Origin of the sequence: Streptomyces sp. NPDC020898 (genome assembly GCF_044333925.1) — a bacterium.
Lineage (GTDB): Bacteria > Actinomycetota > Actinomycetes > Streptomycetales > Streptomycetaceae > Streptomyces.
In genome coordinates this window covers 1-56,789 of sequence record NZ_JBIRRV010000006.1, presented here as the reverse complement: position 1 = coordinate 56,789, position 56,789 = coordinate 1, and the positions used below count along the sequence as shown (strand labels likewise).

The window sequence follows — 56,789 nt, the reverse complement described above, 5'->3', positions numbered from 1 at the left end:
AACGCGTCAGGTGCGGTGGGCAGTTGACAAACTCCCCCGGACCGCGTGCCACTCTGGTATGAGGCCTCGCACGGCAGACCGATAAACCCCTCGTACGCCCGTTCCCCTGCCCCACTGGATCGATCAGACCTGGTCGGAACCGGTCACGAACAGACGGCGAGGGCCGGGGAGCCACCTGCTCCCCGGCCCTCGCCGTCCGTACGGCTGTCCGTCTGTCGTCCGTTTTCGCCCGTCGCCGTCAGCCCGCGGAAACCGCCCTGGGCTCTCCGCTCCCGTCGGCCGTGCCCTCCGAAATGTCACCGGCTGTGTCGGTCCGGACCTTGTCCACATCAGCCGTACGAGGGACACCGACCGCTCCGCCGGCCTCGACCGCCGGCCATCCGCCCGCCGGGACCGGGGCCACGCCACGCCACCAGGGCTCCGAGGGGACGGTCTCCGCGGTGGGTTCGAAGGGCTCGCCCGGGTGCGGGAGCCCGATCCGCGCGCCCGCCTTGCGGGCCGCGGCGATCGTGCCCTCACCGGGGTCCGCCCACGCGTGCGCCGCCAGATTGAAGGTGCCCCAGTGGATCGGCAGCATCAGACCGCGGGGCACCCCGCCCTGGAGGTCGAGGTGGGCACGCATGCCCTCCTCCGGGGTCATGTGGATGTCGGGCCAGAACTCGCTGTAGGCCCCGATCTGGATCATCGTGGCGTCGAACGGCCCGTGGTCGGCGCCGATGTCCCGGAAGCCCTCGAAGTACCCGGTGTCGCCACTGTGGTAGACGCGGTGCTCCTCACCGGCGACGACCCAGGAGGCCCACAGGGTGTGCTGGGTGTTGCGCAGGCCCCGGCCGCAGAAGTGGCGGGCCGGGGTGGCGGTCAGGGTGAGGCCGCCGACCTTCGTCGCCTCGTGCCAGTCCAGCTCGCGCAGCCGGTCGTCGGAGACACCCCAGCGCTCCAGATGGGCGCCGACGCCGAGCGGCACCGCGAACAGCGTGTCCGTGCCGGCCAGCGCCTTGATCGTGGGCATGTCCAGATGGTCGTAGTGGTCGTGCGAGATGACCACGACGTCGACCGGACCGAGCGCGGCCAGCGGCACGGGCACCGGGTGCAGCCGCTTGGGCCCGGCGAAGGCGAACGGCGAACAGCGCTCGCCCCAGACCGGGTCGAAGAGCACGCGCTGTCCGTCGATCTCGGTGAGCACACTGGAGTGCCCCATCCAGGTCAGCCGGAGACCGCTGACCGGGGGTTTGGCGAGATCGGCGAGCGTCGTGGCGTGCACGGGCACGGTGCCGGTCGGAGCGCGGCGAACGCGGTCCTCTTTGCGCAAGGAGGACTTCGCGAACTCGAGCATGGCGCCGTCGGGCCGGGGGGTGCCGGGCGGATTCGTGAAGACCCCGTCAGCGAAGTGCGGCGATCTGCGGATCCGCGCCAGGCGCTCCCCACTCGGGTCCGCGCCGAAGGCAGCGGGCCGCAGCGCACGCAGCCCGGCGCTGGGGGAACGGAATCCGGTCACGGTACCTCCAGGTGGAGTCGGTCAGGCATTCCATTATGGTCGCCCTCTCTGACACTCCGGTGTCGTGCACGTGTCGGCGGCGTCATTCCAAGGAAAGACCAAAGTTCGGACACCGAAGGGTGACTGAAGTCTACGGAAGCCGACGAAACGCGACCCAAGGGCCGCACGAGGGACGCGGAGCGCGCGGCGCCGGGGCTGCACGACAGCCACAACTGAACGACGAGTCAGTATATTGCGCGTATGGCAACCCCTCACAACGCTCCCCTCCTCTCCCTCACCTGGACCGATCACGTCACCGGCCGCCAGGGTTTCCTCGTCGTCGACAGGCTGGTGCGGGGCGTGTCCAGCGGCGGACTGCGGATGCGCGAGGGCTGCACCCTGGACGAGGTCGCCGGGCTCGCCCGCGGCATGACCATGAAGGAAGCCCTGCACTACAACCCGCAGGGCCGCTACATCCCCCTGGGCGGTGCCAAGGGCGGGGTCGACTGCGATCCCCGGGACCCGGCGGCGTACGGCCTGCTGGTGCGCTATCTGCGCGCGGTGCGGCCGTACGTCGAGAGCGTCTGGACCACGGGCGAGGACCTCGGCCTCACCCAGGACCTCGTCGACCGGGCGGCGACGGAGGCCGGGCTCGTGTCGTCGATCCAGGCCGTCTATCCACTGCTGGACGACGAGACCGCGGCCCGCGCGCGGCTCGCGGACGCGTTCACGGTCGAGGTGGACGGCATCGGGCTCGACGAACTGGTCGGCGGCTGCGGGGTCGCCGAGTCCGTACTTGCGGCGCTCGACCGGGCCCGGCTGCCGTACGCCGGGACACGGGTCGCCGTGCAGGGGCTCGGCACGATGGGCGGGGCCACGGCACGCTTCCTCGCGCGCGCGGGACTCGTGATCGTGGCGGTCGCCGACATCAAGGGCACGATCGCCAACCCAGCCGGCCTCGACGTCGAGGCGCTGCTCGCGGCGCGGGACACGTTCGGCACCGTGGACCGCGCGGTGTTGCGCCCCTACGACCGTGAACTGCCGGGCGACGCCTGGCTGTCCGCCGGTGCGGAGGTGCTGGTGCCGGCGGCGGTCTCGTACGCCGTCGACACCGGGAACCAGGAGCGGATCACCGCGCGTTGGATCGTCGAGGCCGCCAACATGCCCGTACTGCCAAAGGCCGAGGAACTGCTCGCCGCGCGCGGCATCGTCGTCCTGCCGGACGTGGTCGTCAACTCCGGGACGAACGCCTGGTGGTGGTGGACGCTGTTCGGTGACATCGGCGCGGACGCGGAGGAGGCCTTCGCGTACACCCGGCGTTCGATGCGTGCCCTGATCGACCAGGTGCTCGCGCGCGCTGAGGCCGACGGGGCGACTCCGCGGGCGGCGGCGCACGCGATCGTCGAGGACAGGCTGCCGGTGATCGCGGAACGGTTCGGCTGGTACCGCTGACAGGGCTCTGCGGCATCGCCTCCTGACGACGGATTACTGTGGCCGCGTGGCAAGGGTGCGGTTGAGTGTGGCCGAGCGGCGCGAGGATTTGTTGCGGGCCGCCATCGGGCAGATTGAGGAGCGGGGCGTGGCGGCGGTCAGGATCGCCGACGTGGCCGCTGTCCTCGGGGTGAGCAACGCGCTGGTGCTGTACCACTTCTCGACCAAGGAGAAGCTGGTCGCCGCCGCGTTCCGGTACGCGGCCGAGGCCGATCTCACCCACCTGGGCAAGCTCCTCGGGCGCCGTTCACCGGCGCTGCGCCGCCTGCGGTCCGCCGTGCGCTGGTACGCGCCGACCGGTCAGGCCAAGGGCTGGCGGCTGTGGATCGAGGGGTGGGCGGTGTCCCTGCGGGACCCCGCGCTGCGGGAGGTCGCCGGCGATCTGGACCGGCGCTGGAAGGCCGCGATCACCGAGGTCATCGCGGAGGGCGTGGCCGCGGGCGAGTTCCAGTGCCCCGACCCCACGGGCACGGCGCTGCGGCTCACGGCGCTGCTGGACGGGCTGGCCGTCCAGATGACGGCGTACGACGGGGTGTCGCGGGCGCGGGCGGAGCAGTGGGTGGACGCGGCGCTGGCTGGTGAACTGGGGCTTCAGCGCGCGGCGTTGACCTCCGGCGGGTGAGTCGGTGTGGGCCGGCGAGTCGGTGTGGGCGCCGGTCCTGGGGGCTGCCGCCCCCAGACCCCCGCTTCGGCCTGAACGGCCTCGTCCTCAAACGCCGGACAGGCTGAGGTTGCCCGCCCGGCGCTGAAAACCAAAAGAGCTCACGCGACCCAGTCGATGCGGCTCTTGATGTCGTCCGGCGAGAGATGCCCCTTCGCCGTCACCTCATCCCCCGACGACTCCCCCCGCAGCCTCCGTCCGATCCACGGAACCAGGTACTGGCGGGCCCAGTGGACGTCGTCGCGACGGATCTCCAAGGTGCCTCGGGGAGGCAGCGGCGGCCAGGGCTGGTCCGGGTCGGCCGGGATTTCGAGGCCGAGGACCTGGCCCGCGCGCAGGGCGACACGGGTGTGGCCCTCAGCGGAGAGGTGCAGTCGGTCGCCGTCCCAGGCCCGCCGGTCCTGGATGGTCTTCAGGGACCACAGGTCGAGCACGGGACAGCCGTACCGGTCGGCGATGGCCCGCAGATGTCCGTTGTACGTGGCGATCTTGCCGCGCATGTGCTTCAGCACCGGGACGTTGCGGGTGTCGAAGCCGGTCGTCACCATGACCGTGCCGACCGTCGAGGTGAGGTCGATCACCGCCCGCTCGAAGCGCTCGGCGACCTCGTCGGGGTCGCTGCCGGGCCGGATGATGTCGTTGCCGCCCGCGCAGAAGGAGATCAGGTCCGGCGCCTGCTCCTTCGCGCGCGGAAGCTGCTCGGCCACGATCTGGTCGAGCAGCCTCCCGCGTACAGCGAGGTTGGTGTAGTCGAAGTCGCCTTCGGAGCGCCGGTCCGCGAGCAGTACCGCGAACCGGTCGGCCCAGCCGACGAACGCCCCGTCGGGGCCGGGGTCGCCGACGCCTTCGGTGAAACTGTCCCCCACCGCCACGTACGACCCGATCACTGCTCTGCCGTCATTCTTCGAATCGTCTGCCACATCGGCCCATCATTCCCCTTCCGATGTGAGCTACGCGACCGTAGGAAAGGGTTGACTCGCGGTGAGATAAGCCACTCGTCAAGTATTGGTCAACCCGGAATACCGGGCGCGCACAGCTCATGGACCCTGAAGTCGCTGATCCGGAAGTGGCTCCACGTCGTACGGAAGGCGAAGTGCCCACTCGTGTACGGGTCCGGGTCGGTGTAGTCGAACACGAGCCGCCCGTTGTTCCACCAGCGGACCGTCGAACCGGCCGAGACGATCCGCACCCGATGCGGCGCGTTCGGGACGAGCAGCGGCTCCGTGTAGTCGTAGATCAAGGGGCGTACGCCGGCCTCACCGACGTAACGGCGCAGCCTGGTCGTCGTGTTGGTGTTGGCTCCGTAGCCGACGTAGTACGTCTTGAGGTAGTCGTACTCCGCGAGGGCACCGCCCCGCGGGGTGGCGAAGAGGTCGTCAGGGGAGCGGACGTCGACCGCGTTCCAGAAGTTGTTCAGGTCGGAGACCCGGTCGTTCACCCCGCCCGCCGAGATCGGCGTGGCCGTGTACTCGATGACGTACGGGCCTTGGAAACCGCGCTTGAACCAGACGGTCGCGCCGCTGGGTACGTCGATCTCCAGGGCGCCCCGGGCCGCCGTGACGCTGCCGCCGTCCTGGAGTTCCACGGCCCACTGGCCGAGACCGTGCCGGAAGTCGTCGCGGGCTATCAGGCGTCCGCGCGTGGCGGCACTGGCACTCGCGGCCGGGACGAGTGCGGTGAGCGCCGCGCCCGCGGCCAGGACTCCGAAAGCTCTGCGGGTGGTCGTCACGAGGCGGCTCCTTGAGGGGAAAGCGCTTACACGGTGCGGGAGTTCACTATCGCACCCGCACCCACACAGGCACCGACCGCACCGAAGGCCGGACCCGGGGATCGGGTCCGGCCTTCGGCGGGAGTTCTCGCGGAGGGTGGGCGTCAGCCGACGGCCACGCCCTGCGAGCGGAGGTACGCGACCGGGTCCACGTCGGAGCCGTAGTCCGGGGTGGTGCGGATCTCGAAGTGCAGGTGCGGTCCGGTCACGTTGCCGGTGGCACCGGAGAGGCCGACCTGCTGGCCCTCGGTCACGGTCTGGCCGGCCGAGACGGAGAGCTGGGAGAGGTGCGCGTACTGGGCGTAGTAGCCGTCGGCGAGCTTGATGACGACCTGGTTGCCGTACGCCCCGCCCCAGCCGGCGGAGACGACCGTGCCGGCGCCGACAGCCTTGAGGGAGGTGCCGGTCGGGACGACGAAGTCGACGCCCGTGTGGTAGCCGCTGGACCACATGCTGCCCGCCACGCGGTAGGCGGTACCGACGGCGGCATCGGCCACGGGGAGGGTGTAGCCGCTGGAGCTGCCGGTGTCGGCGGCCTCGGTCTGCGCCGAGGTCTCGGCGGCCGGCTTCGACTCCTCCGTCTGCGTGGACTTCGAGGAGGACCCCGAAGAAGACGACGAAGACGAGGAAGAGGGAGACGAAGACGGCGAGGTCGACGCGGCCTTCTTGCCGATGGTCAGCTTCAGACCGGGGTGGATCAGAGCCGGGTCGGCGCCGATCGCCGTGCGGTTGTCCGAGTAGAGCTTCTGCCAGCCACCGCTGACGCTCTGCTCCTGGGCGATCTTCGAGAGGTAGTCGCCGGCCTGGACCGCGTACGTCTTCACGCTCGCCTTCTTGGCGGCGGCCTTTTCCGACTTCGCGGAAACGGACTCGACCGTTACGGACGTGACCGCTCCCGAAAGGGACTGAACGGACTGGGTGCCGGCCTCCGCCGTGGCCGCGTGGGCGCCGGTGGCTCCCAGCAGCGGCAGGGCGAGAGCCGCTCCGCCGGTTCCGGCGACGGCTATCGAGCGAGTGAATCGCTGGGACTTCGGGCGGCGGTGCTTACCCTTCGCGGGCATGACGAATTCCTCTCCGTCGCCTGCGAGGTGAGCTGTCGGGTGCGGACTGGAGATGTCCGGCCACGCCTGAACGTGACTTAACCCCAAGCCTGTTCCAGAGACCGGAACAGGCGTTCTACCTGTGGGTCCCCCGCTCCTGCCGTGGTCGGGTGCTCGATGCGGGATCCGGGCGGCGGCAGGATTGGGCGTCCGTCCGGATTGGTGGCGAACGTAAGCGACCAAGACGCACGGAAACAAGCCTGAGGTTCCCTGTGTAAGGGTTTCCTGTGATCCTCCCCAGAATTACCGGTCACTGTCCGTCAATCCCGGATCTTTCCGCCCCTCGAACTCCCTTAAAACACGCCGAAATTACGTGAACATGACGGCGACAGACGGTCACGGATATGACGCTGCTCACTCGACCTATTCACAGCAACCTTTATTCCCAAGCGAGTTGGAATGAAGGCCCCATTAGCGGACAGAAGCATCAAAGGCGACGCAGTCGGAAAACTGCCGCATCAAGGTCGCCCTTCAGTCCGGTCCGCAGCCCACGGTGCAACAACACGGCACCCCGGTGGACTTCACCTGTTTCGCGGCATTCGTACGTACCTGTCGGGTCGAGTCCGCGCAGCCGCACCGCCGGAACCGGCTCCCCGTGGTGCTGCGCCTGGAGCCAGGCGAGGACGACCGTCTCGTCCCCGAGCACGTACTGCACCGCGCTCAGGCCACCGGCCGGCCGGCGCAGCCGGTAGAGGTCCCCGCGCTGCACCACGGGCCGGATCTCCTTGTACAGGCCCACCCACTCCCCGGCCTCGGCGAGCTCCTCCTCCGTCCACTTCGCGAGGTCGCCGCCGACGCCGAGCACCCCGGCCATCGCACTCACGAACCGGAAACGCAGCGAGCTGACCCGGCCGTTGAGCTGGGTGTTCGGGCTGTCCGTGACCCAGGCGGCCATCACCCGCGCCGGGTGGATCTGACTGAACCCCTCCTGGATGGCGAGCCGGTCCAGCGGGTCGGTGTTGTCGGAGGTCCACACCTGGTCCGTACGGGCGAGGACACCGAGGTCGATCCGGCCGCCGCCGCCCGAGCAGGACTCGAAGGCGACGTTCGGATGCGCCGCCCGCAACCGGTCCAGCAGGGCGTACAGCCCGTGTACGTGGTCGACCCACAGGCGCTGCGGGTAGTCCTCGCCGGGCCAGCCCGCGTCGGTGAAGCAGCGGTTGAAGTCCCACTTCACGTAGTCGACCGGGGCGCTGGAGAGAAGCGCGTCGAGCTGCTCCCAGAGGTACTGCCGGACATCCTCACGCGCGAGGTTCAGTACGAGTTGATTGCGGAACTCCGTCCGCTTTCGTCCCGGTTGGAACTGTACCCAGTCGGGGTGCGCGCGGTAGAGGTCGCTGTCCGGGTTGACCATCTCGGGCTCGACCCAGATGCCGAACCGCATCCCCAGGGCGTGCACATACTCGGCGAGCGTCCCCAGGCCCGCCGGGAAGCGGTCCGGGTTGGGCGTCCAGTCGCCGAGGCCGGCCCGGTCGCTGGTGCGGGCCCCGAACCAGCCGTCGTCCACGACGAACAGCTCGACGCCCATCGCGGCGGCCCGCCGGGCCAGCGTGCCCTGCTGCTCCTCGGAGATGTCGAACTCCGTGGCCTCCCAGGAGTTGTAGAGCACGGGCCGGTCCCGGTCCGCGTCCGGAATGACGAACGCGCGCTGGTACGCGTGCCACGCGCGGCTCGCCCCGCCGTGACCGGAGTCGGTCCACAGCCCCGCGAAGACGGGCGTGCTGAAGGACTCGCCCGCCGCCAGCCGCAGCAGACCCGAGTCGTCGTATCCGGCACCGCCGGTGATCTGCACGCGGGCGTCGGGCAGCTGGGCGACGGCGATCCGCCACGACCCCGACCAGCCAAGCGCGCACGCGTACACCTCGCCGTGCTCCTCGGTCGCGTCGGTGTCGAGCGCCACCCAGGGCAGATGCTGGTGCCCGGTGTGACCGCGCCGGCTGCCGATGACCTTCTCACCGTAGGTGAGGTCAGAGCGCACCAGCCGGGACTCGGCCGCCCAGCGCCCGTGCAACTGGGAGAGGCGCCAGCCCTCGCGCTCGGGGAGCGTCCAGGTGGCGGAGTCCGCGCGGAGCAGCTCCAGCGGGCCGCCGGTCCCGTCGGGCACGTCGTGGGTGAGGGTCGCCCAGCGCTCCACCACGTCATGGCGCATCCGGTAGTGGAGCGTGATCGCCAGCCCCGCGTCACGGAACCGCAGCCGCAGTTCGCCGCCCTCCGCCTCCTCGTACGCCTCGAACCGCCATTCGGTGCCCCGGCGCTCGTCGGTCCGCACGGACAGCGCGGGCCGTACGAAGCGGGGGCCGCCCTCGACCGGGTACTCCTCGTGGCCGTCGAGCGGGGACTCGAAGGGCCAGTAGTCCGGCAGCGGACGGACCGCGAGCGCCTCCGCGTCGGCGAGGGCGATCCGCGGGCCCCAGTGCAGGTGCAGCAGCTCGTCGTCCTCGGTCAGATGGACGGCGTAACTGCTCGTGGGTCCCGAGAGAAGCCACGTACGACCGGTTCCGGCGATTTCCAGCATCATGTCCCCACAGATCCGAACAGGCACGCTCACGTCTCAACATCATCAAGGGCCACAGGCCCGACGGCAACGCCTGTGGAAAACTCCTTGGCCTATCCAGGCATGTCGTATCGTCGAAGCGCGCCCGTCGACGAGCAGCGTCCGCGGGGCGGTGTGGGAGGGAGCCCTCGTGACGCAGCAGGTCCCGTCGACCGAGCCCGAGCTGGGCGGCGTACGAAACTTCCGTGATGTGGGCGGCCTGCCGACCGTTGACGGGCGGCGCGTGGCGCCCGGACGGCTGTTCCGCAGCGGTCATCTCGCCCACGCGACCGACGAGGACGCGGCGTTTCTCGGCTCACTCGGACTGCACACGATCTTCGACTTCCGCAACGCGGCGGACATCAAGCTGGAGGGGCCGGACGTCGAGCTGCCGGGGGTGCGCAACCTGAACATCCCGCTGTCCGACCCGGCGCACGGCGCGGAGTTCTGGAAGATGGTCCGCGACGGCGATCTCGACGAACTGCGCAGCCTCCTGTCCGACGGCAAGGGCGAGCAGCGGATGATCAACTCCTACCGCGAGATCGTCCGGGACCGCACGGCCGAGCACTCACTGATGATCCAAGCGCTCGCCGAGGACAGCGTCCCGGCTCTGATGCACTGCGCGGCCGGCAAGGACCGCGCGGGCCTGTCCATCGCGGTGACACTTCTCGCGGTAGGGGTGGAGCGCGACGCCATCGTCGCCGACTACATGGAGTCGAACGCGCAGCACCGCCGCTACAAGGTGCGCCGCAACGGCTCAGCGGCCCGGGCCTACAGTCCTGAGGTCCTGGAACTGCTCAACCCGCTCTTCGGTACCCGCCCCGAGTATCTGACGGCGGCCATGGAAACGGTCGAGGAGACCTGGGGCAGCGTCGACGGCTATCTGGCACAAGGGCTGGGTGTCACCCCGGAGGTACGGGAGCGGCTGCGCGAGCGGTTCCTCGACTGAGCCGGCCGGCTCGCCACCACTTCCGCCACTACTTCTTCGCCCCCACCTCGAACAGCAGGTAGATGAAGGCGGCGAAGACGTGCCCGACCGCGATGTAGATGATCAGCCGGACCCACAGGGCCCGGGGGAACTTCTCTTCCATGTCCCTCATGGCGTCACTCCAGTGGTGGGGCCCGTGGTCGGGCCGAGGCAGAGGGCAGCGGTGGGGCTCTGCAGCAGGGTGTGGACGAAGAGCAGGTCGGTCCCGCTACGGACGTCGGCGGCGAGCCGGTGCGGGGTCAGCGAGTCGAAGTGCGCGCTGTCCCCCGGTGCGAGGACGTGGGCGGTGTCCCCGAGGCGCAGCCGCAGCCGTCCTTCGAGGACGTACAGCCACTCCTCGCCGGGGTGGACGCGCACGATGTCGCCCTGCGCCCCGTACGGCACATGGACGCGAAGGGCCTGCATTCCGCGCCCCGACGCCCCGGCCTGCCAGTACGACCAGCCGCCGGCAGGCGTCGGCTCCATGTCGGCGGCGCGCACGACCGCGTCCCGGTCGGCGACGGTCTCACCGAGCAGTTCGGAAACTGTCGTACCGTAAATTCGAGCGAGTCCGAGCAGCATCGGCAGTGAAGGCTGGCGCTGCCCGGTCTCCAGGCGCGAGAGATGAGCGGGCGACAGCCCGGCGGCCCGCGCGGCGGCCTCCAGGGTCAGGGAGGCGCGGCGGCGCAGCGCGCGGAGCTGCGGTGCGACGGCGGGCAGGTCCTCGACCGGCCCGGACGCCGGCCCAGGTTCGGGAAGGCTCATGCCCTCCATTCAGCCGCAGCCTTGCCTCCGGGGCAAATTCCTTGCCTCAGAGGCAAAAGCCGCGGGTCTCACCGGCCCCGCCCCTACCTGTTGGCGACCGCCTGCTTGACCAGCGTCTTCCCGAAGTCCCACATCAGCCCGTTCCCACCGTGCGCGTCGTCCATCACCGCGGTGAAGGCGTCGACGAACCGGTCCACCTCCCGCTCCCCCACGACCAGCGGCGGAATCAGCTTGATCACTTCCAGGTGGTCGCCGGAGACCTGAGTCAGGATCCGGTGGCGCTGCAACAGCGGTACGACCACCATCTGGGCGAACAGCCCCTTGCGCGCCGCCTGGAGCATCGCCCAACGGCTGCGCAGCTTCAGCGACTTGGGCTTCCCGAACTCGATGCCGATCATCAGACCCCGGCCGCGTACGTCGGCCAGCAGCTCGTACTTGTCGACCAGCGCCGCCAGTCGCGACCTCAACTGGTCCCCGGTGGCCCGGGCGTTGGCGACGATCTGCTCGTTCTCCATGACCGACAGGACGGCCAGCCCCGCCGCCATGGCCTGGGCGTTGCCCCCGAAGCTGGCCGAGTGCACGAGCACGCGGTCGATCGACGAGTAGACCTTCTTGAAGATCCACTCCTTGCCGAGCGTGGCGCCCACGGGGACGTATCCGCCGGACAGTGCCTTCGCCACGCATACCAGGTCGGGCTCGACCCCCTCCTCGTGCTGGTAGGCGTAGAAGTCACCTGTCCTTCCCAACCCCGTCTGCACCTCGTCCGCGATGAGCAGCGCCTTGTGCTGGTGCAGCAACTCCTGGGCGGCACGCAGATATCCGGGGGGCGCCTCGTGCACCCCCTTGCCCTGGATCGGTTCGACGATCAGGGCGGCCACGTCGCCCTTCCTCAACTCCCTTGCCAGGGCGTCGAGATCACCGAGCGGTACGGCGGTGTCGGGCAGCAGCGGGGCGAAGCCGTCCCGGAAGCCGTCCTCGCCGTTGACGGAGAGGGACCCGGTGGTGAGGCCGTGGAAGGCGTGCGTGCAGTACAGGACACGCGGCTTCCCGGTGGCGTACCGGGCGAACTTGAGCGCGGTCTCCACCGCCTCCGTACCGCTGTTGCCGAAGAACACGCGGTCCAGGTGCGGGCTGTGGGCGAGGAGCCGCTCGGCCAGCAGTCCGGGCAGCGGCTGGCAGTCGAAGCGCGTGAGGTCGGCGAGCTGGGCGTCGAGGACGTCGTGCAGCGCCTTGCGGACCACGGGGTGGTGGCGGCCGAGGCCCATCACGCCGAACCCGGCGAGCATGTCGAGGTAGTCGTCGCCGTCCGCGTCCCAGAAGTACGCGCCCTCGGCCCGCTCGTAGACCTTGTCGAAGCCGATGGTGTGCAGCATGCGCGGGAGCTGGTGGTTGAGATGCCTGCTGTGCAGCTCGTAGCGCTCGGCGCCGCGCTCGGCCAGCAGCGCGGCAAGGTCGAACTCCCCTGCCGGGGACCCGGGTTCAGCGGTTGTCATTCCTGTTTCTCCTTGGCCTTCCCCTGGGACAGCTCTTCCTTGGACAGCTCTTCCTTGATGGCCAGTCCGGCGCTGATCCGTCCGGCGATCTCGACGGGCGTGAGGCCGATGTCGGCGAGGACCTCACCGCGCTTGGCGTGCGCGAGGAACTGCTCGGGGATGCCGAACCGCCGTACGGCTACGTCGACTTCGGCGTCGCCGAGGGCCAGGGCCACCGCGGCGCCGACCCCGGACGCACGGCTGTTGTCCTCGACGACGGCCACCATGCGGTGTCCGGCGGCGAGGCCGGGCAGCGCGGGATCGACGGGCTTGACCCAACGCGGGTCCACGACCGTGCAGTTGATACCGCGCGCCTCCAGCAGCTCGGCCGTCTGGAGGCACACCGGAGCCATCACCCCGACGGCCACCAGCAGCACCTCGGCCGCCTCCTCGGACCGATGGAGCACATCCATGCCGCCCACTCGGCCGACCGCGTCGATCGTCGGCCCGACCGACTCCTTGGGGAACCGGATCAGCGTGGGCGCGTCGTCGACGGCCACCGCTTCCCGCAGCTGGGCGCGGAGCTGGTCGGCGTCGCGTGGTGCGGCGATGCGCAGGCCGGGCACGACCTGGAGGATGGACAGGTCCCACATGCCGTTGTGTGACGCTCCGTCAACTCCGGTGACACCGGCCCGGTCCAGTACGAACGTCACCCCGCACCGGTGCAGCGCGATGTCCATCAGCAGCTGGTCGAAGGCCCGGTTGAGGAAGGTGGCGTACACCGCCACGACGGGATGCAGACCCCCGGTCGCGAGCCCCGCCGCCGACACGGCCGCGTGCTGCTCGGCGATACCGACGTCCCAGATCCGGTCGGGGAACCGTGCGGCGAACTTGCCGAGGCCCACGGGATGCAGCATGGCCGCCGTGATCGCGACGACATCGTCCCGCTCTTCCCCGATCCTGACGATCTCGTCGCCGAACACCGAGGTCCAGGAGGGCCCGTTGGAGGGTGCGAGCGGCTCACAGGTGAGCGGGTCCATCACGCCGACGGTGTGGAAGTGGTCCTCCTCGTGCGATCGCGCGGGCTCGTAACCGCGTCCCTTCTCCGTCAGGCAGTGGATGAGTACGGGCCCGTGGAAGCGTTTCGCGCGCCGCAGGGCGGACTCCACGGCCCCGATGTCGTGCCCGTCGATCGGGCCGACGTACTTCAGCCCCAGGTCCTCGAACATGCCCTGCGGCGCGAAGGCATCCTTGAACCCCTTCTTCGCGCCGTGCAGGGACTCGTAGATGGTGTTGCCGATGACGGGCGTACGCAGCAGCACGTCCTTGCCCCAGGCCAGCACCTGCTCGTAGCTGTCCGTCGTCCGCAGGGTCGCGAGGTGGTTGGCGAGGCCGCCTATGGTCGGCGAGTAGGAGCGTTCGTTGTCGTTGACGACGATGATCAGCGGCCGGTCCTTGGCCGCCGCGATGTTGTTGAGCGCCTCCCAGGCCATTCCGCCGGTGAGCGCGCCGTCGCCGATGACCGCGACGACGTGCCCCTTCTCGCCCTGTACCTGGCGGGCTTTGGCGAGCCCGTCGGCCCAGCCGAGCGCGGTGGAGGCGTGGCTGTTCTCGATGATGTCGTGCTCGGACTCCTCACGCGAGGGATAGCCGGAGAGGCCGCCCTTGCCGCGCAGCTTGGAGAAATCCTGACGCCCCGTCAGAAGCTTGTGTACGTAGCTCTGGTGGCCGGTGTCCCACAGGATGCGGTCGACCGGTGACTCGAAGACCCGGTGGAGCGCGATGGAGAGTTCCACCACCCCCAGATTGGGCCCGAGATGGCCGCCGGTCCTGGCCACCGCGTGCACCAGGAACTCCCGTATCTCGTCGGACAGTTCACCGAGTTCCGCCTCGGACAGCGCCTTCAGGTCGCGTGGTCCCCGGATGGTCTCCAGAATTGTCACGCTCGGGCCCCCTCTTCTTCCGTACTCATCAGCCCGTACTGATCAGCTCACGGTGACCGCCGGTTCCCCCGACGCGACGCCGTCCTGCTCCATCTGTTCGGCGATCTTCATCGCCTCCTCGATCAGGGTCTCCACGATCTTCGACTCGGGCACGGTCTTGATGACCTCGCCCTTCACGAAGATCTGCCCTTTTCCATTGCCCGACGCGACCCCGAGGTCGGCCTCGCGCGCCTCGCCGGGGCCGTTCACCACACACCCCATGACCGCGACGCGCAACGGCACTTCCATGCCCTCCAGACCGGCCGTGACCTGGTCGGCGAGCTTGTAGACGTCGACCTGGGCACGACCGCACGACGGACACGACACGATCTCCAGCCGCCGTTGCCGCAGGTTCAGCGACTCCAGGATCTGGTTGCCGACCTTCACCTCCTCGACCGGCGGCGCGGACAGCGAGACGCGGATCGTGTCGCCGATGCCCTCACTGAGCAACGCCCCGAAGGCCACGGCCGACTTGATGGTCCCCTGGAAGGCGGGACCGGCCTCCGTGACGCCCAGGTGCAGCGGGTAGTCGCACTGTTCGGCGAGCTGCCGATAGGCGTTGACCATGATCACCGGGTCGTTGTGCTTCACCGAGATCTTGATGTCCCGGAAGCCGTGCTCCTCGAAGAGGGACGCCTCCCAGAGCGCCGACTCGACGAGCGCCTCCGGCGTCGCCTTGCCGTACTTCTGGAGCAGACGCCGGTCCAGCGAACCGGCGTTGACCCCGATCCGGATCGGCGTGCCGTGGTCGTTGGCGGCGCGCGCGATCTCCTTCACCTTGTCGTCGAACTGCTTGATGTTGCCGGGATTGACGCGGACGGCGGCGCAGCCGGCCTCGATCGCGGAGAACACGTACTTCGGCTGAAAGTGGATGTCGGCGATCACCGGGATCTGCGACTTGCGCGCGATCGTCGCCAGCGCGTCCGCGTCGTCCTGCGTGGGGCAGGCGACGCGGACGATCTGGCAGCCGGACGCGGTGAGTTCGGCGATCTGCTGGAGCGTGGCCCCGATGTCCGACGTACGCGTCGTCGTCATCGACTGGACCGACACCGGGGCCCCGCCCCCGACCGCCACCGGCCCGACCTCGATGCGCCGGGAGACCCGGCGATCGGCGATCGGACGGACCGGTACCTCGGGAACGCCCAAGGAGACGGCGGTCACGACGTCACTCCCGGTTTCCGTTGACGGTCTCGCGCATGGCGCGCAGGGACTCCTTCAGGGAGCCCATGGTCGCCATGACGGCGGTGGGCTCGTAGCCGCAGTGCGCCATGCAGTTGGCACACCGGTCGTCCTTGCCGCGGCCGTAGGCGTCCCAGTCGGTCTTCTCGATGAGGTCCTTGTACGTCGTGACGTACCCGTCGCTCATCAGGTAGCAGGGCTTCTGCCAGCCGAACAGCGAGTAGTTCGGGATCGCCCACGCCGTGCACGGGAAGTCGACCTTGCCCTCCAGGAAGTCCAGGAAGAGCGGGGAGTGGTTGAGCCGCCAGCGCCGCCGGTTGCCGCCCGCGAAGGCCTTCTTGAACAGCTCGCGGGTCTGCGTGACGCCGAGGAAGTGCTCCTGGTCCGGGGCCTTCTCGTAGGCGTAGGCGGGCGAGATCATCATCTCGTCGACCTTGAGGTCGTCGTTGAGGAAGTTGAGCACCTCGATGATGGTCTGCGGGGTGTCGGTGTTGAAGAAGGTCGAGTTGGTGGTCACCCGGAAGCCGCGCTTCTTGGCCTCCTTGATGGCGGCGACGGCCTCGTCGAACACCCCCTCCTTCGCGACGGACTCGTCGTGCCGCTCACGCAGCCCGTCGATGTGCACGGCGAACGCGAAGTACGGCGAGGGCGTGAACTTGTCCATCTTCTTGCGCAGCAGCACGGCGTTGGTGCAGAGGAAGACGTACTTCTTCCGCTGCACCAACTGCCGCACGATCTCGTCGATGTGAGGGTGCATCAGAGGCTCGCCGCCCGCGATGGACACCATCGGGGCTCCGGACTCCAGCACCGCCCCGACGGCCTGGGCGACCGGCATGCGCTGCTTGAGCACACCTGCCGGGTGCTGGATCTTGCCGCAGCCCTCGCACTTGAGGTTGCAGGCGTAGAGGGGTTCGAGCTCGACGATCAGCGGGAACTTGTCCCGCTTGCGGAGTTTCTGTTCGGCCAGATACGTAGCGACCTTGATGGTCTGGCGGAGCGGCATGGCCATCGGGCTCACCTCCTGGGGAGCAGCAAGGAACGGTGCCATTCGACAAAAGCGGGAAGGACCGAACGAAGAACGCGGAAGGCCGATATTCCACCGCGAAGCGTGCCGATCCGGACGAGTTCATGTTCTGGAGCGTCCACGACCACCCGTACGGCCGCAACCGGGCGCACGCCCGTGCGTACGGCGCTGTGGAGCGTGGCCGCCGACTCCATGTCGACCGCGATTGCGCCGGTCGCGAGCAGATCCGACCGTTCGTGACCACGGACGACGTGATCGGAGCCGGTGAGAGGGCCGGTGTGGACCGTGCGCCCGGGTACGGCACGCACCAGTTCCTTGACGAGCAGTTCGGTGCCGACACAGCGGGTGGCGCCGCGCGGATCCCGGGTCTCCTCGGCGACCACCAGGTCACCGGGGTGCATACCGGGGGCGAGCCCCGCGCAGAAGCCGGTGGCCAGCACGACGGCGTCGCGCAGCGCCGGGTCGGCCAGGGCCCGGGTGACGGCCTCCTCGGCCGCCGCAGGACCCATTCCCGTACGCAGCACGGTGACGGGCCCCCCTGCGCCGCGTACGCCCCGGCGCAGGGCGAGCCGCTCGATGCCGAGCGCGCAGGCGATCAGCAGCGGGGCCGACTCGGACTGCCTGTCCATCAGCCCCCCTTGACCTTGCCGAACGATTCGGCGAACGGCTCTCCGTGGACGTACCGGCCGAGCGCGGTGAGCGGGAAGACCTGGCGGTAGAGGTGGTAGTTGATCGAGAAGTCCCAGGGGAAGCCGGTGCCGGTGAAGTACGGCTCGTCCCAGGAGCCGTCCGGCAGCTGGGTCGCGGCGAGCCACTCGACACCGCGTTCGACGGCCTTCGAGTCGTGTTCCCCGGCGGCCAGCAGGGCGAGCAGCGCCCAGGCCGTCTGGGAGGCGGTCGAGGCGCCCCGCCCGCTCCAGGCGTCGGCGGCGGCGTAGGAGCGCAGGTCCTCGCCCCAGCCACCGTCGTCGTTCTGGACCGTCTCCAGCCAGTCCACCGCGCGCCGGATCGCCGGGTGCGCGGCGGGCAGGCCGGCGGCGGTCAGCGCGGGGACCACGGAGCCGGTGCCGTAGACGTAGTTGACGCCCCAGCGGCCGAACCACGCACCGCTCGGCTCCTGTTCGGCGAGCAGCCATTCGATACCGCGCCGGGTGCGCGGATCGTGGGACATGCCCTCGACGGCGAGCATCTCCACGACATGCGCGGTGACGTCGGCGGACGGCGGGTCGATGACCTCGCCGAAGTCGCAGAACGGCAGCTTGTTGGGGAGCGTGCTGGTGTTGTCGACGTCGAAGGCGCCCCATGCGCCGTTCTTCGACTGCATACCGAGGTTCCAGCGGACCCCGCGCCCGATGGCTTTCTCGACCCGCTCCGGATCGTGATGCCGGACGCGGCGCAGTGCGAGGACGACCTCGGCGGTGTCGTCCATGTCGGGGTAGTTGTCGTTGTGGAACTCGAACGACCAGCCGCCCGGCGGAAGTTCGGGCCGGCGTACGGACCAGTCGCCGGGCCGGACCACCTGCTCGCCCAGCATCCAGTCGGCGGCCTTGACCAGTTGGGGATGGTCGGCGGGCAGACCCGCGTCGGCGAGCGCGATGACGGCGAGGCAGGTGTCCCACACCGGCGACTGGCACGCCTCGATCATGCGGGCCCCGTCCTCGCGCCAGACGGTGAAGCGGTCCAGGGACTCCAACCCGGCCCGCATGACCGGGTGTTCGAGGTCGTAGCCGAGCAGGTGCAGGGCGATCACCGAGTACACGGCGGGCGGCTGGATGCCTCCCCAGCAGCCGTCGTTCTCCTGGCGCTCGATGATCCAGCGGGCGGCGGCGTTCATGGCGGCCTTGCGCAGCCGGCGCACCGCGACCTTGCGGTACCCGTGCAGCATCTTGTCGAGTCGCTGGAAGGCACCATCCCAACTCGCCAGCGGAGCAAAGGACTTGCCCGGGTTCGGCAGATCGGCGTCGGTGTGCAGCTCGTCGAGCGGGAAGGGCGCCGGCCGGACCGGGCGCTTCGCGCTGACGATGGTGAGCGGCACGATGGTCTGCCGGGCCCAGCAGCCGAAGTCGTAGATGTTGAGCGGCATCCACTTGGGGAAGTAGATGAGTTCCGGCGGCAGTTCGGGGAGGTCGTCCCACTTCCACCAGCCGAACAGGGCCAGCCAGATCCGGGTGAAGACCCGGGCGGCGGCGATGCCTCCCCGGTCGCGGATCCAGGCGGACGCCTTCGCCATGTGCGGCGCGTCGGGGGCATCCCCGGCCAGCCGCAGGGCGACGTACGCCTCGATGGTGGCGGAGAGTTCGGCGGGTCCGCCGTGGAAGGTGGCCCAGGTGCCGTCGTCGCGCTGCTCGCCGCGGATGAACAACGCGGCGGCCTGGGTGGTCTGTTCGTCCCGGATACCCAGGAACTGACGGAGCAGCAGATCCTCTGCGTCCATCGTGACGTTGGTTTCGAGGTCGCCCTTCCACCAGCCCTGGGCGTCCTGCCGCGCGAGCAGATGATCAGTGGCGCGCCTCACGGCACGCGCGGCGGCATCCTGAACCCCTGCCGCCACTGGGGCGTTGTTGTCGGTGTGGGTTTCGCTGGCCGAGGCAGCGCGGGGAGGAAGTGCCCCGGTGCTTCCGTCGGTCGTCGCTGTCATGGCTTCCCCTTCGTGCAGTGGATGTCTCTGCTGTATGGGTCCGCCGTCGGCCGGTGCGCCGCTGAGCGCGGCGCCGGCCGGCGACTACGCGAGGCCTATTCGACCGATAGTGATCATCTCTTTCGTACGACGACGAAGTCGGCGAGCGCGGTGAACTGCGCCCTCACGCGGTCGGGCATGTCGATGGCGTTCAGTGCGTCGACGGCGATGGTGTGCTGCCGGCGCGCCTCCTCGGCGGTCCACTCCCGGCCGCCCGCCTCTTCGATCAGGGCGGCGCGGACGGCGAACTCCTCCTCGGAGAAGTTCTCGAAGTCGCTGCTCTTCGCGTCGGCGGCGAGGAGTTCACCGAGCCGCTCGGCGGCCGGGCCGCTCGCCGCGAGGGCGGCGACGACGGGCAGGGACTTCTTGCGCTGGCGCAGGTCGCTCCAGGTCTGCTTGCCGGTGGCCTCCGGGTCGCCCCAGATGCCGAGCAGGTCGTCGACGGCCTGGAAGGCCAGGCCGAGGTGGTAGCCGTACTTCTCCAGAGTGTCGGCGGTGCGGTCGTCCGCGCCGCCGAGGACCGCACCGATGGAGCTGGCGCAGGCGAGGAGGGCGCCGGTCTTGTTGCCCTCCATCTCCAGGCACTCCTCGACGCTGACGCGGTCGCGGTGCTCGTAGGAGATGTCCTGCGCCTGGCCGTCGATGAGGGCGCGGGTCGCGGTGGTGAGGCGGCGGGTCGCGCGGCCGGCCTCCACGGTGCCGAGTTCCAGGAGGATCTCGTTGGCCAGCGCGAACAGGGCGTCGCCGACCAGGATGGCCTGAGCGGGGCCGTGCACCTTCCAGACCGTGTCGCGGTGGCGGCGCTGTTCGTCGCCGTCCATCAGGTCGTCGTGCAGCAGCGAGAAGTTGTGCACCAGCTCGACGGCGACCGCACCGGGGATGCCGGTCTCGGGCTCGGCGCCGGTGACCTCGGCGGACAGCACGGCGAGCGCGGGGCGGACGGCCTTGCCGCCGTCACCGTCCGCGGGGTTGCCCTGGGCGTCGATCCAGCCGAAGTGGTAGGCGGAGACGGTGTCCATGGGCGCCGCGAGCCGGTTGATCGCCGCTCGCAGTACCGGGGTGGCCAGGGTCCGGCCGCGCTCCAGAAGCGCGGTCACGTCCACCGCGGTCCTGCGAGCGGCCGTCGGGGCCGGGGGCACAGCGGGCACAGTCTCTCCTCTTGTTGCGGTGCTGGGGGTGCGGGGACGGGAACGAGGACGGGGACCTGCCACGTGCTGATGATCGAGCATCAAGCCGCCTCCTCGACGTCGAAGAGGTGGTGGCGGGACCGGCCCAGAGCGCCCAGCGCGGCGCCGGCCGCACCGACTCCACTGCGGACCGCGCTCTCCATGGTCGCGGGCCACCCGGTGGCGGTCCACGAGCCGGCCAGGTACAGGCCAGCTGCTGTGGTGAGGGCGCCGGGTCGCAGCCGCCCGACGCCGGGTGCGGGGGCGAACGTCGCTGTCCGCTCCCGGGTGACGAAGAAGTCCCGTACCCCGGCGCCCCGCGTGCGGGGCAACAGCCGCTCCAGCTCCGGCAGATACCGCTCGCGCAGCGCCGCCACGGGCTCGTCGATCTCGTCGTGCGCCGCCGACTGCGACAGCGCCAGATACTGGCTGTCGCCGCCGAGCCCGGACGCGTCGGTCCGGTCGAAGACCCACTGCACCGGGCTGCCGAGCGCCGCGACGAACGGCGTGTTCAGCACCTTCCGGTCGTACACCACATGGACGTTGAGGATGGGCGCGGTGCCGATCTCCAGCAGCCGTTCGGGGGCGTCGAGGGCGCCCGGGGGCAGCAGATCGTACGCCTCGCGCTGGGCCACGGCGAGCACGACGGCGTCCGCGTCGAGGGTCTCGCCGGGAACCTGAACGCTCCAGCGTCCGTTCTCGTTCTGTTGGATGGAGGTGACGCGTGTACGGACTTCGGTACGCACGCCCACGGAGTCGAGCGCCTTGCGGGCCAGGGTGTCGTGCAGTTCGCCCAGCGGGACGCGCGCCCAGCCGATGTCGGCCGCGCCCGGGTCGGACAGCAGACCGGTCTTGAACACCATCGCGGCGAGCGCCAGGGACGAGTCCCCGGCCACCGCGTTGAGGGTGGCGACCCCCACCAGGTCCCACAGTGCCTCGACGGCACGCTTCGACTGACCGTGCGCGGCCAGCCAGCTGCCGAAGTCCTGCGCGTCCAGCGCCGGGTCCGCGAGGTCCAGCGCCTTGAGCGCCAGCGCGGCACGCCCTACTTTGGCGCGCTCCACGAGCGAGAGGTGCGGATACGTGGCCAGGCTGCGCCCGAGATGCAGAGGAACAGGCAGCGCGTCGCGCCGGAGTCTGCCCAGCCGCCGCCCGGCGGGCTTCGCCACGTCGATGACGGGTACGTCGAGACGAGCCTGCACCGGAGCGAGCGCGGCGGCGTCGATGCGGTCCAGGAACCAGCGGTAGGCGGTGCAGCAACGCAGGTACACGTGCTGGCCGTTGTCGACGGTGAGTCCGTCGCGCTGGAAGGAGAAGGCGAGCCCTCCGAGCCGCGGCCGGCCTTCGACGAGGGTGACGCGGATACCGGCGTCGGCGAGCGAGAGCGCCGCGGTGATGCCTGCCAGCCCGCCGCCGACCACCACGGCGGTCTTCTCGCCGTGGTGGCCCGGCCGTTCTCCGGGCTGCGTACCGTCACTCATCGCGCACTCCCCCCTGTGCACCCGCCGTGCCGGATGAACGCCGCACGGCAGGCCGTTGAAGTCAGGGACGCCGTCCCCGACCGGAGGGTTGCGCGCCGTTTCGTCTCGGGCACATCACCTTGGACCGGATTGTCCATCAGGCACGCCTCCTGACGGTCCGCCGGGACACGTGCCGGGCGTCCAGTCCGGACAGGCCGCGCACCGCGACGTACGCCTTCTCGCGCCCCGGCAGGGAGACCCGGCCACGCAGCACGGCCTCCGGTTCGCGCTCGATGCGGTCGAGGAGGCGGCGGTAGATGCCGGCCATGGCGGCGACACAGGCGCCGCTGCGCCGGTCGAGCATGGGCAGCAGCCGGTAGCCCTCGGCGAACAGGGCGCGGGCGCGCCGCACTTCGAAGTGGACGAGGCCCGCGAAGTCGGAGCCCTCCGGCGGGTTCGGCCCACTGAACCCGGCCGAGCAGCCGAACTTGGCGAGGTCGTCGGCGGGCAGATACGTACGCCCGCCCTCGGCGTCCTCGCGGACGTCCCGCAGGATGTTGGTGAGCTGGAGCGCGAGCCCCAGCGTGTCGGCGTACTCGGAGGCGCGTTCCGCACCGCGCGCGCCCCGCTCCGTGCCGAACACACCGAGCGACAGCCGCCCAATGGCCCCGGCCACACACCGGCAGTAGACCTTCAGGTCGTCCCAGGTCTCGTACGTCTCACCGCGTACGTCCATCACGACGCCGTCGATGAGTTCGTCGAGGCCGCCGAGCGGGATCGGGAAGTGTGTCCCCGCATGACTGAGGGCGACCGCGACCGGGTCGGTGTCGTCCTCGTCGACCGCACCCTCGCGCACCCGGGTCAGCAGTGCTCTGGTGTCCTCCAGCCGCGCCGCCTTGACCTCGAGGGCCAGCGCGCCGTCACCGATGTCGTCGACCCGCCGCGAGAACGCGTACAGGGCGGACATCGCACGCCGCTTCGGCGTCGGCAGCAGCCTGATGCCGTACGCGAAGTTGCGGGCCTGCTGCCCGGTGACTGCCTCGCAGTAGCTGTAGGCGGCGAGTACCGGTGCGGACACGTGTGGTTCCGACTCCACGGTCCGGATCACCCCTCTCCTCGCAGGGTTGTGCCCACCTCGCGCAGCAGCTGGATCCTGCCGGGCTTGGGCGGGCCGGGAAGTACGTCGTATTCGGCGGCGGCGATCGCTCGGACCGCCGCCTTCCCCCCCGCCACGAAACCCGCGAGCAGCAGCTTCAGCCTGCCGTGGACGCTACCCACGAGGGGGGTGCCTTCATTCAGCAGGCCACGGGCGCGTTCCGCTTCGTATGCAACCAGTGCGCGCACCGATGCGCCTGCGGTGGGGACGGCGAGATCCGGCTCCTGGACATGAAAGCGCTTCATGTCCTGGGCCGGCAGATAGATCCGGTCGCGGCCGAGGTCCTCGGCGACGTCCTGGAGGTGTTCGACGATCTGGAGAGCCGTGCACACGGCGTCGGACCGGCGGATCCGCTCGGGCGTCGCGGTACCGGTGACGGCGAGCACGAGGCGGCCGACAGGGTTGGCGGACAGCTCGCAGTAGGCGAGCAGGTCGTCGTACGTCTCGTACCGTGCGACCAGCTGGTCCTGGCGGTTGGCGGCGATCAGCCCGAGGAACGGCTCGGGGGTGAGCGCGCGGCGGCGCACGGTGGGCTGGAGCCGGCGCAGCAGGGGGTGGTGCGGGGTTCCGTCGAAGACCCTGCGCAGGTCGGCCTCGAAGGCGTCGAGGAGGACGAGCCGGTCGTCGGCCTCCTCGGGGGACACACCGAGCAGGTGGGCGTCGGCACCGCCGGGGGCCAGGTCGCCGTCGCCGATGTCGTCGACAAGGCGGGCGAAGCCGTAGACGGCCATGAGGTCGGTGCGCCAGGCCTTCGGCAGGAAGAACGGTGCCACGGGGAAGTTCTCGTCCGCGGCCTTGTCGAGCGTGCCGCGCTCCGCGTCGGCGGTGCGCGTGGGACCGGTTGCCGTCACCGTTCGCTGCCCGGGGCGGGGACGGCGCACGCTGTGGGGAGCTGGGGAGTTTCCGTAGCCATCGCCGTCACATCTCCCGTTCTACACTGCTGACCCAATAGGCACTATTTCGGACACGCCGCCCAGCCGTCCACGCGTCGGTCGATGCCGGGTGTCGCGTGTTATCGCCCTACTTGCCGCGATTCAGCACTGGTACAGCTTACGTTGTACAACGCGCCATGGTCCGTCGGGGTGTCCTGCGCATCACAAGAACGAACCGATTGGCGTCAAGATTCCTCCGGTGAGCCGGAGTTGACGTTTCCTTTGCAGACGCGGGGCCCCGCCGGAACAGTTCCGGCGGGGCCCCGATTCGCCCGGCGACACGCCGGTCAAGCTCCGGCTACTTGCCGGTGAACTTCTCGTACTCCCTGAGCACCTCGTCCGTCGGTCCGTCCATGCGCAGTTCGCCGCGTTCCAGCCACAGGACGCGGTCGCAGGTGTCGCGGATCGACTTGTTGTTGTGACTGACCAGGAACACCGTGCCCGCGTGCTTGCGCAGTTCGCGGATGCGGGCCTCGGAGCGCTTCTGGAAGGACCGGTCGCCGGTCGCGAGGGCCTCGTCGATCATCAGTACGTCGTGGTCCTTGGCGGCGGCGATGGAGAACCGCAGCCGCGCCGCCATGCCGGACGAGTAGGTGCGCATCGGCAGAGTGATGAAGTCGCCCTTCTCGTTGATGCCCGAGAACTCGACGATCTGCTGGTAGCGCTCCTTGATCTCCTCGCGGGACATCCCCATCGCGAGGCCGCCCAATATGACGTTCCGTTCGCCCGTGAGGTCGTTCATCAGGGCGGCGTTGACGCCGAGGAGGGAGGGCTGCCCGTCGGTGTACACGTGACCGCTCTCGGCCGGGAGCAGGCCGGCGATGGCGCGCAGCAGGGTCGACTTGCCGGAGCCGTTGGAGCCGATCAGGCCGACGGCCTCACCGCGGTAGGAGGTGAAGGACACGCCCCGTACGGCGTGCACCTTGCGCACGCCGGGCGACTCGCCGCGCCTGACGATGCGGCTGAGGGCGGCGGTCGCACTGCCCTTGCCCGCCTTGGCGCCGTTGACGCGGTAGACGATGTGCAGCTCGTCCGCGATGACAGTGGGGATCTTGTCCCCGGGAATCGGGTCAGCCACGGCCGTACCTCTCCTCCGCCTTCCAGAAGTACACGAAACCGCCGACGGCGAGGAGCGCCGCCCAGCCGCCGGCGACCGCCCAGACGTGCGGCGGCAGGTTCTCCGAGCCGTAGCCGTCGATGAGCGCGAAGCGCATCAGGTCCATGTAGATGGCGGCCGGGTTCCACTGGAGGACGTCGGCGAGCCACTGCGGTTTGTCGGCCAGCATGACCGGGATGGAGAACATCACGCCGGACGCGTACATCCACGTACGCATCACGAACGGCATCAGCTGGGCGAGGTCCGGGGTGGACGCGCCCCACCGGGCCATGATCAGCGCGAGGCCCATGTTGAAGAGGAACTGGAGTGCGAGCGCCGGGACGATCAGCACCCAGGACGCCTTGGGGTAGCTGCCGAAGCCGACCGCCACCACGAACAGCACGATCATCGAGAACAGCAGCTGCTGAAGCTGTTGCAACGCGAAGGAGACCGGCAGGGCGGCGCGCGGGAAGTGCAGGGCGCGCACCAGGCCGAGGTTGCCGGAGATCGCGCGTACGCCCGCCATCACCGAGCTCTGCGTGAAGGTGAACACGAAGACGCCGGTGACCAGGAACGGGATGTACACCTCGCGGGGCATGCCCCGGTCCGCTTCGAGGATCACGCCGAAGATGAAGAAGTACACGGCCGCGTTGAGCAGCGGTGTGGCCACCTGCCACAGCTGGCCGAGTTTGGCCTGGCTGTACTGGGCGGTCAGTTTCGCCTGCGAGAAGGCGAGGATGAAGTGACGCCGTCCCCAGAGCTGGCGGACGTACTCGACGAGTCGGGGACGGGCGCCACTCACGGCGAGCCCGTACTTCGCGGCGAGTTCGGCCGCGGAGAGGCCGTCGTCGGGTGACGGTCGGTCGCTCACCACGACACCGCCGTCATGCGTTGTCTCACTCACAAATGGAAACTTTCGTCTTCAATATGCGCAGCTGAACGGGGAAGAGCACGGGCTGGGGACCGGGATGCGGTCGGCCCGCGTGGGCTCTCAGGGAGAGCTTGTCAGATCACCGGAGGACGGCCCAGTCGGGTCAGCCGCCACACCGTACGCCACCGGATGGGCCGGCGGGGACCGCACGGGGTGGTCAGGCCCTCCTTGAACCCTCCCCACCAGGCTCTGAGCGCCGGGCGGGAGGGGCGGCGAAGCAGTGTGAGCAACAGCCAGTCCCCCAGGTAGATGGGTACGAGGGGGGCGGGGAGGTTGCGTCGGGCCAGCCAGACGCGGTTGCGGGCGACCATGCGGTGGTAGACCGCGTGCCGCGAGGGCGCGGTCGCCGGATGGTAGAGCAACATGTCGGCCCGGTAGTCGATCATCCAGCCCGCGTCGAGGGCCCGCCAGGCCAGGTCGGTCTCCTCGTGGGCGTAGAAGAACTCCTCGGGGAGGATGCCCACTTCGGCGAAGACCTTCGTGCGTACGGCGTTGGCGCCCCCCAGGAAACTGGTGACGCGGGAGCTGCGCATCGGGTCCGTGGTGCCGGGGCGGGGCACGTGGCGGCGCTGGGTGAGGCCGGTGTCGGGGTCGGCGATGCGGAAGCTGATGATGCCCAGCTCCGGGTCGGCGGTGAACGCCTCCCGGCACAGTTCGGCGGTGTCCTGGTGGCCGAGGAGGCCGTCGTCGTCCAGGAACATCAGGATGTCGACGTCGCCGCCGGCCGGGCCGAACGCCTCGATGCCGACGTTGCGTCCGCCGGGGATGCCGAGGTTCTCGGGCAGCTCGATGCTCCGTACGCCCTCGGGGAGGACCGGGACGGGCGAGCCGTTGCCGACCACGACGACCTGGACCGGGTCGCCCTCCTGTTTGGCGATCGACTCGACGAGGGCGCGCAGTTCGTCGGGGCGGTTGCCCATGGTGATGATGACCGCGCCGACCCTCATCCCCGGACTCACCGCAGCCTGCTCGACGCGAGGATGGACACAAGGTGCAGCACGGTCTGCAGGATCGCGATGCCGGCCAGTACGGCGATGCCCAGCCGGGTCCAGAACAGGTCGCCGCCGAAGGCGTCGAGGATCGCCACGAAGAGGATGAAGAGGCTCGCCTCGACACCGCCGATCAGCCGGTGGAACTTCAGGGCGGCGGCGGCCTTACGGGCCAGGGCGAGCCCCTCGGAGCGCGGCACCGACAACTCCTCCTTGGCGGCCTCCAGACCGCTGCGGGACCGGGCCACGTCCACCAGGTCGGTCTCGGCCTTGATCAGGATCGCGCCGAGCGCGGCCAGGGTGCCGAGGAACGCCCACAGCCACTCAGGCGCCCCGGAGCCGTCCCACAGGTCGGCGCCGCGCAGCCCGAAGCCGATCAGCAGGGCCGACTCGGAGAGGTAGTGGCCGATGCGGTCGAGGTACACGCCGGTGATCGAGGTCTGGTTGCGCCAGCGGGCGATCTCTCCGTCGACGCAGTCGAGGAGCAGGTACAGCTGGATCAGTACGGCACCGAGGACGGCCCCGGTGAGGCCGGGCACCAGGAGGGCCGCGCCCGCCAGACCGCCCGCGACGACCATCAGGTAGGTGAGCTGGTTGGGCGTGATCCTGGTGTTCACCAGGTACGGGTCGACCCGCAGGGACACCTCGCGCATGTAGAGGCGTCCCGCCCAGTGCTCGCCGCTGCGCCGGTCCTTCACCCCTTCGGGGTGGACGACGGGGCGTAGTTCAGCTACCGATGGCCTTGACATAGTCCGCGTACGTGTCCTTGATCTGGTCGTTCGTGAGGTCGAGGTGTTCCAGGATCGTGTAGCGACCGGGTCTGGTCTGCGGGGCGTACTCGACGACCCGTACGAACTCGTCCGCGGTGAAGCCGATCTCCTCCGGCAGCACCGGGAGTCCGTGCCGGCGCAGCACCTCGGCCATGTACGCCGACTCCTCGTGCGCACCCCGCAGGTGCATGGCGAAGGCGGCGCCGAGCCCGCACTGCTCGCCGTGGCTGGCGGCGCGCTTGGGGTACAGCAGGTCGAAGGCGTGGTTGATCTCGTGGCAGGCGCCGGAGGAGGGGCGGGAGTCGCCCGACACCGACATGGCGATCCCGGTGAGGACCAGCGCCTCGGCCAGCACCTGGAGGAAGGCGTTGTCGCCGACCCCGCCGGGATGGCGCAGGACGGCCTCTCCGGCCTGGCGTGCCATCGCGGCGGCGAGTCCGTCGATCTTCTCGCCGTTCACCTCGCACGCCAGTTCCCAGTCGGCGACCGCGGAGATGTTCGACATGGCGTCGCCGATCCCGGAGCGCACGAAACGCGCCGGGGCCTCGCGGATCACGTCGAGGTCGATGACGACCGCGATCGGGTTCGGCACCCCGTAGGAGCCGCGCCCCGCGTCGTTGTCGAGGGTGGCGACCGGCGAGCACAGGCCGTCGTGGGCGAGGTTGGTGGCGACGGCGACCAGGGGCAGGCCGACGCGGGCGGCGGCGAACTTGGCACAGTCGATGATCCGGCCGCCGCCGAGGCCGACCACGGCGTCGTAGTGGCCGGACTTGATGGCGTCGCCCAGTTTGATCGCGTCGTCGATGGTGCCGCCGGCGACCTCGTACCAGGTCGCGCCGGGCAGCGCCGGGGCGAGCCGGTCGCGCAGTCTGGCACCGGAGCCGGCGCTGATCGCGACGGCGATCTTCCCGGAGTGCGAGATCCGCTGGTCGAACAGCACGTCCGCCAGGTGGTCCAGGGCCCCGCGGCGGATGTCGACGACGACCGGCGAGGGGATCAGCCTCGTCAGTACCGGCACGCGATCTCCCGTCCCCGGGCGAGATCCTCGTGGTTGTCTATCTCGACCCACGGGACCTCGCCGATGGGCGCCACGTCGATGTGGAACCCGCGGTCGACCAGTTCCTGGTAGCCGTGCTCGTAGAACTGCTGGGGGTCGGTCTCCCAGACGGTCTTCAGGGCGTCGGCCAGTTCGGCGGCGGCGGCGCCCTCGATGAGGGTGACGCCGATGTACTCGCCGGTGGCCCCGGCCGGGTCCATCAGCTTGGTGATCCTCCGCACGCCCTTCTCCGGGTCCACGATCACCTTCATCTCCTCGTCGGCGAGCTGCTTCACCGTGTCGAGGGCCAGGATGATCCGCTTTCCGTCACCGCGCGCGGCGAGGAGGGTCTTCTCGACGGAGACCGGGTGCACGGTGTCGCCGTTGGCGAGGATCACCCCGTCGGCGAGGGCGTCCCGGCCGCACCACAGGGAGTAGGCGTTGTTCCACTCCTCGGCGCGGTCGTTGTCGATGAGGGTGATCTTCAGGCCGTACTTCTGCTCCAGGGCCGCCCTGCGCTCGTACACGGCCTCCTTGCGGTAGCCGACGATGATCGCGGCCTCGGTGAGGCCGATCTCGGCGAAGTTGGCGAGGGTGAGGTCGAGGACGGTGATGCTCTCCTCGTCGCCCGCGGGCCCGACCGGCACGAGAGCCTTGGGCAGGCTGTCGGTGTAGGGGCGCAGACGCCGTCCGGCGCCGGCCGCCAGCACGAGGCCGATCATGCGGGTTCTCCTTCGTCGTGTACGGCGGGCGCGCCGCCCTGGTGGGCGGCCACCCAGTAGCGGATGCTCTCGACGAGCACCAGCAGGGCCACGGCCACGGCGAGGACCGTGAGCGCGACCACGAACTGCGAGGCACTGAGCAGCGCGGCCAGTACGACGACCATCAGAGTCCGGCCCTCGTGCCCTCCGCTCGCCCGTACCAGCCAGCGCGGGGGCGCTCCGGCGTTGCCACGGATGCGGTACACCGTGTCGTAGTGATGGTAGGCGACGGCGGCCACGAGGCCGAAAGCCGCGGGAAGTGCTCCGTTTACCTCCGCTTTGCCCGCGAGAATGAGGACTGTGCCGTATTCGCCTGCCCTGAAGAGCGGGGGGACGAGCCAGTCGAGGCGGCCGGAGAGGGGCGCGGCGACGGCTCCGCCCGAGCCGAGGACGTACAGCACGGCCACGGCGACGAGCAGCCAGCTGCCGTACGACCACACCCACGCGGTGAAGAGCAGCACCGCGGTGCCTCCCAACGCCACGAGGCAGCGCGAACCGGCCGGCAGACGCAGGGGAGCGCGCCCGATGAGCTCCGCGAGCGGACCGCTGTCCGCCAGGTCCGCCAGTGCTCGCGTCGCGCGGTCGGTGCGCTGGACCTTTCGGGTGAGTGAGCGCAGGACGCGTCCCGCCGTGGTGTACGCCGCCGCGAAGCCGCAGCCGATGAGCAGCACGGTGAAGGTGATCCGCGGAGTCGTGACGGCCGTCAGGACGGCGATCAGGGCCCAGCGCTCGCCGATCGGCAGGACGATCATCCGCCGTACCCAGACCGTCCAGCCGACGCTGTCGAGGCGGTCGGAGAGGGCGGCCGTGGGGCTGGTGTTCGCGGTGGCGTCAGTGTCCCCGGCATTCGCCTCGTTGAAGGAGAAGTCCACGACGTGCCGGCAGGTCTGGAGAACCATCGCGCCGAGGGCCAGCGCCCATACGTCGTCCCCACCGCGCGCCGCCCCGAGAGCGAGGCCCGCGTAGTAGGCGTACTCCTTGGCGCGGTCGAAGGTGGCATCCAGCCAGGCGCCGAGCGTCGAGTACTGGAGGGAGTAGCGGGCGAGCTGGCCGTCCGTGCAGTCCAGGACGAAGGAGAGGAGCAGGAGCACGCCTGCCGTGACGTAGCCGCCGCGGGTGCCGGTGGCCGCGCAGCCGGCCGCGATCAGCGCGGTGAGCAGCGAGGCGGTGGTGACCTGGTTCGGGGTGAGGCCGCGACGGGCACACCAGCGGGCCAGATAGCGGGAGTACGGGCTGACGCAGAAGGTGGTGAAGAAGCCGTCCCGGGACTTCACGGCCGACTTCAGGCGTACGGCCTCGTCGTCGACGGAGGCGACGGCCTGCCGTGCCTCGTTGCGGGCCTGGGGGTCGGCGGGGACGGTGGCGGTCAGGCTGCCCAGTTCGGGACGGTGGACGCCGATGCCGTCCGCCTCCAGGGCGAGGGCGAGGCTGTCCACCGGGACAGCGGAGGCGGCCTTGCCGGGGCTCGTCGGGGCGTCGCCGCTCGCGGAGATCTCCCGGGCCAGCACCCGGGTCAGGGCCGTACGGCCGGCGCCGGGCCGGGCCGACACGGCGCCCGGTAGCGCGGCGAGCGGGAAGCGGGGGTCGGTGAGGCCGAGACGCAGCGCGTGCAGGTGGCCGACGAAGCGGGCGTCGACGACGGCGACCCGTTCGTCGCAGGCCGCTTCGGCGAGGAGGGTCTCGGTGCCGGCGACATCGGTCGCGCTCCGCACGTCGAAGCCGAGGGACCGCAGATCGCCCTCGATCGACGATCCGGGAACCGGCTGACCCGTGAGGATGGCGGTCGGCAACCGAACTCACTCCCTGACACCGACGCGTGTACGCCGGTCATGTACATGTTGGTGGGGGAAACCCTGACCCACGGTGGCCGGGCAGCATGTCGGCAGAGGCTATCGGATGGCGCCTCGCCTGTGTTCACCGGCCGTTCCCGTCCGATCCGAGGTGGACCGGCAGCGGCCTCGCCTCGATCATCATGGGCGGCCCCGGGCGCCGCCCACCAACCATGGCCTCGGGCGAGGGCCGCCGGCCCGGGGCGGGCCCGACAGCTCGGCGCAGGGTGCACGGGGTGGTGGTCAGATCAAGCCAAGTGATCTCCCCCTGCCCTGCCCTGCGTTTGATTTTCGCAGGTCAGGGCACATGACAACGGTGTTCAGTGCCGCGTTGCCACATACCCCCCGCCCGTAGTTCACTGTGATCCCGGGACGGGATTCGGGACCAACACAGGAGGCGGCTTCCATGGGGGCTGGGCACGATCACGGTCACGCGCACGGCGCGCCGGCCACGGGTACGGCGGCAGCGGCGTACCGCGGGCGGCTGCGTTTCGCGCTGGCCATCACGCTCACCGTCATGGTCGTCGAGATCGTCGGCGGGGTCCTCGCCGACTCGCTGGCTCTCATCGCGGACGCGGCGCACATGGCGACGGACGCGCTGGGCCTCGGCATGGCCCTGCTCGCGATCCACTTCGCGAACCGCCCACCCACCGGCAACCGCACCTTCGGGTACGCCCGCGCCGAGATCCTCGCCGCGCTCGCCAACTGTCTGCTGCTGCTCGGCGTCGGCGGATACGTCCTGTACGAGGCGATCCACCGGTTCATCACGCCCGCGGAGACCGAGGGCGGAGTGACCGTCGTCTTCGGCCTGATCGGCCTGGTCGCGAACATGATCTCGCTCACGATGCTGATGCGCGGCCAGAAGGAGAGCCTGAACGTGCGTGGCGCCTTCCTGGAGGTGGCGGCGGACGCGCTGGGCTCGCTGGCGGTGCTGATCTCCGCGGTGGTCATCATGGCCACGGGCTGGCAGCGAGCGGACCCCATCGCCTCGGTCGTCATCGGTCTGATGATCGTGCCGCGCACCTGGAAGCTGCTGCGCGAGACCCTGAACGTGCTTCTGGAGGCCGCCCCCCGGGACGTCGACATGGCGGAGGTGCGGGCCCACATAGTGGCGCTGCCGGGCGTGGAGGACGTACACGATCTGCACGCCTGGACGATCACCTCCGGGATGCCGGTGCTGTCGGCGCACGTGGTCGTCAGTTCGGAGGTGCTGAGCGGGATAGGGCACGAGAAGATGCTGCACGAGCTCCAGGGCTGCCTGGGCGACCACTTCGACGTGGAGCACTGCACCTTCCAGCTGGAGCCCACCGGGCACGCCGAGCACGAGGCGAAACTGTGCCACTGAACCTGCTGCGCGCGGATCGCTGACGGAACGCAGCCGTCCGGCGCGCGCCCGCGTCCCCTTCTTCGAGCCCCCCTGCCGGGCGGTTCCCGTCCGGGCCACGGGGGCACGATGGACTATCGGGCCGCTTTCGTACCGGACGTGCGGGAGCGCCGTCACGTGCCGGGAGTGCCGGATTCGTACGGCAGACTTGGGACTCGAAGACCGAGGCGAAGGATGGGTATGCCGATCACACCTGCCACCGCGACGCACAACAGTTCGTCGAACGGCACCGCAGAAGCGATCTTGCTCGAACTGGTCGACGAGAACGGCACGACGATCGGCACCGCCGAGAAGCTCTCCGCCCACCAGCCACCGGGCCGGCTGCACCGGGCGTTCTCCGTCTTCCTCTTCGACGAGCAGGGCCGGCTGCTGCTCCAGCAGCGCGCACCGGGCAAGTACCACTCCCCCGGCGTCTGGTCCAACACCTGCTGCGGACACCCCTACCCCGGCGAGGCGCCCTTCGCGGCGGCGGCCCGGCGGACGTACGAGGAGCTGGGTGTCTCCCCGTCGCTGCTCGCCGAGGCGGGCACGGTCCGCTACAACCACCCCGACCCGGAGTCGGGCCTGGTGGAGCAGGAGTACAACCATCTGTTCGTCGGGCTGGTGCAGTCGCCGCTCATGCCGGACCCGGAGGAGGTCGGCGACACGGCCCTCGTGACCCCGGCCGAGCTGGCCCAGCGGCATGCGAAGGACCCGTTCTCGGCCTGGTTCATGACCGTGCTGGACGCGGCGCGCCCGGCGGTCCGGGAGCTGACGGGCACGCCGGCCGGCTGGTGACTCTCCCGCTCGCCGGGGCTACGGCACCGCCTCTGCGGGTTTGAGCGGCAGGGCGGCCCAGACGACCTTGCCGCCGCTCGCCGTGTGTTCGATGTCGCACACCCCGCCCGCCTCCCTGGCGATCTCGCGGACCAGCAGCAGACCGCGCCCGCCGGTCCTGCCGTGGTCGGCCTCCAGGGCGGTCGGGCGGTAGGGGTGGTTGTCCTCCACGGACACCCGCACCCACTCGGCACCGACGGCGACCTCCACGGCGAGTGTCGGAGACAGGAGCGCCGCATGCCGGACGGCGTTCGTCGCCAGCTCCGAGACAATCAGCAGGAGCCCCTGCACCAGGTCCTGCGAGGCGGGCACGCCCTGCCGGTACAGCAGATCCCGGACCGCGTGCCGCGCCTGCGGGACAGAGGCGTCGACGGCGGGAGCGGTGAACCTCCAGACCCCTTCGTAGGGAAGCAGATCCGGGGGTCTGCGCTCCACGGGTACGCCGTCATCCGCTGGGCGTGAGTCGGACCCGCGCCCATGGTCGTCCATCGTCCGGTCGCCACCCTCGCGCTCGATTGTCACCACACGATGAGTGTTGGTAACGGCGAGTCCCCACCGGAGAACTGAACAGAAGTCAGCACGTATCGAGCGCTTCTGAGAGATGACGTGCGGCACAGGTACGTACGCGACCGCATATATCTGTTTCGTGCCGACTTCATGAACTATTCGGGTTGTACGGGTTTGCCACCGCCCTCCGTCGGGCGCTCGGCCCCGGCGGCTACGATCCCGCGCATGGAACCGCAGCTGACCCACAGTGCCGCCGACGGGGTCGCCACCGTCGTCATCCGTCACCCGGCCAAGCGCAACGCCATGACGGCCGCCATGTGGCAGTCGCTGCCCCCGCTGCTCGCCACGCTGGCCGCCGATCCGGACGTACACGTGCTGGTGCTCACCGGGGCGGGCGGGACGTTCTGCGCGGGGGCCGACATCTCCACGCTCCGGGGCTCGCCGGAGGAGGCACAGCGGCTGGCCGTGCTGGCGGAGGACACGCTCGCGGCCTTTCCCAAGCCGGTGCTGGCGGCGGTTCGCGGGCACTGTGTGGGCGGCGGGGCTCAGCTCGCGGCGGCCTGCGATCTGCGGTTCGCCGAGGAGGGCTCGCTGTTCGGGGTGACTCCGGCGAAGCTGGGGCTCGTGTATCCGGCCTCCTCCACACGGCGGTTGGCGGCACTGGTGGGTCCGGCCGCCGCCAAGTACCTGCTGTTCTCGGGCGAGTTGATCGACGCGGAGCGGGCACTGCGCACCGGGTTCGTCGACGAGGTGCTGCCCGGGGGTGAACTCGACAAGCGGGTCGCGGAGTTCACGCGCGTCCTCGCCGGGCGCTCGCGGCTGACCCAGGCGGCGGCGAAGGAGTTCGCGAACGGACGCACCGACCGGGACGCCTACTGGTCCGAGCAGGCGCGCGGCAGCGGCGAGGCCGCCGAGGGGGTCGCCGCGTTCCTGGAGCGCCGTCGCCCGGAATTCTCCTGGACCGGGCCCGCGTCGCCCGTGCCGCCTACGTCAGGATGAAGCGGCTGCGGGAGCGGAGCAGTTCGACGAGGTGCGCGGGTGCCTTGTGCGGGGCGCCGGCGTCGTAGGGCGGCTGCGGGTCGTACTCCGTCCCCAGCTGTACGGCCTGGGCGTGTTCGTCGCCGGCGATCCGGCCGACCAGGGTGAGCGCCATGTCGATGCCGGAGGAGACGCCGGCGGAGGTGACGTACTTGCCGTCCGTCACGACCCGCTCCCCCGTGGGTTCGGCGCCGTACTTCGTGAGCTGCTCCAGGGCCAGCCAGTGCGAGGTCGCGCGGCGGCCGGTGAGCAGGCCGGCGGCGGCCAGCAGCAGCGAGCCCGTGCACACGGAGGTCGTCCAGGTGCTGGTGGCGTCGGTGGCGCGCAGCCAGCCGAGGAGGGTCTCGTTGTCCATCTGCGCGGACTGTCCCGGGCCACCGGGGACGACCACGATGTCGGGGCTGGGCACGTCGGCCAGGGCGCGGTCCGCGGTGAGCGCGAGGGCGCCGCTGTCGTTGCGTACGGGCCCGGTCTCCTCGGCGACGAAGACGGTCTCCGCGTCCGGGAGCCGGCTGAGGATCTCGTACGGGCCGACTACGTCGAGGGCGGTGAAGCGGTCGAAGAGCAGCAGGGCGATCTGCATGACATGCCTTTCAGCGGGCGGTGGGTGCGGGGTGGAAGCGGCGGCGGTATTCGGCCGGCGCCGTGCCGAGGCTTCTGACGAAGGCGCGGCGCATCGCCTCCGGGGTGCCGTAACCGCTGGCGCGCGAGATCCCCTCGATACCGTCGGAGGTGTCCTCCAGGAGCCGGCGGGCGTGTTCGAGGCGAACCCGGTCGACGTACCGGCCGGGTGTCGTGCCGGTCTCGGTGCGGAAGGCGCGGGCGAAGTGGCGGGGTGAGAAACGGGCGCGAGCGGCGAGGGACTCGACGCTCAGGTCGTCGTCCAGGTGTTCGGAGATCCAGTGCTGGACTTCACGGAGCGGCTCACGCCGGGCCGTCTGTGCGGCGAGCTGGGCGCTGAACTGAGCCTGGTTTCCCGGCCGGCGCAGGAAGACGACCAGGTGGCGGGCGACGGCGAGTGCCGTGTCACGGCCCAGGTCCTCCTCCACGAGCGCGAGGGCGAGATCGATGCCGGCGGTGACACCGGCCGAGGTGGCCACCTTCCCGTCGCGTACGTAGATCGGCTCGGGGTCGACCTCGACGGCCGGATGGTCGCGGGCCAGCCTGTCGCAGTAGGCCCAGTGGGTGGTCACGCGCAGGCCGTCCAGGAGACCGGCGGCGGCGAGCAGGATCGCCCCCGTACAGACGGACACCAGCCGCTCGGCGCGCGGCCCGTGGACCCGCAGCCAGTCGATCAGGCGCGGATCGGCGGTGCGGGAGCCCCGGCCGCCCGGGACCAGGAGGGTGTGCGGGGCGGGTGCGTCGACGAGAGTTCCGTCCGGTACGAGGGTGAGGCCGCTGGAGGTGCGTACCGGATCGCCGGTCAGCGAGGCCGTACGGATGCGGTAGCTCCCCGGGTGCCGGAGGGAGGCTCCCGCGAGCACCTCGACGGGGCCCGTGACGTCGAGGCTCTGGACGCCGTCGAAGAGGACGACGAGGACGGTTCGCTGCGCCATGTCCCGATTCTTGGCGAGCGGCTCGATGGCCGCAATGACGAATTTCCCACCTTTGCTGCCATCAGCGCGGCGGCAGCGGGCACGCATGGGAGGCGGACTCCGAGGTACCCGGTTGTTCCGGCCGTGGCGGCCGGGAGCCGAGAGGAGAGTTTCGTGTTCCGTGCGATAGCAGACGTACTGCGCCAGATCGGTGGCGCCATAGCCACCGTCGTGACGCTGCCGTTCCGGGCACTGGCCCGGCTGTTCGGCGGCGCCTCCCGCTCGACCCGCGGCCGCCGGGCCTGAACCGCGGCCCGCCCCGGGCCCGCCGGGTCCCGCGCCCTGATCCCCGGTTGTCGGTGCCACCTGCCACAATTGCCGCGCAACCTCAGTGGAGAAGGCGGTACGGGATCGTGACGACACCCCTCGTAGGGTCCATCGAAGGCAGGATCGCCGAGGAACTCGGCGTACGGGAGCGGCAGGTGAGGGCCGCCGTCGACTTGCTCGACGGGGGTTCGACGGTGCCCTTCATCGCCCGCTACCGCAAGGAAGCGACCGAGATGCTCGACGATGCGCAGCTGCGCACGTTGGAGGAGCGGCTGCGCTATCTGCGGGAGCTGGAGGAGCGGCGGGCCTCGATCCTCGATTCGGTGCGCGAGCAGGGCAAGCTGACGCCCGAGGTCGAGGCGCAGATCCGCGGTGCCGAGACAAAGGCCCGCCTGGAGGACATCTACCTGCCGTTCAAGCCGAAGCGGCGGACGAAGGCCCAGATCGCGCGCGAGGCCGGCCTGGAGCCGCTGGCCGAGGGCCTGCTCGGGGATCCGTCGGTGGACCCGCTCGCCGCGGCGGCGGCCTTCGTCGACGCCGACAAGGGCGTCGCCGATCCGCAGGCCGCGCTGGACGGCGCCCGAGCGATCCTCACCGAGCGGTTCTCCGAGGACGCCGACCTGATCGGCGAGGTGCGTGAGCGCATGTGGGTGCGCGGGCGGCTGGCCGCGAAGGTGAAGGAGGGCAAGGAGGAGGCGGGCGCCAAGTTCGCCGACTACTTCGATTTCGCCGAGCCCTTCACCGCGTTGCCTTCGCACCGCATCCTCGCGATGCTGCGCGGCGAGAAGGAGGACGTCCTCGACCTCGTCCTGGAGCCGGAGGAGGAGACGGAGGGCCCTTCCTCGTACGAGGGGATCATCGCCCACCGTTTCGGGATCGCCGAGCGTGGCCGTCCCGGCGACAAGTGGCTCAAGGACACCGTGCGCTGGGCCTGGCGGACCCGGATCCTGGTGCACCTCGGCATCGACGTGCGGTTGCGACTGCGCACGGTCGCGGAGGACGAGGCGGTGAACGTCTTCGCGGCGAACCTGCGCGACCTGCTGCTCGCCGCGCCGGCCGGCACGCGCTCGACGCTGGGGCTGGACCCCGGGTTCCGTACGGGCGTGAAGGTGGCCGTCGTGGACTCGACGGGCAAGGCCGTCGCCACGGACGTGATCTATCCGCACGTACCGGCCAACAAGTGGGACGAGGCGATCGCCAAGCTGGCGCGGCTCGCCAAGGAGCACTCGGTCGACCTGATCGCGATCGGCAACGGTACGGCGTCCCGTGAGACGGACAAGCTCGCCGGTGAACTCATCACCAAGCACCCGGAGTTGAAGCTCACCAAGGTGATGGTGTCCGAGGCGGGCGCATCCGTGTACTCGGCGTCGGCGTTCGCCTCGCAGGAGCTGCCGGGCATGGATGTGTCGTTGCGGGGTGCGGTGTCGATCGCACGACGGCTCCAGGATCCGCTGGCCGAGCTGGTGAAGATCGATCCGAAGTCGATCGGGGTCGGGCAGTACCAGCACGATCTGTCCGAGGTGAAGCTGTCGCGCTCGCTGGACGCGGTGGTCGAGGACTGTGTGAACGGTGTCGGTGTCGACGTCAACACGGCGTCCACGCCGCTGCTGTCGCGGGTCTCCGGCATCTCCTCCGGGCTCGCGGAGAACATCGTGGCGCACCGGGACGCCAACGGGCCGTTCACGTCACGGTCCCAGTTGAAGAGTGTCGCGCGGCTCGGGCCGAAGGCGTACGAGCAGTGTGCGGGGTTCCTGCGGATCCGGGGCGGGGACGATCCGCTGGACTCGTCCAGTGTGCACCCGGAGGCGTATCCGGTGGTGCGGCGGATGGTGAAGTCGGCGGGGAGTGCGGTGGCTTCGCTGGTCGGGAACACGGCGGTGCTGCGGTCGTTGCGGCCCGATGACTTCGTCGACGAGAAGTTCGGCCTCCCGACGGTGACGGACATCCTGCGCGAGCTGGAGAAGCCCGGGCGCGACCCGCGGCCCGCCTTCAAGACGGCCACCTTCAAGGACGGGGTCGAGAAGATCGGCGACCTGGCCTCCGGGATGGTGCTGGAGGGTGTGGTCACGAACGTGGCGGCGTTCGGGGCGTTCGTGGATGTCGGCGTCCACCAGGACGGGCTGGTGCATGTGTCCGCGATGTCCAGGACGTTCGTCAAGGACCCGCATGACGTCGTGAAGTCCGGTGACATCGTCAAGGTGAAGGTGCTTGACGTGGACATTCCTCGGAAGCGGATCTCACTGACGCTGCGGCTGGACGACGAGGCGGTGGCGTCCGGTGACGAGGGGCAGGGCGGGGGCCGGCCTCAGCAGCGTGGGGGGCGTCCGCCGCAGCCTCGGCAGCAGGGCCAGCGACAGGGGCAGGGGCAGACTCAGGGGGGCGGACGGTCCGGTGGAGGGGCCTCCGGTGGGGGGTCTCGGCAGCAGGCGCCCGCGCCGGGGAACAGTGCGATGGCGGATGCGTTGCGGAAGGCGGGGTTGGTGGATCCCAAGCGGCGGTGAGATGGCCGGTGCTGGGTGCCCTTTGTTGTAGGGGGCACCCGGTGCTGGGCGCTCCGCAGGGCAGGCGGTTCGTTTTCTGCGGGCCGATGGGGGCTGGTCGCGCAGTTCCCCGCGCCCCTTTGGGGCGACTCCGCGCACCTGCCTTCACCAGAACCGTTTCGCTATGCGAGCTCCGTCACCTTGCCGGAGGCCACCTCGAAGCGGCGGGTTACTCGTACCGCGTCCAGCATTCTGCGGTCGTGGGTCACGAGGAGGAGGGTGCCCTCGTAGGAGTCGAGGGCCTGTTCCAGTTGTTCGATGGCTGGGAGGTCGAGGTGGTTGGTCGGTTCGTCCAGGACCAGGAGGTTGACGCCCCGGCCCTGGAGGAGTGCCAGGGCCGACCTGGTGCGTTCGCCCGGGGACAGGGTGGCCGCCGGACGTAGGACGTGTTCCGCCTTGAGGCCGAACTTGGCCAGGAGCGTGCGGACTTCCGCCGGTTCCGTGTCGGGGACCGCCTCGCAGAACGCGTCCAGCAGGGCCTCGGGGCCGTGGAAGAGTTTGCGTGCCTGGTCCACCTCACCGACGACCACACCCGAGCCCAGCGTGGCGTGACCCGCGTCCAGCGGGACGCGGCCGAGCAGGGCGCCCAGGAAGGTCGACTTGCCGGCGCCGTTCGCGCCCGTGACCGCGATCCGGTCGGCCCAGTCGATCTGGGCGGTCACCGGACCGAGGGTGAAGCCCGCGCGGCGCACCTCCGCGTCCCGCAGCGTCGCGACCACGGAGCCCGAGCGGGGAGCCGCCGCGATCTCCATGCGCAGTTCCCACTCCTTGCGGGGCTCCTCGACCACGTCGAGGCGTTCGATCATGCGCTGGGTCTGGCGGGCCTTCGATGCCTGCTTCTCGCTGGCCTCGCTGCGGAACTTGCGGCCGATCTTGTCGTTGTCGTTGTTCGCCTTGCGCCGGGCGTTCTTGACGCCCTTGTCCATCCAGCCGCGCTGCATCTGGGCCCGGTCCTGGAGCGCGGAACGCTTGTCGGCGTACTCCTCGAAGTCGTCGCGGGCGTGCCTGCGGGCGACGTCGCGCTCCTCCAGATAGGCCTCGTAGCCGCCGCCGTACAGCCTGATCTGCTGCTGGACGAGGTCGAGTTCGAGGACCTTCGTGACCGTGCGGGTGAGGAACTCGCGGTCGTGGCTGACGACGAGCGTGCCGACGCGCAGGCCCTTGACGAAGCGCTCCAGGCGTTCCAGGCCGTCGAGGTCCAGGTCGTTCGTCGGCTCGTCGAGGAGGAAAACGTCGTAGCGGGAGAGGAGCAGGGAGGCGAGGCCCGCCCTGGCCGCCTGGCCGCCGGACAGGGACGTCATCGGCTGGTCCAGGTCGACGGTCAGGGCCAGGGAGCCGGCGACCTCCTCGGCCCGTTCGTCCAGGTCGGCGCCGCCGAGGTCGAGCCAGCGCTCCAGGCTCGTCGAGTACGCGTCGTCCGCGCCGGGGGATCCGTCCACCAGCGCCTGTGTCGCCTCGTCCATCACCCGCTGGGCCTCGGCCACGCCCGTGCGGCGGGCGAGAAAGGCCCGTACGGTCTCGCCCTCGCGGCGCTCCGGCTCCTGCGGGAGGTGGCCGACGGCCGCAGTCGGCGGGGAGAGGCGCAGTTCGCCCTGCTCGGGCGGGAGCAGCCCGGCGAGCAGCTTGAGCAGCGTGGACTTGCCCGCGCCGTTGGCGCCGACCAGCCCGATCACGTCTCCGGGCGCGACGACGAGGTCGAGCCCGGAGAAGAGCGAGCGGTCGCCGTGGCCGGCGGCGAGGTTCTTGGCGACGAGGGTGGCAGTCATCAGGAGGCCGATCCTAGGCCCTGTCGTCACATTCCCGTCGTCCGCCCGAAGGGCGGGCCCTGCGGCGGCGTGGGGGCACCTCCCGCTCGAGCGAAGCCGAGAGTGGGGGAGCGTGCTCTGGGGGTCCCCCCGGCCGGAGGCTGGGGGAGTGCCGGGCGCAGGCCCTCGTACTGGTTGTACGTGGGTCTGTGCCCGGTGCGGCGAGAGGGCGTATGGCGTCGCAGGGCAGGCGGGAATGTGACGACAGGGCCTAGCTGCCGCGCGCAGTGCGCCGCGTCGGGGATTTCACCGGGCCATCGGCTCCACCAGCACGGTTCCCGACGTACGCGCCACGATGAAGGACTCCCCCTTCACCGCCTTCGCGTCCAGTGCGATGCGGTGGCGGCCGGGTTCGAGGATGCCGTCGAAGACCTCCTGTGTCTGGGAGCGGTACAGGCGGTCCAGGCGGTACGCGGTGAGGTGGACGCGACAGGTGGAGGTGACCTCTATGCCCGCCTCGCCGTCGGCGGCGACCAGGCGGGTGAGCCGGCGCCGTTCCAACGGGCTGCGGTCCAGGGCGTGTTCGATCTGGGCGACGAGGAGCGGAATGATCGGGGCGAGACCGTCGACGTACGCCACTTCGACGCCCGCGCTTTCGAACGAACGGCGTACGGCGGCACGTTCCTGCTCGTCGATCGCGCGGCCGAAGGCGACGGCGCCGTAGCCGCGCAGTTCGTCGGCGGGGACGTCCGTGGCGTCCCGGGTGATGTCCGCGCCGATGCCGATGATCCGCAGCGCTGCGGCGAGTTTGGCGAGGACGGCGACCCGGGCGCCGATCAGCAGGACCCGGCGGCGGGCTGCGCCGGGCTCGGCGGCACCGGCGCCTTCGGTGGCCTCCGCGGTGTCGAGGAGGGAGCCGAGCGCGTCCCGGTACTCGGCGCCCGGGAAGCGGAAGGGCCCGATGCCGTGGTAGCCGTTGAGCTCCAGGTCGGCGTGGGTGTCGGTCTGCCAGGCGAAGTCGCGCCACACATAGTCGTCGCCGTCCTTCTCGATGGCCGCCGTCACGGCGCCGCAGGCCAGGTCGGCGCACTCGGGACAGCCGTAGATGACGTACCGGCCGCCCTCCAGGGGTGCCTCGCCCTCCAGGAGCAGGCCACGGACCTGGGCGGTGAAGATCGACGGCGGCACGTCGGAGGCGAGCGGGGAGACCGCGTCGAGGTCGGAGAGCTGGTAGAGGAGGGGACGTCCGTCGACGATGAAGTCGAGAAAGTCCCGGTGGACTTGGTAGTCACCGTTGGCGAGGACTCCACCGGCACGCATCGCCGGTGCCAGGCCGAAGGTCGCGTACTCGGCACACATGCTGTGAGTATCCCCAGACTGGGAGTGATCTGAGCACGGCATGACATATTCCGCTACCGTCCCCGCGTGGAGACGCGTCGGAGTGGTGAAGTGATCGTGGTCGGCGGTGGGGTCATCGGCCTCACGACAGCGGTGGTGCTGGCCGAGAGCGGCCGGCGGGTCCGCGTGTGGGCGCGGGAGCCCGCCGAGCGGACCACCTCGGCAGTTGCGGGTGCGCTGTGGTGGCCGTACCGGATCGAGCCGGAGGCGCTCTCCGGGGAGTGGGCGCTCGCGTCGCTGGCCGTCTACGCGGAGCTGGCGGAGCGGCCCGGGGAGACGGGCGTACGCATGGTCGAGGGTGTACAGGCCGGGCTGCGGCTGGACGAGCTGGGAGTGTGGGCCGCGCGGGTGCCGGGGCTACGGGAGACGCGCGGCGGTGAGGGCGGGTACGCGGAGGCGGGGCTGTGGGCGCGGCTGCCGTTGATCGACATGCCGGTGCATCTGGGGTGGCTGCGGGAGCGGTTCCGGGCGGCGGGCGGGGTGGAGGAGGAACGGTCCGTCAAGGATCTCGCCGAGGTTCACGATCTCTCCGGGGCCGATGTCGTCGTCAACTGCACGGGGCTCGGTGCGCGCGATCTGGTGCCCGATCCGGCGGTGCGTCCTGTGCGGGGGCAGCTGGTCGTCGTGGAGAACCCGGGGATCACCACGTGGTTCACGTCGGCGGAACACTCCGCCGCACAGACCACGTACTTCTTTCCGCAGCCGGGCGGACTGATCCTGGGCGGTACGGCGGAGGAGGACGAGTGGTCGCTCGTGCCTGATCCGGTGGTGGCGGAGGAGATCGTGCGGCGGTGTGCGGTGGTTCGGCCGGAGATCGCGGGGGCACGGGTGATCGGGCACCGGGTCGGGCTGCGGCCCGTGCGGGATGTGGTGCGGCTGGATCGTGAAGTGCTCGTCGGTGGGCGGGTGTTGGTGCACAACTATGGGCATGGTGGGGCGGGGATCACGGTCGCGTGGGGCTGTGCGGGGGCAGCTGCGCGGCTTGCCGGGGGTGACGGGTCCTGAGCGTCTTTCGTTCGCTGCGGGCTCGTTGTGGCTTGTCGCGCAGTTCCCCGCGCCCCTGAAGGGGCGCGGGGGCGCACCCGGAATTGAACCGGCACCGTCCGTTCAGCAGGTGGTGTCCGGCTCCCCCGTTGTCAGGTGGTAGGGGGCCCTCGGGTCGAGGAGGAGGGGGATCAGGGCGCGTAGGGACTGGCGGAGCGGGATGTAGGCCCCGTCGCCGTTGGTGTTCGGCCTCGCCTGTACTCCGTGCAACGCCAGTTCGTCGGCCACCTCCGTGTACTGGGCCGCTGTGAGGCGGTAGCCGCATGCCGGGTTCTCGATGACCTCGGCCGGTTCGGCGGGGTCGTTGTCGGCGCCGCCGAAGTAGACCGGGCCGGTGTCGCGGTAGCCGGCGAGCCTGGCCGCAGCGGTGGCCGCGTCCACCTGTCGGCCCCGTTCCCCGGCGAAGCTGAACAGGCCCTTCAGGGCGGCGAGTTGGGAGTTGACCCGGCGCCGGTTGTTGTCCGGCTCCGGTGTTCCCTCCGTCAACGGCTCGACGCGGCTCTCGATCAGGAGCCCGACCGCGTGCTTCACCCCGGACATGTTCCGCAGGATCCGTTCCTGCCCGTCCCCGGCGACCTGGCGGATCGGGTCGCCGGTGACGGGGTCGGTCCAGATGCCGTACGTGCCGGTCGTGAACCCGGCGCTTCCGGCCGCGGGCCGTACGTACGTCTGCGACAGGGTCTGGGCCTCGGTGTGCACGGCCGCGTCGGTGTTGAGGTTGCGCGGCCAGAGGTCGAACAGGTCCTTGTCGTAGTACTGGGGTGTGGCCCCGTACTCGTGCAGGTCGTAGACGACGTCCGGCTTGCGGTCGCGGATGACCCCGGCCATCGCCCGTGCTTCCGCCGTCTGGAGGGACAGGTGGTCGCGGTTGATGTCGACGCCGTCGCTGTTGCCCCGGGTGTCGGCGGCCCGTCCGTCGGGGTTGGCGGTGGGGACGACGAGCAGGGTCGTGCGGGCGAGGAACTCCTTCGTCCGGCTGTCCTTCGCGTACGCCAGGTCGCGGATCGTCGTGAGACAGGCCTCGCGGCCGGACGGCTCGTCGCCGTGCTGGCTGCAGATGAGCAGCACAGTGCGGGTTGTCGGGCGCTCGCCTATGCGTACGAGTTGCAGCGGGCGGTCCTGTTTGGTGGTCCCGATGCGGGTGAGCGTGACGCGGGCGCTCGCCCGGTCGACGGCGGCGAGGAAGTCCTGTTCCTCGGGCTGGGTCGTCCAGCGGGCGCCGTTCGTCTGCTCGAACCCCGTGCGTGGGGGCGCTGATTGGGACTCGGCCGCATGGGCGGGGGCCGACAGCAGGGGTGCGGCGAGGGCGGCGGCGATCAACGCGGCCAGGCGCGGATTCATACGGCTCCCGGGATGCGGTGGGCGGCGCGCGGGTCCCGTACGCCGTCGAGGAGGGACGGGCTCGGGGTGGCCGCGACGGTGCCTGCCGTGGCCCGCGCGAACGCGCCCGCGCCGCCGACGAGCGGGATCCTGGCCGTCGTACGGGACAGGTCGAGGGTGAGGGTGGGAGTGGTCGACGGCGGGTCGATGAGGTCCTTGTCCGTGCCCGCGACAATCAGGGCGAGGCGGTGGCCCGCCGGGATCACATGGTCGCTCGCGTGCAGGTCGAGGGTGATCGTGTAGGGCTTGCCCGGGGTGAGCGGGACGCCCTTCGTGTCCGAGGCGTGGTTGCCCAGGTCGGCCCAGACCCGGCTGAAGATCGTGTAGTCGACAGGCGTCGTCCTGGCCTGCGTCGAGCGGAAGCAGGAGCTGTCGCCGGTGGTGCTCGGGCCCCAGCAGGTGCGGTCGGTGAGCGTGGTGATGCCCTCGGCGGCGTCGGCGTAGTCCCGGATGGTGTCGGGGCCGAGGTCCACGAGGACGGCGGTGAGGTGGGCCGTCGAGGTGCTCGGGGTGGCCGTCACTGTGACCGTGGAAGAGCCGGACACGCGCAGGTCCCTGGCCAGCGGCTTGGTGACGAAGCCGGCCTTGCCCGGCGTGGAGGTGTCGATCTGCGCCGACCAGTCGGTCTCGTTCAGGCTCGGATCGTCGGTGAACGTCTCCGTGCCGTGCTGCTTGCGCAGGCCGAGGGTGCCGACGCCGGGCTGGTCACCGGTGCCGGGGCGCAGGTTCACCGTGTCCGTGGCGCGGGGCGGCCAGACGGTCGAGGTGACCCACTGGTCGGGGTGGCGTTCGATGTCGGCCATGGGCTCGTCGTCGATGCCGTTGTCGTAGCCGAGGAGTTCGTGGTCGAACCAGCGGTGCAGGGTGTCCACCCAGGCGGCGCGGCGGAAGTCGAAGGGGTCGACGTGCCCGGTCTGGGAGAGCCAGATCTTGCGCTCGACGCCGTGCTTCGCGAGGGCGTCCCACCACTGGCCGAAGTGCTTGGGGCGGACGTTGAGGTCCTGCTGGCCGTGGATGACGAAGACGCTGGCCTTGATCTTGCGGGCGTCCTTCGCGTAGTCGCGCTCGGTCCAGAAGGACGTCCAGTCGCCGGTGCGAGGGGCTCCGTCGACGATCTGCTGCTGTACGGCGGCGCACTTGGCGCGGGCGGCGGGGCTCTCGACGTAGTCCGACAGCCATTCGGGGCCCGAGTCGTAGAGGGGGGCGCCCTTGGCGAAGTAGTAGTCGTACCAGGAGGAGATGGCGCTGATGGGGACGATCGTCTTGAGGCCCTTGACGCCGGTCGCGGCGACGCCGTTGGCGATCGTGCCGTCGTAGCTCTTGCCGATCATGCCCGTCTTGCCGTTGGTCCACGTCGCCTTGGCGGTGACCGTCCCCGTGCGGCTCGTGTAGCCCTTGGCGCGGCCGTTGAGCCAGTCGACGACCGCCTTCGCGGACTGGATGTCGGAGCGTCCGCCGACGTCGACGCAGCCGTCGGAGCGATTGGTTCCGGCCAGGTCGACGCCGACGAAGGCGTAGCCGCGCGGCACGAAGTAGTTGTCGTAGTACAGCGGCATCTGGACAACGTTGCCGTTGGCGTCGTACGTCTTGCGCTGGCTCTCGTTGCCGCGTCCGCAGCAGGAGTAGTAGGGGCTGGCGTCCATGATCACGGGTATCTTGCGGCCCTGCGCGGCGGGCTCGTTCGGCCGGACGATGTCGACGGCCACGCGGTCGGTCTTCCCGTCGCTGTCGCCGTCGAGTCCGGTGTCCACCCAGACGACCTCGCGGATCGCGTTGTCGTACGAGTAGACGGGTCTGCTCTCCCGTGGGGCGCCTGGGGCGCCGTGGGCAACGGCCGGGGTGAGCAGGGTGGCCGTGAGGGCGGCGGTGGCCGCCGCCGCGAGCGTTCGCCAGGTTGTGGAGCGCGTGCGTATCGGCATGCGCCGGACGGTACATCGGTCAACTCCCGTACAGAAGAGGGCAACTGAGAGGCTGGAGGGGGTGCCGTGACCATGAGGTGGCTGAGAAGTGCCTGTGCGACGGGCGGTGCGTGACGGCCGAATGGCGATCGTGTGACACGGGTGGCCGTGGACACGGATGCGGACACAGGGAATGAATAGGCTCCGGACAGACTTCACGGCCTCTTCGGCTGCGCTACGCCTGCCCTACGGCTGCCTCTACGACTTGGAGCTCTCGTGCACCGCAGACTCATCGCCCCTGGCGCGCTCACGGCCTCCCTGCTGCTGGCGATCCCGGCATCGGCCGCGAGCTACACCCCCGGGGCGCCGGGCATCGGCGACCCCTACTATCCGGCGTACGGCAACGGCGGATACGACGTCTCGCACTACGATCTGCGGCTCAAGTACCAGCCCACGACAGATGAGTTGGAGGGCACGGCGACTCTCCTCGCCACCGCCACCCAGGACCTTTCGCGGTTCGATCTGGACTTTCTGCTCGATGTGAGCGAGGTCCGTGTGAACGGCGCCAAGGCGGCCTTCACCACCTCCGGCGAGCACGAACTGGAGATCACTCCGCGCACTCCCTTGCCCAGGGGTTCGGCGGTCACGGTCGTCGTGCGGTACAGCGGAGTGCCCTCGTCCAAGCAGGCGTACGGCTTCACCAGCTGGCACCGCACTCCGGACGGCGGCGTCGGCGCCAACGAGCCCGAGGCAGCCTGGTGGTGGTTCCCGAGCAACGACCACCCGCTCGACAAGGCGACGTACGACGTCTCGGTGCTCGTCCCCGACGGCTCGCAGGCGATCTCCAACGGCACGCTCCAGTCGACGAGTTCACGCCTCGGCTGGACCCGCTACAACTGGCGCTCCAACAAGCCGCAGGCCACGTATCTCGCCACGCTCGCGGTCGGGAAGTTCGACGTCACGACCGGGACGACCGAGAGCGGCATCCCGGTGATCAACGCCTACAGCAAGGATCTCGGAGACAACTACGGGGCCGCACGGGCGAGCATCGAGCGGACCGGTGAGATCGCGGACTGGCTGGCGGGGTATTTCGGCCGTTATCCGTTCAACGCTCTGGGTGGCTATGTGCCCAACACGAACACGGGGTACGCCCTGGAGACGCAGACCCGGCCGTTCTACAGCCCCCGCCAGTTCGCGAACGGGACGAACGTCTCCGTCGTCGTCCATGAGCTGGCCCACCAGTGGTACGGCGACGAGGTCTCCGTCGCCGGCTGGAAGGACATCTGGATCAACGAGGGCTTCGCGCGCTACGCCCAGTGGCTGTGGTCCGAGCACGAGGGCGAAGGCACGGCTCAGGAACTCGCCGACTACGTGTACGCCGTCCACCCGGCCGACGACCCGTTCTGGACCGTGAAGCCGGGCGACCCCGGACCGGAGAACCAGTTCCACCTGGCCGTGTACGACCGGGGCGCGCTGGCCGTCCAGGCACTGCGCAACGAGATCGGCGACGCGGACTTCTTCGCCGTGCTGAAGGGATGGCCCACGAAGTTCGCGTACGGCAACGCTTCCGTCGCCGACTTCCAGGCGTACGCCGAACAGGTCTCCGGCGAGTCGTTGGGGGCGCTGTTCGACACCTGGCTGTTCCAGGCGTCGAAGCCTGCTGCGCCTGCGGCGCGGACCTCGACGGCTCCTGTGATGCCGAAGTCGTGGAAGGAGATCGCGGCGACCAACTCGGTGCACGACGGGCACTGAGGCGCGGGGCGTGATCGTGGTGGGGAACGTGGCGCGTCGCCCTGTTCCGGCTTTCACCGTTCTGGTGAGACAGCGATACTGCTCCGCATGACGACCGAACCCCCTGACCTCGGGGAGCCGACCCTCACGGTCGACGAGCTGGCCGCGCGGGCGGGTGTCACCGTCCGCACGGTCCGCTTCTACAGCAGCAGAGGGCTGCTGCCGCCACCGGTGATCGGTCGCCGCCGGGTGGGGCGCTACAGCCAGGGGCACCTCGCCCGGCTCGCGCTGATCGAGGAACTCCAGCACCAAGGGATGACCCTGGCCGCGATCGAACGCCGGCTCGGTCAGCTGCCGGCGGACATCGGTGCCCACGAACTCGCCCTGCAGCGCGCGGTGGTGGCGTCCTGGGCGCCGGACGCGGTGGAGACCGTCACACGGGCGGAGCTGGAGCGGCGGGCGGGGCGGACGCTGAGCGAGGACAACGTGACGCGGCTCGTGGCGGTGGATGTCGTCGCGCGGGACGGTGACGGGTTCCGCGTCGACTCCGGACTGCTCCGGCTCGGGGTCGAGCTGCTCGACGTACCCCTGTCGCAGGACACGATCCTCGCGGCCCGGACCGTGCTCGTGGAGCATTCCCGGGCAGTGGCACGCGAGTTGTCGCGTCTGTTGCGCGACGCGGTGGCGGAGCGTGACCCGCGGACGGTGAAGTCCCTGTCGGCGGACATGCAGCCGCTGGTGGTTCAAGCGCTGCTCACGTCGTTCCAGCGGTCCCTGAAGGAGGAGTTGCGGGAATGGCTGGACAAGCCGGGACAGTAGACCTCACAAGTAGGCTGATCCGCCGGACACGTTGAGGGTCTGGCCGGTCAGGAAGCCGCTTCCCTCGTCGACCACGTACAGCAGGGTCGAGACGAGGTCGGACGGCAACTGGGTTCGTGGTACTGCCTGTTGGGCCCGGACGTGTTCGAAACCGCCGTCCGCGCCGACCGTCCGCTCGGCCGTCGCCGTACGGACCATGCTGGGGGCGATCGCGTTGACCGTGATGTCGCAGGGGCCGAGTGCCGAGGCGAGGGAACGGGTGAAGCCGATCAGGCCCATCTTCGAGGTGACATAGGCGACCATCGTCGGCGGAGCGGTGAGGACGGCCGCCGAGACGATGTTCACGATGCGGCCCCAGCCCGCCGCCTTCAGATACGGCAGCGCCGCCTGCGTGACCAGGAACGGTGCCTCCAGATTGACGCGCATCACGCGCCGCCAGTCCTCCGGGGTCGTGTCCTCGAAGGGCGAGGAGGGGTAGACGCCCGCGTTGTTGACCAGGATGTGCAGGGTGCCGAACCGGTCGATGACACGCTCCAGCGCCTGCCGTACCTGGGCCTCGTCGGTGACGTCCGCCGTCAACTCCAGGTAGTCCAGGACCTTTCCGGCGGTCTCGGGCTGCGGGACCAGGTCCAGGCCCGCGACCCGGTAGCCGCGGCCCGCGAGTGCGACGGCGAACTCGTGGCCGAGTCCTTGTGCCGCTCCGGTCACCAGCGCGGTACGCGTCTCCATGGGGCGAGTGTGCTGAGGCGCCGGCCGCTCGGCAAGAGCGCATTTCACTCGCCGGAACGGCCCGGTTGCCGCCCGGGCCCGCGGAGCCCACTCTGCGGTGCACCCCCCAGCAGCCGTTGCAGCCGCCCCGTACGGGAGCCGTGCCACAGATGACCGAGACCGAGCGTGCCGTGGACGACGCCGAGCGCGCCCGCGAACAGGACGGCGGGCGGCGGCGGTTCAGGGTGCCGCCGCGCCTGGCCTGGCTGCTGCCGCGCCGGGTCGTACGGGACGAGCTGGGCGTTCTGCTCGTGCTGGGGCTGCTGATCGCGGGCATCGGCATCCCGTACCCCGACTTCCTGGACAGCGGCAACCTGCTCTCCACCGCGCACAACTCCGTGTACATCTCGCTGATGGCGTGCGGGATGGTCTTCGCGCTCGCCATGCGCGAGGTCGATCTGTCGGTGGGCGGCAGTTACGCGATGTGCCTGGTGGTGGGGGCGCTGCTGATCCGGGAGGGGACGCCGCCGTGGCTGGCGGTACCGGTGATGCTCGCCACCGGGATCCTGCTCGGGGTGTTCAACGCGCTGGTCACGACGCTGCTCGCGCTGCCGTCGTTCATCGTCACGCTGGGCACGCTGCTGCTGTTCCGGGGTGTGGGGCTGGCTCTCGCGGACGGCAAGCAGATCACCGATCTACCGCTGGACGACTCGTTCTTCACCCTCGCGGGCGGCGACGGGGGCGGGGTCCCGTTCGCGCTCTGGGTGCTGCTCGCGGTGGTCGTCGTCCTCGCGGTGGTGCTCGCCCGCACCCGTTTCGGGGCCCGGGTGCGGGCGATCGGCTCCAACCCCGACGCCGCCGAGTTCAGCGGAATCCCCGTCGTCCGCACCCGGGTTCAGGCCCTGGCCCTGTCCGGCCTCACCACGGCCTGCGCCGCCGTCCTCGCCCTCGCCTTCTACGGCGCCGGTGATCCGACGCTCGGCCAGGGCTACGAGTTGCAGGCCATCGCCGCCTGCATCATCGGCGGCACCCCGCTGGCCGGCGGGCGCGGTTCGGTGATCGGCGCGGTGGCCGGGGCGATGATCCTGTCGGTCGTGGCCGCCGGTCTCGTGTTCTTCGAAGTCCCCATCAACTGGACGTCGTTCGCGACCGGCGGGGTCATCCTCGTCGCGGTCGCGGCGGACAGCGCGTTGCGCCGCACCGGGCGCCGCCGCAAGTACTCCATTTCCCCGGGGGCTGTGACATCGGCGGCTCCGCCGCGGGCCCCCGGAACCCCCAGCAGAAAAGCAGGTCGAAAAGCATCACCGGCACAGCCATCGCGGCGCGACCCCGAGTAACGCCCCATGCCTACGCCCCCTCCCGACACCGAGACACTCAACTGCTCCTGCGAGTCGCCCCCTTGGAGGCTGTGATGCACCGCCGACTCCGTACGCTGTCCGCCGCTCTTGGCGCACTGGTTCTGCTGGGCGCCGCCGGATGCGGTGACAGCGATGGCGGTTCCGGTGGCTCGGGCGGGAAGCTGGACATGGGGATCGCCGTGGCCAACATCTCGCTGAACTTCGCCCACGAGATGGTTCTCGGTGCCGAGAGCGCGGCGGGTCACGCGGGGGGCGTGAACTTCAAGGCGGTCGGTCCGCCCAACACCGACGGGCCCGCGGAGGTGCAGCTCTTCCAGAATCTCACCGCCCGCGCGAAGGACGGCATCGTCCTGGAGAACCTCGACCCGCCGATCTTCACCCGGCCCGCCGCCCGCGCCGTCGACCAGGGCATTCCGATCGTCGCCCTGGACACCTCCCCCACCGACGGCAGCAAGGTCACCTTCTATGTCGGCAACGACAACTACGCACTCGGCGAGTTGATGGCGACGGAGGCGCTGAAACGGCTCGGTGACGACCCGAAGGGCGAGATCGTCATCGGCGTGCCCAACCCCGGCACTCCGGTGCTCGACAACCGGGCCAAGGGCATCGCCGACACGTTCAAGAAGGAAGCGCCGGACGTCAAGATCCTGGGTCCCTTCCAGACGTACAGCGATCCCGGCCAGAACTACAGTGCCTGGTCCGCGCAGGTCAACGCGCACCCCGACGCGCTCGCCTTCCTGGGCGTCGGGGACGCCGACAGCTACAACCTCGCCAAGATCAAGAAGGCGGAGGGCGGCAAGTGGCTGACGGCCGGCTTCGACGTCGACCCGAAGACGCTGGACGCGGTCAAGGACGGCTCCAACTTCGTCGCCATCGACCCGCAGCACTTCCTCAAGGGCTATCTGTCCACGGCGATGCTGATCGAGGCGGTGCGGCAGAACGACGGGAAGCTGCCCGACGGCTGGTTCCTGTCGCCGGGCGGGGTCGTGGACTCCTCCAACATCGACGAGATCATCACCCGCCAGAAGTCCGCGGAGGCGGCGTACGACTGGTACAAGCCGACGATCGACAAGCTGCTCGGCGACCAGGAGGCCAACCTCAAGCCGCTGAAGGACGCGCGCTGACATGACGTACGGCGACATCCTGGTGGCGGAGGGTCTGGTCAAGTCCTATGGCGGGGTACGGGCGTTGGACGGCGCCGGGATAAGACTGCGCGGCGGTGAGGTGCATGCACTGGTCGGCGAGAACGGGGCCGGCAAGTCGACGCTGGTACGCATCCTTTCGGGGACGCTGACGGCGGACGCGGGTGCGGTACGGCCGGCCGACGACACCCGGATCGCCGTCGTCTCCCAGGAGTTGAGCCTCTTCCCCGACCTCACCGTGCGCGAGAACCTCTTCCCGCACCGCCCGCCCCGCCGCTTCGGCCTGCTCGACCGCGACGCCATGGACCGGGCGGCCCGGCCGGTCCTCGCCGACCTCGGCCTCGACGTCGAGCCGAGCACTCTGCTCGGCGAACTCCCGTTGGCGGACCAGCAGTTGACGGAAATAGCCCGGGCCCTGCTGCGCCGCCCCGGACTTCTGGTGCTCGACGAACCGACATCGGCGCTGCCCGCCGCCGCCGTCGACCGCCTCGAACGGGTTCTGCGCACCCTCACCGGGCGGGGCATCGCGGTCCTGTACGTCACCCACTTCCTGGAGGAGGTGATGCGCTTCGCGCAGCGCGTGACGGTACTGCGGGACGGGCGGGTCGCGCTGGCCGGGGTGCGGCGCACCGAACTCGACGTACCCGAGCTGGTGACGGCGATGCTGGGTGGCCGGCCCGCGCCCCCGGTCCGCCGGGCGCGCGAGATCGTCGACGCGCCGCCGCCCGTGGTGCTGGCCGGGGTGAGCGTGCCCGGCCGGCTCGCGGACGTGACGTTCACCGTGCGGGCGGGCGAGGTGGTCGGCGTCGCGGGGCTCCAAGGGGCGGGCCATCTCAGCGCGTTGGAGGTGGTGTGCGGCCGTACGGAGATCTCGGCGGGGCGGGTCGACATCGGCGGCCGGGGCCTGCCGCGCTCACTGCGGGACGCGGTACGGGCCGGGGTCGCGTTCGTGCCGAGCGACCGCAAACGGTACGGGCTGATGACCGAGCGGACAGTGTGGGAGAACGCGACGGCGGTGAGCTGGCTGGCGCTGGGCCGGGGCGGGGTCATGCCGTCCCGCACCGAACTCGTGCGCAGGACAACCGAACTGACGGAACGTCTGCGACTGCGCGGCGGACCGCACGACATCGTGGGGCGGCTCTCCGGCGGCAACCAGCAGAAGGTGGTCTTCGCGAAGTGGCTCGCGACCGACCCGAAAATCGTGGTCCTGGACGATCCGACCCGGGGCGTCGACGTCGGCGTACGGGCCGAAATGCACCGCATCGTCGGCGAGTTGGCGGCGGGCGGCGCTGCCGTCCTGGTCGCCTCGACGGACCTCGCCGAGCTGACGGAGGTGTGCGACCGGGTGCTGGTGTTCGTGCGGGGGCGGGTCACGGGAGAGGTGCACGGGGAGCAGCTCACGGAACACGGGTTGGCGGTGGCCCTGCAGCAGGAGGTGCCGGGGGTGGGGTGACCGTACGGGTGCGAGGAGTGGGCGCGGGTGCGAGGTTCAGGCCGAGAGTCTCCTCGTCAGGGCCCGGGCCGCCGCGCGCACATGGGCACCGACCCGGTCCACGTCGAGGCGGCGGGTGCCGCCGGTCACCGAGATGGCGGCGACGGGGCGGGAGTCGCGGCCGTAGACAGGGGCCGCGACCGCCGAGATGCCGACCTCGGCCTCCTCCAGGTTGATGCCGTAGCCGCGGGCCCGGGTCAGCGCCAGGTCGCGGGCGAGCTGGCCGGGGAGGGTGAGTGTGCGGGGCGTGAGCCGGGGCAGGACGGCCCGGGGCAGCCGGGGGTCATGGGCCAGGAAGATCTTGCCGGTCGCCGTGCAGTGGGCCGGCAGCCGGCCTCCGGTGCGGGAGACGATCGGCGTGGCGCGGCGGCCGGTGATCTTCTCCAGGAACAGGGTGTCGGTGCCGTCCGGCACGGCCAGGTGCACGTTCTCCTTCGTCGCGTCGTGCAGGTCACCGAGGAACGGCAGTGCCGCGTCCCGCAGTTCGCGTACGGAGGGCGCCGACTGGCCGAGGACGAAGAGGGCCAGCCCTATGCGGTACGTGCCCTCGAGGGTGCGTTCGACGAGGCCGAGCCGGACCAGTTCGCCGATCAGCCGGTGGGCGGTCGGCTTGGGCAGCCCGGTACGCAGGGCGAGTTCGGCGAGGCTCAGTGCGGTGCCGGAGTCACCGCAGGCCCGCAGCAGTGTCATGCCCCGCGCGAGCACCGACTTCGGAACCGGTCCGTCCGTCATGGTGAGATGGTCGGGCCCCGGGAGTCAGGTGACAAGACGTGGGCGGCTGTAAGTCGCCAACTGCCGCCGAATCGGCGCCTGTTCTCTCGTATCTCTCGTAGGCGGCTATCGCAGCGGTATGTCGAGCAGCAACGGCCCTGTCAGCTCGCCCGCCCCCGCGACGATCTCCCGCACGTGCTCGGCGCTGGTCGCCCGTACCGCGTCGACCCCGAAGAAGCGGGCCGCCTGGGTGAAGTCGAGCGGCCCCAACTCGGTTCCGGGGCACGCCCCTTGGCCTCCCATCGCCGTGTACGTGTCCTGGAGGGTGCGATAGACGCCGTTGCTCATGACGACGAAGAGCACGGGCACATGGCAGCGGGCCGCGCTCCACAGCCCTTGCAGCCCGAACAGGGCGCACCCGTCCCCCAGTACGGCGACGACCGGTCGGCCGGGCTCGGCGAGCGAGCGCCCGACGGCGGCACCGATGCCCCAGCCCAGCCCGCCGCCGACGGTGTGGGTATAGCTTCCGGGCCGGTCGAGTCGTACGAGCCGACGCAGCAACAGCCCTACCGTGATGGCCTCTTCGACGACGACCGCGTCCGCGGGCAGCCCTCGGGCCACGGCGTGCGCGGCGGCCCAGGGGGCGAGCGGCGCCGGGGAGTACGCGGCCCGCGCGGCGGCCTCCGCCCGTTCCCGCTCGGCCGTGTGCCGCTCACCGGCGCGCAGGATCCGGGACTTCGCCGTGTGCGCGGGCACCTGGCTGCGCAGCAGCTCGGCGAGCTTGTCGAGGGAGGGCGCGAGCGAACCCACCAGCCCGGCGTCGGCGGGGAAGTTACGGCCGATCTCGTCCGGGTCGGAGTCGAGCTGTACGACGGTGATGCCGGGCGGCAGCGGAGGGCCGGGGCTGTAGTGGTGGGGCGTGAAGGCGTGCGCCCCGGCGATCAGGACGGTGTCGTACGAGGAGAGCGCGGCGCGGATCGCGTCGTGGCGAGGCGGGAGCATGCCCGCGTGGAGGGGGTGAGTGGTCGGGAAGTCGAGCCAGTCGGCCATGGGCTGGTGATGGACGGTGGCGCCGCAGGCCTCGGCGGTACGGACCAGGGCGTTCACCGCGTCCTCGCGGCCGACTCCGTCACCGGCGACGATCACGGGCCGGGCGGCGGCACCGAGGAGGACGGCGGCCCGGTCGAGCCCTGCGGCCGGGCCGGGGCGGGGCGGTGCGGTGCGGGCGGGGATCTCGACCTCGGTGTCCTCGGCGAACAGGTCCATGGGGACGGAGAGGAAGACGGGCCCGGCGGGGGGCCTGACGGCCAGGGCGAAGGCGCGGCGCAGCGCGAGGGGCAGGTCGTGGGCGTGCTGGATGTCGAAGGTGGCCTTCACGGCGGGTGCGGCGAGGGCGACGAGGTCGCCGGAGAGCATCGGGTCCTGCTGGAGGTGCCGGCGGTCCTGCTGCCCCGCCATGACGACCAGGGGGGTGCGGGAGCGGCGGGCGTTGAGCAGCCCGATGAGGCCGTTGGCGAGGCCGGCGGCGATGTGCAGGCTGACGAAGGCGGGGCGGCCGGTGGCGCGGGCGTATCCGTCGGCCATGGAGACGACGGCGCCCTCGTGGACGCCGAGGACGTATGCGGGGGCGTCGGCTTCGGTGCCCTCGGCGTGGGCGAGGGCGGTGAGGAAGGGGAGTTCGGTGGTGCCGGGGTTGCCGAAGACGCGGTCCACGCCTTCGCCGCGCAGGATCTCCAGCAGGGCGAGGGCGGGACGGGATCCCATGCGGGCTCCTCCGGAGGTGGGACGAGGACCGGTTGCGTTGCCCAGCCAGCGTCCGGTGCCTGAGCCCGGGGGGACAAGGGGGGCGTGTCGCTGAGCGATACGGTTTCTCGCCCCCGCCGCCCCTACCCGTCCCATCCTCGGGGGCTCCGCCCCCGAACCCCCGCCCTGGTCTTTCAGCCCGTCCGGCGTTTGAGGACAAGGCCCGTTCAGGGCCGTAGCGGGGGTCTGGGGGC

The 56,789-nt window shown here is 70.5% G+C and carries 49 protein-coding genes and 1 riboswitch; of the genes, 14 read left to right on the top strand and 35 right to left on the bottom strand.

The genetic code is table 11. The features are described from left to right. Positions 1-238: 238 nt before the first annotated feature. On the bottom strand, positions 239-1,495 hold the full coding sequence (locus ACH4TV_RS20220; protein ID WP_398399888.1) for an MBL fold metallo-hydrolase: 1,257 nt from the start codon (positions 1,493-1,495) through the stop codon (positions 239-241). A 240-nt stretch (positions 1,496-1,735) separates the two neighbouring features. Between ACH4TV_RS20220 and ACH4TV_RS20215 the strand changes: the two genes are divergently transcribed. Together ACH4TV_RS20215 and ACH4TV_RS20210 are read left to right on the top strand one after the other, a co-directional pair. Next, positions 1,736-2,926, top strand: coding sequence for a Glu/Leu/Phe/Val dehydrogenase dimerization domain-containing protein (locus ACH4TV_RS20215; protein WP_398399886.1), 1,191 nt, complete (start codon positions 1,736-1,738; stop codon positions 2,924-2,926). 46 nt (positions 2,927-2,972) lie between these two features. Then, a complete protein-coding gene (locus tag ACH4TV_RS20210; protein ID WP_398399884.1) occupies positions 2,973-3,587 on the top strand; it encodes a TetR/AcrR family transcriptional regulator in 615 nt (204 codons plus the stop codon). Between the two features lie 140 nt (positions 3,588-3,727). Here the strand turns inward: ACH4TV_RS20210 and ACH4TV_RS20205 are convergent, their stop codons facing one another. From ACH4TV_RS20205 to ACH4TV_RS20190, 4 genes are all read right to left on the bottom strand, one after another. Continuing rightward, complete coding sequence (locus tag ACH4TV_RS20205) at positions 3,728-4,513, bottom strand: SGNH/GDSL hydrolase family protein (RefSeq protein ID WP_398400706.1); 786 nt, start codon at positions 4,511-4,513, stop codon at positions 3,728-3,730. Positions 4,514-4,635: 122 nt separating this feature from the next. Continuing rightward, entirely contained in the window at positions 4,636-5,355 is a 720-nt protein-coding gene (locus tag ACH4TV_RS20200; protein WP_398399882.1) for a DUF6250 domain-containing protein, read from the bottom strand. A 143-nt stretch (positions 5,356-5,498) separates the two neighbouring features. Continuing rightward, positions 5,499-6,455, bottom strand: a complete 957-nt coding sequence (locus tag ACH4TV_RS20195) for a peptidoglycan DD-metalloendopeptidase family protein (RefSeq protein WP_398399880.1) — start codon at positions 6,453-6,455, stop codon at positions 5,499-5,501. A gap of 4 nt (positions 6,456-6,459) precedes the next feature. Next, positions 6,460-6,637, bottom strand: a riboswitch (cyclic di-AMP (ydaO/yuaA leader). A gap of 284 nt (positions 6,638-6,921) precedes the next feature. Continuing rightward, a complete protein-coding gene (locus ACH4TV_RS20190; protein WP_398400704.1) occupies positions 6,922-9,009 on the bottom strand; it encodes an alpha-galactosidase in 2,088 nt (695 codons plus the stop codon). A gap of 169 nt (positions 9,010-9,178) precedes the next feature. Between ACH4TV_RS20190 and ACH4TV_RS20185 the strand changes: the two genes are divergently transcribed. Continuing rightward, on the top strand, positions 9,179-9,976 hold the full coding sequence (locus ACH4TV_RS20185) for a tyrosine-protein phosphatase (RefSeq protein ID WP_398399878.1): 798 nt from the start codon (positions 9,179-9,181) through the stop codon (positions 9,974-9,976). A 28-nt stretch (positions 9,977-10,004) separates the two neighbouring features. Here ACH4TV_RS20185 and ACH4TV_RS20180 read toward each other — a convergent pair whose 3' ends face one another. The 20 genes from ACH4TV_RS20180 to ACH4TV_RS20085 all read right to left on the bottom strand — a co-directional run bounded on the left by ACH4TV_RS20180 (position 10,005) and on the right by ACH4TV_RS20085 (position 31,180). Further along, positions 10,005-10,127 (bottom strand): DUF6126 family protein, encoded by a 123-nt coding sequence (locus ACH4TV_RS20180; RefSeq protein WP_398399876.1) that lies wholly within the window; start codon positions 10,125-10,127, stop codon positions 10,005-10,007. Further along, a complete protein-coding gene (locus ACH4TV_RS20175; protein WP_398399874.1) occupies positions 10,124-10,759 on the bottom strand; it encodes a helix-turn-helix domain-containing protein in 636 nt (211 codons plus the stop codon). Before ACH4TV_RS20175 ends, ACH4TV_RS20180 begins: the two co-directional genes overlap by 4 nt. Before the next feature lie 83 nt (positions 10,760-10,842). Next, complete coding sequence (locus ACH4TV_RS20170) at positions 10,843-12,252, bottom strand: aspartate aminotransferase family protein (protein ID WP_398399872.1); 1,410 nt, start codon at positions 12,250-12,252, stop codon at positions 10,843-10,845. Next, on the bottom strand, positions 12,249-14,174 hold the full coding sequence (dxs, locus tag ACH4TV_RS20165) for a 1-deoxy-D-xylulose-5-phosphate synthase (RefSeq protein ID WP_398399870.1): 1,926 nt from the start codon (positions 14,172-14,174) through the stop codon (positions 12,249-12,251). The genes ACH4TV_RS20170 and dxs overlap by 4 nt, the downstream gene beginning before the upstream one ends. Positions 14,175-14,216: 42 nt before the next feature. Beyond that, positions 14,217-15,374 (bottom strand): flavodoxin-dependent (E)-4-hydroxy-3-methylbut-2-enyl-diphosphate synthase, encoded by a 1,158-nt coding sequence (gene ispG, locus ACH4TV_RS20160; RefSeq protein WP_398399868.1) that lies wholly within the window; start codon positions 15,372-15,374, stop codon positions 14,217-14,219. A gap of 4 nt (positions 15,375-15,378) precedes the next feature. Further along, positions 15,379-16,401, bottom strand: a complete 1,023-nt coding sequence (hpnH, locus tag ACH4TV_RS20155) for an adenosyl-hopene transferase HpnH (protein WP_398399866.1) — start codon at positions 16,399-16,401, stop codon at positions 15,379-15,381. A gap of 5 nt (positions 16,402-16,406) precedes the next feature. Beyond that, positions 16,407-17,045, bottom strand: coding sequence for a 1-hydroxy-2-methyl-2-butenyl 4-diphosphate reductase (locus ACH4TV_RS20150; protein ID WP_398399864.1), 639 nt, complete (start codon positions 17,043-17,045; stop codon positions 16,407-16,409). Continuing rightward, positions 17,045-19,054 carry a squalene--hopene cyclase gene (gene shc, locus ACH4TV_RS20145; RefSeq protein WP_398399862.1) on the bottom strand — a complete coding sequence of 670 codons (2,010 nt, stop codon included), beginning with the start codon at positions 19,052-19,054 and terminating at the stop codon, positions 17,045-17,047. The genes ACH4TV_RS20150 and shc overlap by 1 nt, the downstream gene beginning before the upstream one ends. Before the next feature lie 113 nt (positions 19,055-19,167). Next, entirely contained in the window at positions 19,168-20,241 is a 1,074-nt protein-coding gene (locus ACH4TV_RS20140) for a polyprenyl synthetase family protein (RefSeq protein WP_398399860.1), read from the bottom strand. An 80-nt stretch (positions 20,242-20,321) separates the two neighbouring features. Continuing rightward, positions 20,322-21,740: a hydroxysqualene dehydroxylase HpnE gene (gene hpnE / locus ACH4TV_RS20135; protein WP_398399858.1), complete on the bottom strand. Its 1,419-nt coding sequence runs from the start codon at positions 21,738-21,740 to the stop codon at positions 20,322-20,324. Then, entirely contained in the window at positions 21,737-21,877 is a 141-nt protein-coding gene (locus tag ACH4TV_RS20130; RefSeq protein ID WP_398399856.1) for a DUF6380 family protein, read from the bottom strand. Before ACH4TV_RS20130 ends, hpnE begins: the two co-directional genes overlap by 4 nt. Continuing rightward, positions 21,877-22,827: a presqualene diphosphate synthase HpnD gene (gene hpnD / locus ACH4TV_RS20125; protein ID WP_398399854.1), complete on the bottom strand. Its 951-nt coding sequence runs from the start codon at positions 22,825-22,827 to the stop codon at positions 21,877-21,879. Before hpnD ends, ACH4TV_RS20130 begins: the two co-directional genes overlap by 1 nt. Continuing rightward, positions 22,824-23,726: a squalene synthase HpnC gene (hpnC, locus tag ACH4TV_RS20120; protein WP_398399852.1), complete on the bottom strand. Its 903-nt coding sequence runs from the start codon at positions 23,724-23,726 to the stop codon at positions 22,824-22,826. Before hpnC ends, hpnD begins: the two co-directional genes overlap by 4 nt. 379 nt (positions 23,727-24,105) lie before the next feature. Beyond that, on the bottom strand, positions 24,106-24,885 hold the full coding sequence (locus ACH4TV_RS20115) for an ABC transporter ATP-binding protein (protein WP_398399850.1): 780 nt from the start codon (positions 24,883-24,885) through the stop codon (positions 24,106-24,108). Then, entirely contained in the window at positions 24,878-25,807 is a 930-nt protein-coding gene (locus ACH4TV_RS20110; protein WP_398399848.1) for an ABC transporter permease, read from the bottom strand. Before ACH4TV_RS20110 ends, ACH4TV_RS20115 begins: the two co-directional genes overlap by 8 nt. A 101-nt stretch (positions 25,808-25,908) precedes the next feature. After that, complete coding sequence (locus tag ACH4TV_RS20105) at positions 25,909-26,781, bottom strand: glycosyltransferase family 2 protein (protein WP_398399846.1); 873 nt, start codon at positions 26,779-26,781, stop codon at positions 25,909-25,911. A gap of 8 nt (positions 26,782-26,789) precedes the next feature. After that, a complete protein-coding gene (locus ACH4TV_RS20100; RefSeq protein ID WP_398399844.1) occupies positions 26,790-27,572 on the bottom strand; it encodes a CDP-alcohol phosphatidyltransferase family protein in 783 nt (260 codons plus the stop codon). Next, positions 27,550-28,611 (bottom strand): iron-containing alcohol dehydrogenase family protein, encoded by a 1,062-nt coding sequence (locus tag ACH4TV_RS20095; RefSeq protein WP_398399842.1) that lies wholly within the window; start codon positions 28,609-28,611, stop codon positions 27,550-27,552. Before ACH4TV_RS20095 ends, ACH4TV_RS20100 begins: the two co-directional genes overlap by 23 nt. Beyond that, positions 28,599-29,351, bottom strand: coding sequence for a sugar phosphate nucleotidyltransferase (locus ACH4TV_RS20090; RefSeq protein WP_398399840.1), 753 nt, complete (start codon positions 29,349-29,351; stop codon positions 28,599-28,601). Before ACH4TV_RS20090 ends, ACH4TV_RS20095 begins: the two co-directional genes overlap by 13 nt. Beyond that, positions 29,348-31,180, bottom strand: a complete 1,833-nt coding sequence (locus ACH4TV_RS20085; RefSeq protein ID WP_398399838.1) for a DUF5941 domain-containing protein — start codon at positions 31,178-31,180, stop codon at positions 29,348-29,350. Before ACH4TV_RS20085 ends, ACH4TV_RS20090 begins: the two co-directional genes overlap by 4 nt. A gap of 445 nt (positions 31,181-31,625) precedes the next feature. On the opposite strand from ACH4TV_RS20085, the gene ACH4TV_RS20080 reads away from it, so the two are divergent. Together ACH4TV_RS20080 and idi are read left to right on the top strand one after the other, a co-directional pair. Next, positions 31,626-32,564 (top strand): cation diffusion facilitator family transporter, encoded by a 939-nt coding sequence (locus ACH4TV_RS20080; RefSeq protein ID WP_398399836.1) that lies wholly within the window; start codon positions 31,626-31,628, stop codon positions 32,562-32,564. A 219-nt stretch (positions 32,565-32,783) separates the two neighbouring features. Beyond that, complete coding sequence (gene idi / locus ACH4TV_RS20075; protein ID WP_398399834.1) at positions 32,784-33,380, top strand: isopentenyl-diphosphate Delta-isomerase; 597 nt, start codon at positions 32,784-32,786, stop codon at positions 33,378-33,380. Positions 33,381-33,398: 18 nt separating this feature from the next. On the opposite strand, the gene ACH4TV_RS20070 is transcribed toward idi, so the two are convergent. Next, a complete protein-coding gene (locus ACH4TV_RS20070; RefSeq protein ID WP_398400702.1) occupies positions 33,399-33,908 on the bottom strand; it encodes an ATP-binding protein in 510 nt (169 codons plus the stop codon). A gap of 243 nt (positions 33,909-34,151) precedes the next feature. Here ACH4TV_RS20070 and ACH4TV_RS20065 point away from each other — a divergent pair, with 243 nt between their 5' ends. Then, positions 34,152-34,925, top strand: a complete 774-nt coding sequence (locus ACH4TV_RS20065; RefSeq protein WP_398399832.1) for an enoyl-CoA hydratase/isomerase family protein — start codon at positions 34,152-34,154, stop codon at positions 34,923-34,925. Here the strand turns inward: ACH4TV_RS20065 and ACH4TV_RS20060 are convergent. After that, positions 34,912-35,547 carry a DJ-1/PfpI family protein gene (locus ACH4TV_RS20060; RefSeq protein ID WP_398399830.1) on the bottom strand — a complete coding sequence of 212 codons (636 nt, stop codon included), beginning with the start codon at positions 35,545-35,547 and terminating at the stop codon, positions 34,912-34,914. The genes ACH4TV_RS20065 and ACH4TV_RS20060 overlap by 14 nt on opposite strands. A gap of 10 nt (positions 35,548-35,557) precedes the next feature. Continuing rightward, a complete protein-coding gene (locus ACH4TV_RS20055) occupies positions 35,558-36,520 on the bottom strand; it encodes a GlxA family transcriptional regulator (RefSeq protein WP_398399828.1) in 963 nt (320 codons plus the stop codon). A 153-nt stretch (positions 36,521-36,673) separates the two neighbouring features. Here ACH4TV_RS20055 and ACH4TV_RS20050 point away from each other — a divergent pair, with 153 nt between their 5' ends. Together ACH4TV_RS20050 and ACH4TV_RS20045 are read left to right on the top strand one after the other, a co-directional pair. Then, positions 36,674-36,805 (top strand): LPFR motif small protein, encoded by a 132-nt coding sequence (locus ACH4TV_RS20050; RefSeq protein ID WP_398399826.1) that lies wholly within the window; start codon positions 36,674-36,676, stop codon positions 36,803-36,805. A gap of 107 nt (positions 36,806-36,912) precedes the next feature. Next, positions 36,913-39,327: a Tex family protein gene (locus ACH4TV_RS20045; protein ID WP_398399824.1), complete on the top strand. Its 2,415-nt coding sequence runs from the start codon at positions 36,913-36,915 to the stop codon at positions 39,325-39,327. Between the two features lie 161 nt (positions 39,328-39,488). Here the strand turns inward: ACH4TV_RS20045 and ACH4TV_RS20040 are convergent, their stop codons facing one another. Both ACH4TV_RS20040 and ACH4TV_RS20035 read right to left on the bottom strand, forming a co-directional pair. Further along, entirely contained in the window at positions 39,489-41,132 is a 1,644-nt protein-coding gene (locus tag ACH4TV_RS20040; protein WP_398399822.1) for an ABC-F family ATP-binding cassette domain-containing protein, read from the bottom strand. A gap of 285 nt (positions 41,133-41,417) precedes the next feature. After that, on the bottom strand, positions 41,418-42,470 hold the full coding sequence (locus ACH4TV_RS20035) for an oxidoreductase (RefSeq protein ID WP_398399820.1): 1,053 nt from the start codon (positions 42,468-42,470) through the stop codon (positions 41,418-41,420). 66 nt (positions 42,471-42,536) lie between these two features. Between ACH4TV_RS20035 and ACH4TV_RS20030 the strand changes: the two genes are divergently transcribed. Beyond that, positions 42,537-43,514, top strand: a complete 978-nt coding sequence (locus tag ACH4TV_RS20030; protein ID WP_398399818.1) for an FAD-dependent oxidoreductase — start codon at positions 42,537-42,539, stop codon at positions 43,512-43,514. 102 nt (positions 43,515-43,616) lie between these two features. On the opposite strand, the gene ACH4TV_RS20025 is transcribed toward ACH4TV_RS20030, so the two are convergent. After that, complete coding sequence (locus tag ACH4TV_RS20025; protein WP_398399816.1) at positions 43,617-44,894, bottom strand: M14 family metallocarboxypeptidase; 1,278 nt, start codon at positions 44,892-44,894, stop codon at positions 43,617-43,619. Then, a complete protein-coding gene (locus ACH4TV_RS20020) occupies positions 44,891-46,852 on the bottom strand; it encodes a Xaa-Pro dipeptidyl-peptidase (RefSeq protein ID WP_398399814.1) in 1,962 nt (653 codons plus the stop codon). The genes ACH4TV_RS20025 and ACH4TV_RS20020 overlap by 4 nt, the downstream gene beginning before the upstream one ends. Before the next feature lie 255 nt (positions 46,853-47,107). Between ACH4TV_RS20020 and ACH4TV_RS20015 the strand changes: the two genes are divergently transcribed. After that, on the top strand, positions 47,108-48,583 hold the full coding sequence (locus tag ACH4TV_RS20015; protein WP_398399812.1) for a M1 family metallopeptidase: 1,476 nt from the start codon (positions 47,108-47,110) through the stop codon (positions 48,581-48,583). A gap of 87 nt (positions 48,584-48,670) precedes the next feature. Further along, complete coding sequence (locus ACH4TV_RS20010) at positions 48,671-49,381, top strand: MerR family transcriptional regulator (RefSeq protein WP_398399810.1); 711 nt, start codon at positions 48,671-48,673, stop codon at positions 49,379-49,381. 3 nt (positions 49,382-49,384) lie between these two features. On the opposite strand, the gene ACH4TV_RS20005 is transcribed toward ACH4TV_RS20010, so the two are convergent. Next, entirely contained in the window at positions 49,385-50,110 is a 726-nt protein-coding gene (locus tag ACH4TV_RS20005) for an SDR family NAD(P)-dependent oxidoreductase (RefSeq protein ID WP_398399808.1), read from the bottom strand. A gap of 149 nt (positions 50,111-50,259) precedes the next feature. Here ACH4TV_RS20005 and ACH4TV_RS20000 point away from each other — a divergent pair, with 149 nt between their 5' ends. The 3 genes from ACH4TV_RS20000 to ACH4TV_RS19990 all read left to right on the top strand — a co-directional run bounded on the left by ACH4TV_RS20000 (position 50,260) and on the right by ACH4TV_RS19990 (position 54,042). Beyond that, positions 50,260-51,426, top strand: coding sequence for an ABC transporter permease (locus tag ACH4TV_RS20000; protein ID WP_398399806.1), 1,167 nt, complete (start codon positions 50,260-50,262; stop codon positions 51,424-51,426). 74 nt (positions 51,427-51,500) lie between these two features. Then, the gene (locus ACH4TV_RS19995) at positions 51,501-52,571 is read left to right on the top strand and encodes a sugar ABC transporter substrate-binding protein (protein WP_398399804.1); all 1,071 of its coding nucleotides are present in this window, start codon (positions 51,501-51,503) and stop codon (positions 52,569-52,571) included. Position 52,572: 1 nt separating this feature from the next. After that, positions 52,573-54,042 (top strand): sugar ABC transporter ATP-binding protein, encoded by a 1,470-nt coding sequence (locus tag ACH4TV_RS19990; protein ID WP_398399802.1) that lies wholly within the window; start codon positions 52,573-52,575, stop codon positions 54,040-54,042. 36 nt (positions 54,043-54,078) lie between these two features. Here ACH4TV_RS19990 and ACH4TV_RS19985 read toward each other — a convergent pair whose 3' ends face one another. Together ACH4TV_RS19985 and ACH4TV_RS19980 are read right to left on the bottom strand one after the other, a co-directional pair. Further along, positions 54,079-54,813 carry an IclR family transcriptional regulator gene (locus ACH4TV_RS19985; protein ID WP_398399800.1) on the bottom strand — a complete coding sequence of 245 codons (735 nt, stop codon included), beginning with the start codon at positions 54,811-54,813 and terminating at the stop codon, positions 54,079-54,081. 105 nt (positions 54,814-54,918) lie between these two features. Then, positions 54,919-56,556 (bottom strand): thiamine pyrophosphate-binding protein, encoded by a 1,638-nt coding sequence (locus ACH4TV_RS19980; protein WP_398399798.1) that lies wholly within the window; start codon positions 56,554-56,556, stop codon positions 54,919-54,921. Between the last annotated feature and the right edge of the window lie 233 nt (positions 56,557-56,789).

Bases quoted from the DNA above. Each gene is read 5' to 3' on its own strand.
- ACH4TV_RS20180 (WP_398399876.1), bottom strand. From the start codon at position 10,127: ATGAGGGACATGGAAGAGAAGTTCCCCCGGGCCCTGTGGGTCCGGCTG.
- shc (WP_398399862.1), bottom strand. From the start codon at position 19,054: ATGACAGCGACGACCGACGGAAGCACCGGGGCACTTCCTCCCCGCGCT.
- ACH4TV_RS20035 (WP_398399820.1), bottom strand. From the start codon at position 42,470: ATGTGTGCCGAGTACGCGACCTTCGGCCTGGCACCGGCGATGCGTGCC.
- ACH4TV_RS20195 (WP_398399880.1), bottom strand. From the start codon at position 6,455: ATGCCCGCGAAGGGTAAGCACCGCCGCCCGAAGTCCCAGCGATTCACT.
- ACH4TV_RS20175 (WP_398399874.1), bottom strand. From the start codon at position 10,759: ATGAGCCTTCCCGAACCTGGGCCGGCGTCCGGGCCGGTCGAGGACCTG.
- ACH4TV_RS20070 (WP_398400702.1), bottom strand. From the start codon at position 33,908: ATGGACGACCATGGGCGCGGGTCCGACTCACGCCCAGCGGATGACGGC.
- ACH4TV_RS20090 (WP_398399840.1), bottom strand. From the start codon at position 29,351: ATGATCGGCCTCGTGCTGGCGGCCGGCGCCGGACGGCGTCTGCGCCCC.
- ACH4TV_RS19990 (WP_398399802.1), top strand. From the start codon at position 52,573: ATGACGTACGGCGACATCCTGGTGGCGGAGGGTCTGGTCAAGTCCTAT.
- hpnE (WP_398399858.1), bottom strand. From the start codon at position 21,740: ATGAGTGACGGTACGCAGCCCGGAGAACGGCCGGGCCACCACGGCGAG.
- ACH4TV_RS20060 (WP_398399830.1), bottom strand. From the start codon at position 35,547: ATGCAGATCGCCCTGCTGCTCTTCGACCGCTTCACCGCCCTCGACGTA.
- ACH4TV_RS20100 (WP_398399844.1), bottom strand. From the start codon at position 27,572: ATGTCAAGGCCATCGGTAGCTGAACTACGCCCCGTCGTCCACCCCGAA.
- hpnH (WP_398399866.1), bottom strand. From the start codon at position 16,401: ATGGCCATGCCGCTCCGCCAGACCATCAAGGTCGCTACGTATCTGGCC.
- ACH4TV_RS19980 (WP_398399798.1), bottom strand. From the start codon at position 56,556: ATGGGATCCCGTCCCGCCCTCGCCCTGCTGGAGATCCTGCGCGGCGAA.
- ACH4TV_RS19995 (WP_398399804.1), top strand. From the start codon at position 51,501: ATGCACCGCCGACTCCGTACGCTGTCCGCCGCTCTTGGCGCACTGGTT.
- ACH4TV_RS19985 (WP_398399800.1), bottom strand. From the start codon at position 54,813: ATGACGGACGGACCGGTTCCGAAGTCGGTGCTCGCGCGGGGCATGACA.
- ACH4TV_RS20010 (WP_398399810.1), top strand. From the start codon at position 48,671: ATGACGACCGAACCCCCTGACCTCGGGGAGCCGACCCTCACGGTCGAC.
- ACH4TV_RS20190 (WP_398400704.1), bottom strand. From the start codon at position 9,009: ATGCTGGAAATCGCCGGAACCGGTCGTACGTGGCTTCTCTCGGGACCC.
- ACH4TV_RS20055 (WP_398399828.1), bottom strand. From the start codon at position 36,520: ATGGCGCAGCGAACCGTCCTCGTCGTCCTCTTCGACGGCGTCCAGAGC.
- ACH4TV_RS20150 (WP_398399864.1), bottom strand. From the start codon at position 17,045: ATGGACAGGCAGTCCGAGTCGGCCCCGCTGCTGATCGCCTGCGCGCTC.
- ACH4TV_RS20040 (WP_398399822.1), bottom strand. From the start codon at position 41,132: ATGACTGCCACCCTCGTCGCCAAGAACCTCGCCGCCGGCCACGGCGAC.
- ACH4TV_RS20170 (WP_398399872.1), bottom strand. From the start codon at position 12,252: ATGACAACCGCTGAACCCGGGTCCCCGGCAGGGGAGTTCGACCTTGCC.
- ACH4TV_RS20065 (WP_398399832.1), top strand. From the start codon at position 34,152: ATGGAACCGCAGCTGACCCACAGTGCCGCCGACGGGGTCGCCACCGTC.
- ACH4TV_RS20020 (WP_398399814.1), bottom strand. From the start codon at position 46,852: ATGCCGATACGCACGCGCTCCACAACCTGGCGAACGCTCGCGGCGGCG.
- ACH4TV_RS20005 (WP_398399808.1), bottom strand. From the start codon at position 50,110: ATGGAGACGCGTACCGCGCTGGTGACCGGAGCGGCACAAGGACTCGGC.
- ACH4TV_RS20025 (WP_398399816.1), bottom strand. From the start codon at position 44,894: ATGAATCCGCGCCTGGCCGCGTTGATCGCCGCCGCCCTCGCCGCACCC.
- ACH4TV_RS20130 (WP_398399856.1), bottom strand. From the start codon at position 21,877: ATGGACAATCCGGTCCAAGGTGATGTGCCCGAGACGAAACGGCGCGCA.
- ACH4TV_RS20215 (WP_398399886.1), top strand. From the start codon at position 1,736: ATGGCAACCCCTCACAACGCTCCCCTCCTCTCCCTCACCTGGACCGAT.
- ACH4TV_RS20105 (WP_398399846.1), bottom strand. From the start codon at position 26,781: ATGAGGGTCGGCGCGGTCATCATCACCATGGGCAACCGCCCCGACGAA.
- ACH4TV_RS20000 (WP_398399806.1), top strand. From the start codon at position 50,260: ATGACCGAGACCGAGCGTGCCGTGGACGACGCCGAGCGCGCCCGCGAA.
- idi (WP_398399834.1), top strand. From the start codon at position 32,784: ATGCCGATCACACCTGCCACCGCGACGCACAACAGTTCGTCGAACGGC.
- ACH4TV_RS20080 (WP_398399836.1), top strand. From the start codon at position 31,626: ATGGGGGCTGGGCACGATCACGGTCACGCGCACGGCGCGCCGGCCACG.